This is a genomic window from Pseudomonas sp. EU05-FHT14B02 (assembly GCF_058791055.1).
This window is the reverse complement of sequence record NZ_JBYTDD010000005.1, coordinates 1-57,671: the sequence shown is the minus strand read 5'-3', so window position 1 is coordinate 57,671 and position 57,671 is coordinate 1. Positions and strand designations below refer to the sequence as shown.

Genomic DNA, 57,671 nt, shown 5'->3' with positions numbered 1-57,671 from the left:
AGAGTTCCGGTGTTCTGCGCAGCGCTGCCTGGGCTGATGGACTGGTAGAGGTCCTGGAAGGTCGCACGCTGGTTCAGGGCGATAGCGTTGGCTTCATTCCGCTGAGCGAAGTTCTGAGCTGATAGCTTCAGCGGCTTTGTCACACAAGACCCGGTTGATTGAGTCGGGTCTTGTGTGTGGGGCCGCTCAATGCGCCAAAAGCAATGAAATAATCTGCTCGAAACGGCTGTTGGCGATCCAGCCAAGGAGACAGAGAATCACGGCTGTTCCGCAGGCGGAATAGACAAGCCGGTGCCTGATGGATTTGACGTCATCCCGGGCTTCTTCAATGTCCCGGCGTATGCACTTGAGGTGTGTTTCCAGCTCGGTGACGCGAGGTTCCATATCAATTTCTCCCGTGGCTTTTGTGCTATTGCGGCATTCAGCTTGATGGCCTGTATTTTTGTTATATGCGAGCGGCAAGACCAGGATGGCCGGTGATGCGAAGTTTTGGTGTTGCATGGCACGTCCTTGTGATGTCCAACTGGATCCTCAAAGTCTACCAATTCAGATTTTCGGTCAATTGAGCCGATTCCTAACGTGTTGTAAGAAAAGTCCTGCCGTGCGGGGGGCAAGACTTTCCTATTGGAAATAATTCGATTTCTGGCGACTTTTACTGGAGCCTTTGCGGTCAACATCTCCCAGATGCCATTCAAACCGGGGGTGAGTAATGAGCGATCGCAAGGCGCTATTGATTCTGCATGGCAAGCAAGCGCTCAACGAGGCGGTTCGCACCGCCGTCGAAAGCCAGCGTGAGCGAGGTTGGGAGCTGGCTGTTCGATTGACCTGGGAAGCCGGTGATGCGCGAAGGCTGGTGGGCGAAGCGTTGGCGGCCGGGTATCGATACATCATTGCCGGGGGGGGCGATGGCACCTTGCGCGATATTGCCGAAGCTATGGCGCAGCATTCGATAAAAGCCAGCCTGGTACTGATGCCGCTAGGTACCGCCAATGATTTTGCGCGTGCGGCGGGTGTGCCCCTGGAACCCGACCAGGCGCTGGAGTTGCTTGATAGCGTGCCGACTGCCATTGATCTCGGGGAGGTTGATGGGCAGATATTCCTGAACATGGCGACCGGTGGGTTCGGCAGTCATGTCACAGCGAACACCCCGGAGGATCTGAAGAAAATCCTCGGCGGTGCGGCGTATCTGTTCACCGGCCTGTCACGCTTCAATGAGCTGCATACCGCGTACGGTGAATTGCAGGGGCCGGACTTTCACTGGCGCGGCGATCTGCTGGCACTGGGCATCGGCAATGGTCGGCAGGCCGGAGGCGGGCGGGAATTGTGCCCGCAGGCACTGGTTGATGACGGTTTGCTGGATATCAGCATCCTGCCGGCACCGCAGGAGGTGGTCAGTACTTTGAAAAACCTGCTGACCGAAGGCTTTGGCATCGACAGCATGTTTGTTCGGGCGCGCCTGCCCTGGGTCGAGATCAAGGTTTCGGAAGGGCTGTACATCAACCTTGATGGTGAGCCGCTGGAAGGGGACCGTCTGCGTTTCTCGGTTCGCCCAGCGGCTTTACTCGTGCATCTGCCTGAGAATTCGCCGTTGTTACGCGACAGTGAAGTGCCTAGTCATCGAGGCTGATGATTTGTTCACGCACGGCAAACAGCACCAGGCCGGCCACATCGTAGATCTGCAAGCGCTTCATGATCTGCGAACGGTGGGTCTCGACGGTCTTGACGCTCAACCCCAGGCCGTTGGCGATCTCTCGGGTGGATTTTCCGCGAACGATCAACCGCAGGATTTCCAGTTGACGCGCCGTCAGGTTGTGCGAGTCGGCAGGTTCGGGTGGGTGCTTCTGGTTTCGGGTCAGTGCCTGAGTGATCACCGTGTGGGCAATGGCCGGGCTCAGATAGCGCTCGTTTTTGCACAAGGCTTCCAGCGCGTGCTCGAGTTCGGTCGCCGTGGTGTCCTTGAGCAGGTACCCATGGGCTCCGGACTCCAGCGCCTGCATGATCAGGGCAGGGTCGGTGTGCATCGAGAGGATCAGAACCTTGCTCTGCGGGCGCACCCGCTTGAGTTGCTGCAAGGCTTCGAGGCCTCCGGTCTGGCGCATCGAAATATCCAGCAGGATAATATCCGGGGACAGATGCCCAACCATTTCGAGCAGCTGCGAGCCGTCACTGGCCTCACCGATGACGGCGTAGCCAGGCAGATCCATTACCAGGGCGCGCACGCCAGCCCTGATGAGCGAGTGGTCATCCACCAGTAGTAAATTACAAGTCAATGCATAACCTTATTCGAACTGGCCCGTTCGAGCGCACGGGGCGCCCAGGGAAAAAGAGCTTCGATTTGAGTGCCTTTGCCTGGCTCGCTGGTAACGGACAGTGTGCCGCCCAGTTGATCGATCCGTTCCGACATCCCGGCCATACCGCGCTGCCCTTCACGACCGGGATCTGTTGCGGGCGCGAAACCCTGACCATCATCGCTGATCTGCAACTTCAGGCCTTGGGGCAGGCGCTGCAGGCATACCAGCAGGTTCTTGGCCTGTGCATGTCGCAGGATGTTGGTGACCGCTTCCTGGGTAATACGGAAAGCCGCCACGGCCATTTCCTCCGGTATGCCGGTCAGGCGCTGCTGGCATTCCAGGCTCCAGTGCACCGGGGTGTTGGCCAGGGTCTTGAGCAGGTGCGCCCGCAGACTGGCTTCCAGCCCAAGGCTGGTCAACTGCCGGGGATTGAGAATGGCGGATACGTCACGAACTTTGGCCAGGGTTTCTTCCAGCGTGTCGCAGAGGACCGCGCATTGTCCCTGGAGCGCTTCGGGCATCCGGCGTTTGAGCCAGTCGCTTTGCAGTTTGGCGGCGGTCAGCAATTGACCGATGTCGTCATGCAGTTCGCGGCTCAGCCGGTGACGCTCGTTTTCCTGGACCTGCAACAGCCGGTCCGCCAGTTCCTGAGGCTGGAATTTGATCGATTTGCGCGAGAGGCAGTACTGCACGGCAACACTGGTCAGCGCGGCAACGTTGAGCACAAGCAATGACAGGGGTAACGGAATGGACAAGCCATGGACCAGCAAACTGCCGAGGGTCGAGCAGGCGCATAGCAACAGCGTGAATGTGCGTGCATTTGCTCGGGAGGGTGGCCACGTGGCGATTGACTTGAGGCTGGCGTGCATAGCGGATGGAGCCAATGGATGTTCGCTGCGGGCTGACCGGTCATGCTGGCTGACAGGCCCCTGTTTTTTTATGTGGAGCGCCGACGAGTTCAGCTGCGAACTGCAGCGACCTGTATTCGGCTGCGATCACACTGCCATTAATTGGCGTCAACTAACAGGCGGCATAGTAGCACCTAAGATACCGTTGGTCGCGTCCGTATGTATGTCCGAAAAGTCAGGGATCCAGTCGTTTTGACGATGCTTCCATAATGGAACAAGTGGGTTGTTGCCGTCGCAAAATGCCGGTTGTTTAAATGTGTCGCTTATAGCTACGAAATATTCATTTGCGACATGTGCGCACTCAAGTTACAGCGCGGTATGGATAACCAAAACACGCCATGCGGCATGGTTTGGCAAGTTCAGGCCTGTCGCTCTGAATAGGATACGAGGGTGAAGGGCCTGGAGTTGACTGGGGGTTGAAACCGGCTTTGGCCGACCTGAAAGGCAAAGGCTTCGATCAGGGTGACCTGCTCGCTGTCGTCGAGACTGAGCTGTCCGGTGGTCTGGTCGATGAGTTCGAGTTGCCAGGCAATCAGGGTCAGGCAGTCTTTCAGGGCACTCAGCGCCTCGTCGTGCAGACTCATGGTGTTCTGTGCGTGGTTCAGCAGGCCATGAATATGCAGAGAAAATTCAGACACGGCCGCCAACGCCAGGGCATCAGCCTTGTTGGCCAGCTTGAGCAGTGTGCTGAGCAAACAGTCGATGGCGTCCTTGTCATTGCTGATCAACTGCAGATGACTCAGGCATTCCTCGGTTTTAGCCAGGAGTGTTTCAGCCTCGACAAGAAACCCCGTGAGCCGCTGGGCCCACTCTTTACGATCGTTCGGCATACTTATCTCCACAACGTCATGTCAAATGAGGGGATATCGTGTGTGTCGACGAGGGCGGTCGGAACTCCGGCATTACCGAGTCGTCGGATGAACGAGTAGCGGCTGGCCCGGAAGCAGGCTGGGCAACACGAGAGGGTGGTTGGCCACTGACTTGCGATCGCACACAAAAGCCTGACTCCGTTCATGCAATGAGAATGGCGTCACATTAATGGCTATCGGATATTGCGAATATCAGGTTGCGCCTGATTATTGATAGGGGAATCCCTTACGCAGGGGAACCTTTCGCTCGAACAGTGGTCGCGGGGCGCAGAAGTGCAGCAGATGTAATCTGCCGCGCCAGTAAAGCATGATGTTAATGTGGCATCAATGGCCGGGCGTGGCATTTTAGAGAGGGTCAAGCTTCGGCAAAAACAGCCGATAACCTTCCTTGAGTGAATTCATCCGAACAAGACCTGGAGTCATTGATGGCCGGCATTCTCGACACGGTAGACCAACGCACGCAACTGGTGGGTGAGAATCGCCTGGAAATTCTCATGTTCCGGCTCGCCGGACGGCAATTGTTCGCGATCAACGTCTTTAAAGTACAGGAAGTCCTGCAGCTGCCAAAGTTGACGCTGATGCCGCAGCGGCATCCTTTTGTGTGCGGCGTGGTCAACCTGCGTGGCCAGACCCTGCCGGTGATCGACCTTTCCCAGGCCATTGGCATGCGCCCGTTGGTGCCGGGGCCTGGCAGCACGATTATCGTCACCGAATACAACCGTTCGGTTCAGGCCTTCCTGGTCGGTGGCGTGGATCGGATCGTCAACATGAACTGGGAGGCCATCCTGCCGCCCCCGAGCAGCGCCGGCCGTCAGCATTACCTGACGGCCATCAGCAAGGTTGACGATCAACTGGTGGAAATCATCGACGTCGAAAAGGTTCTGGCCGAAATCGTCCCGTACAACGCCAAAGTCTCCCGCGACAAGCTCGAAGATCCGGTACTGGAACGTGCCCGTGGCCGTGAGGTGCTGCTGGTGGATGACTCGAACGTGGCCCTGGCGCAATTGCGCGATACCCTGGGACAGCTGGGCGTGAAGATGCATATTGCCAGCGACGGGTTGAAGGCCTTGAACATGCTCAAGGCCTGGGCTGATACCGGCGTGGACATGACCGAAAAACTGCTGATGGTCTTCACCGATGCGGAAATGCCGGAAATGGATGGCTATCGCCTGACCACCGAGATCCGTAACGACCCACGCCTGCGTGGCTTGTACGTGGTGCTGCACACCTCGCTGTCCGGCAGCTTCAACGACTCGATGGTGAAAAAGGTCGGCTGCGACAATTTCCTCTCCAAATTCCAGCCGGACAAACTCGTCGACGTGGTGCGCCAGCGTTTGATGCTCGACGAAGTACCGGCCTGATCAGGCCATGGTCAACCTGTAGGAGCGAGCTTGTTCGCGATGGTCTTGAACGATAACGCGTAAAACCAGATGTCCAGCGGCGTCCCTGGGTTTTTCGCGAGCGAGCTCGGTCCTGCAGGGTTTTTGCACTTTGATTCGCTGACCAAGCTCGTATAGGGTGGCGTTTTTACCTACCAGGGAACTGGCCATGTTGCGTCTGAGCGCGCTTTATCGTTATCCGTTGAAATCCGGCAAGGGCGAGGACTTGCAGCAAGTCGGCCTCGACAAGCTGGGGCTGGACGGCGATCGCCGCTGGATGCTGGTGGATGAGGTCAGCGGTCGTTTCCTGACCCAGCGGGCGGTGGCGCAGATGAGTCAGTTGTCGGCGCTGTGGAATGCCGAAGGTGGCTTGACCCTCAGCGCGCCCGGCCATTCGCCGATCGACATTGCCTTACCCGGTAGCGATGCAGAACTGCGTGGCGTGACCATCTGGCGCGATACCTTGCGTGTGCCGGATGCAGGCGATGAAGCAGGTGCCTGGGTCAGTGAGTTCATCGGTAAACCGACGCGTCTGGTGCAAGTGCCACTGGAGCGTGCGCGTACAACCGAGGCGGGTTACGGCAAGGATGACGACCAGGTGGCGTTCGCCGACGGCTATCCGCTGTTGCTGATTGGCCAAGCCTCTCTCGAGGACTTGTCGCAACGGGTCGGGCGCCCGTTGGAGATGCTGCGTTTCCGGCCGAACCTGGTGATTGAAGGCAGTGCAGCGTTCGCCGAGGACGGCTGGAAGCGTGTCCGTATTGGCGAGGTCGAGTTTCGCGTGGTCAAGTCCTGTTCACGCTGCATCCTGACCACCATTGACCCGCAAACCGGGGAGCGCAGCGACGATCGCGAACCCTTGGCCACCTTGCAGAAGTATCGCTCGCAGGCAGACGGTGCAATGTTCGGCCAGAACCTGGTCAACGACGGCAACGGACGACTCGAAGTCGGCATGCCGGTGGAGATCCTCGAGTAGTTTTGCGCAGAACGTAAAATGCCCGTGTCGAAAAACACGGGCATTTTTTATTGCAGTGAAGCCTGCGGGTTTTAGCCGCGGTATTCGCACAGGTAAGCGGTGTCGACGGCGACTTTCAGCTGGAACTTGCTGTTGGCTGGCACGTTGAACTGGCTGCCGGTGGCGAAGGTTTCCCAGTCGCTGCTGTCGGGCAGTTTGACGGTCAATGCGCCGCTGACCACGTGCATGATTTCACGCTGGCTGGTGCCGAATTCGTACTCGCCCGGAGCCATGACGCCGATGGTCGCTGGACCTTCTGCGGTGCCAAAGGCGATCGACTTGACGGTGCCGTCGAAGTACTCGTTGACTTTAAACATGGGCGATTCCTCGAAAAGGGCTGAAAAGGGCCGGCCAGTATGCACAAGGCCCTTGACCTCGTCACCTGTCTAAAGCGGCAGAACCAGCGGCAGCAGGCGTGCGGTATTGCGCGCATCTTCCAGCGCCCGGTGTTGTTGGCCGTTGAACTGCAAGCCGGCCAGTTGCAACGCGCTGTTTAATCCCAACGGGCGTTCCAGGCGCCTGGCCTTGGCAAAACGCTGTTTGAGGTTTATGTGCGGCACGTTGGCCAGCATGCTGGCGAGTCCCAGTTGCTGCCAATCCTGAAGCAGTTGTTTGCGATCGTAATCGCCCCAACTGGCCCAGCCCTCAAGTCGCGTGTGGTGTTGGCCGAGCCAACGTTCGAACGCCGGCCAGACTTCGCCCAGCGGTTGCGCGGCATCGATGTTGGCTTGGGTGATGTGCGTCAGCTCGCGGCAAAACGGCGTCAGCAACGGCCGCCGAACAGGACGGACAAAGCGCTGGAACTGATCCAGTTCACGCCCCTTGCGGTCCACCAGAGTTGCGCCGATTTCAATGATTTCCATATCTGTTACGGGCCATCCACCCTCATCGGTGGTGGCCTCCAGATCAATGACCAGCCAATGAGGCATTGCAGGGTTCCTGGTATCCGCGTCCTGATAGCTTTGAGCGTAGCCAACCCCGGCGGTTCCGCCTAGCGCCTTATTCGACCTCCAATAGAATCTGCCGGTTTTTCACCTGATCCCCGACTTTGACTTGCAAGCGCTTGAGAACACCGTCGATGCCCGATTTCAATGGGTGCTCCATTTTCATCGCCTCCAGTACCACCAGCAGTTGGCCCTTGGTTACCCGGCTGCCTTCGTTGACCAGGACGTCGACAATCGCCCCATCCATCGGTGCCTTGAGGGTGCCGGAGCTGACACTGGCCTGGCCGGTAACCTGCGCCTGAGTGCGATCCACGAATTGCAGACTGCCCGGTCGGGTAAACAGCCAGAGACGCCCGGCCTCCAGGCGATAAGCGTGGCGTTGGCGAACGCCTTCGATTTCCAGGGTGGCCCAGCGTCCGTCGCTGTGGATGATCTTCAGTTCGAGGCTGCGCTCGGCGACCTGAATGCGCAACGGCTCGCCCGGGATCGCCTGCAACGCTACCGGCCAGTCCTGATCCTCAAGGCCGATGCGATAGTGCAGCGGCACGCTGGCGTTGTTGCGCCAACCGCCAAGCGGGGCCAGGTGAGCCTGCGCCGTAGCTTGATAGAGCAGGGCGGCGGCGATGGCCAAGTGGTGCGCGCCAGGGGTTTCGGGATGCAGGCAGGCGTGATCGGTGAAGTGCTGCGCGATGAACCCGGTATTGAAATCACCGCTGGCGAACTGCGGATGTTCCAGCAGGCTGGCAAGCAGGCGTTGATTGCTTTGCAGCCCCAGCAACACGCTGTCTTGGACCGCCCGCAGCAATTTGCGAAGGGCTTCTTCGCGGGTGGCACCGTGGGCGATGAGCTTGCCGAGCATCGGGTCGTAGAAAGGGCTGATGACCTGGCCTTCGATCAAGCCGTGGTCGATCCGCACGCCGTCCTGCAATGCCGGTTCCCAGGCCACGACGCGCCCGGTTTGCGGAAGGAAACCCTGAGCCGGGTCTTCGGCATACAAGCGCACCTCCATGGCGTGGCCCGTGAGTTGCACCTGTTCCTGGCGCAAGGGCAGCGGTTGCCCTTCGGCGATGCTCAACTGCCAGGCCACCAGATCCAGCCCCGTGATCAGTTCGGTCACCGGGTGCTCCACTTGCAGTCGTGTGTTCATCTCCAGGAAGTAGAACTGCCCGCGCGCATCCAGCAGAAACTCCACAGTGCCCGCGCCGACGTACTTTACCGCTCGCCCGGCCTTGAGCGCCGCTTCGCCCATGGCCTGACGCAGCTCGGTGGTCATCACCGGGCAGGGCGCTTCCTCGATGACTTTCTGATGCCGGCGCTGCACTGAGCAATCGCGCTCGCCGAGGTAAATCAGGTTGCCATGCCGGTCACCAAACAGCTGGACCTCGACGTGACGGGGTTCGACCAGTGCCTGTTCGAGGATCAGTTCAGCGCTGCCAAAACCGTTCAGGGCTTCGGAGCGCGCGGTGCGAATCTGTTCCAGCAAGTCGCTGGCGTCGTGCACCAGGCGCATACCGCGTCCCCCGCCGCCGGCGCTGGCCTTGATCATCAACGGATAGCCGATGCGCTCGGCTTCACGGCCCAGGGTGGCATCGTCCTGCCCGGCGCCTTGATAGCCGTTGATGCACGGCACACCGGCTTCGATCATGGCGATTTTCGACAGGCGCTTGCTGCCCATCAGTTCAATGGCCTCGGGGCTGGGGCCGATGAAGGTGATGCCAGCGTCCCTGCACGCGAGGGCAAACCCGGCGTTTTCCGAGAGGAAACCGTAGCCCGGATGAATCGCATCCGCGCCCGTGCGCCGGGCTGCGTCGAGGATGGCCTGGATGTTCAGGTAAGACTGTTGCACCGGGGCCGGACCGATGTTGACCGCCTCGTCGGCTATCCGTACGTGCAGTGCATCGGCGTCAGCGTCGCTGAACACGGCGACCGTGCGATAGCCCAGCGCCTGAGCCGTGCGCTGGATGCGGCAGGCGATTTCACCGCGGTTGGCGATGAGGATTTTTTTGAGTCCGGGCATGGGTAGGCTCTCTGATTTTTAGCGGTGTCTGGTCGGGCCTCATCGCGAGCAAGCTCGCTCCCACAGGGTTTATGAACGACACAAATCAACTGTGGGAGCGGGCTTGCTCGCGAAGCTTTTAAATGGCCCACCCCGGTTTGCGTTTTTGCACGAAGGCCATCGTTCCCTCGATGCCTTCGGCTCCGGTCACCGCTTCGCTGAACCATTCGGCAGCCTGATCCAGCAGGGCATCGGAGGGCTGACCCGCACTTGCCAGCAAGAGTTTCTTGGTCGCCGCATTCGCCCCCGGCGCGCAACACAACACATGGGCCAACACCTCATCGAGACGTTCGGCCAGGGCCTGCGGATCATGTTCGACAAAATGCACCAGCCCCATGCGCCGTGCCTGGGTACCATCAAAACGCGCCGCCGTCAGGGCCAGACGCCGGGCTTGGGTCAAGCCGATGCGTTGCACCACGAACGGTACGATCTGCGCCGGCAACAGGCCGAGACTGGTTTCCGGCAGGCCGAATTGCGCCTGGTGATCGGCCAGGGCGATATCGCTGACACAGGCCAGGCCGAGACCGCCGCCGAGCACCGCGCCCTGCAGCACGGTAATCACCACTTGCGGAGCGTGTTGCACTTCTTGCAATAGCGCGCCGAACACCCGGTTCAGATCCCGGTGCGCAGTTGGGCCTTGAGCCCGGGCGTTGGCCATGTCCTTGATGTCACCGCCGGCACAGAAGTGCCCGCCGACACCGCCGATCACCAGTGCGCGAACCCCTGGTTTATCGCGTACCGCGGCCAGCACCGAGCGCAACTCGGCGACCATCTGCAAGCTCATCGCATTGCGGCTTTCGGGGCGGTTGAGGGTGATGTGCAACACGCCGTTGTGCAGCTCCAGCAGCAAAGTCTGGCAAACCGGCAGGCTGTTCATTTCTTTTTCCCCGGCAGAATGCCCATGAGTTTGCAGATGATTCCCAGCATGATTTCGTCGGCGCCGCCGCCGATCGACACCAGCCGTACATCGCGGTAAGCCCGGGCCACCGGGTTGTCCCACATGAAGCCCATGCCGCCCCAGTATTGCAGGCAACTGTCACTGACTTCGCGGCCCAGCCGCCCGGCCTTGAGCTTGGCCATGGAGGCCAGGCGCGTGACGTCCTGGCCTTTGATGTATTGCTCGGTGGCCTGATAGACCAGCGCCCGCAGGCATTCGATCTCGGTTTGCAGTTCCGCCAGACGGAAGTGGATCACCTGATTGTCGATCAGCGCGTTGCCGAAGGTTTTGCGCTCCTTGCAGTATTCGATGGTGCTGTCGACGCAGTACTCCAGGCCCTTGATCATGTTGGCCGCGCCGAACAGGCGTTCCTCCTGGAACTGCAGCATCTGCATCATGAACCCCGCACCTTCATGACCAATGCGGTTGCGCTGCGGTACGCGCACGTTGTCGAAAAACACCTGGGCGGTTTCCGAGCTGCGCATGCCGAGCTTGTCCAGGTGCGAACTCAAGCTGATGCCCGGTGTGTTCATCGGCACCATGATCAGCGACTTGTTGATGTGCGGTTTGTCGTCCGAGGTGTTGGCCAGCAGGCAGATGAAATCGGCGCTCGGTGAGTTGGTGATCCACATCTTGCTGCCGTTGATCACGTAATCGTCGCCGTCCTTGCGCGCCGTGGTTTTCAGCCCGGCGACATCAGAGCCGGCACCGACTTCGGAGACGCCGATGCAGCCGACCTGCTCGCCGCTGATGGCCGGGCGCAGGAATTCCTCGCGCAGTTCATCGGAACCGAACCGGGCCAGCGCAGGCGTGCACATGTCGGTCTGCACGCCGATGGACATTGGAATGCCGCCGCAATGGATGGTGCCGAACTCTTCGGCGGCGACGATCGAATAGCTGTAGTCGAGCCCCATGCCGCCGAATTTTTCCGGCTTCGAAATACCCAACAATCCGAGGTCGCCGGCTTTGCGGAAGATATCGTGGATGGGGAAGCGCCCGGCCTTTTCCCATTCCTCGACATGCGGGTTGATCTCGTGCTCGACGAACTGGCGAACGGTGCGACGCAGTGCTTCGTGTTCCTGGGTGAAGATCATTTTTATTGTTCTCCTGATAGTCGGCTTAGAACCGCGCCACACCGAAACTGTTGGCCTGCAATGGCCGCACCTCGGCCTCGTGACAGATATCCAGCAAGTAACCCAGCAAGGTCCGGGTATCGCGTGGGTCGATCAAACCATCGTCCCAGAGGTTGGCGCTGCCATAGAGCGCCGTGGACTGGCTGTCGAGTTTCTGCGCAGTGACCTGTTCGAGCATGTCGAGCATTTTCGGATCGGGCACCAGGCCGTCCTTGGCCTGTTTGGCCTCGGTGACGATGCGCAGGACCTTGCCCGCTTGCGCACCGCCCATCACGGCGGTACGGCTGTTGGGCCAGGCGAAGATGAAACGCGGGTCGAGACCGCGACCGCACATCGCATAGTTGCCCGCGCCGTAGGAGCCGCCAACCACGATGGTCAGCTTCGGCACCCGGGCGTTGGCCACCGCCTGAATCATCTTCGCTCCGTGCTTGATCACGCCTTGCTGTTCCGATTCGGTGCCGACCATGAACCCGGTGGTGTTGTGGAAAAACAGTAGCGGCGTCTGGCTCTGGTCGCACAACTGGATGAACTGGGCGGCCTTGCTCGCGCCTTTTGGCGTGATCGGGCCGTTGTTGCCGATGAAGCCACAGGCGCGGCCCTGAATTTTCAGATGACCGCACAGAGTCTGCTGATCGAATTCGCCCTTGAATTCAAGAAAGTTCGAAGCGTCGGCGAGGCGGGCGATGATTTCGCGCGCGTCGTAGGGTTTTTTCGGATCATCCGGGATCAGGCCCAGCAGTTCGTCGATGGGGTAGAGCGGCTCCTCCCAGCGACGTTCGGGGAGTGGAGGCAACTGCTCGTTCCACGGCAGCAGGCTGATAATCTCGCGTACTTGTCGCACGCCATCGGCGTCGTTTTCAGCCAGGTATTCGGCGGTGCCGGCGGTTTGTGCGTGCATCTCGGCACCGCCCAATTCTTCATCGGTGGCGACTTCGCCGGTCGCGGCTTTGAGCAGTGGGGGACCTGCGAGAAACAGCTTGGCCTTGCCGCGCACCACCACCACGTAATCCGACAGCCCCGGCTGATAGGCGCCACCCGCCGTGGCGGAGCCGTGCACCACGGTGACCTGGGGCAACCCCATGGCCGACATCCGCGCCTGATTGGCAAAGCTGCGCGCGCCTTCGACGAAAATTTCCGCCGCGTAATTGAGGTTGGCGCCGCCGCTTTCGGCGAGGGTGATCACTGGCAGTTTGTTTTCCATGGCGATCTGTTGCAGGCGCAGGGATTTCTTCAAGCCGCTGGGGGAGATGGTCCCGCCCCTGATAGCGCTGTTGTTCGCCACCACCAGTACACGCACGCCGGACACGTAGCCGATACCGGCGATCAAGCCGCCACCGGCGGAGCTGCCATCCTTGTCATCGTGCAGCTTGTAGCCGGCCAGGCTCGCCAGTTCAAGAAACGGTGCGCCGGGGTCCAGCAGCAGATTGAGGCGCTCCCGGGGCAGCAACTGGCCGCGTTTTTCGAACCTGGGTTTGGCTTCGGCTGCCTTGTTCAGTAAGTTCTGTTCGAGCGCGCGCACTTGTTCGATGGCACCCAGCATCGCCGCACGGTTGCGAGCGAACTGCTCGCTGTGGGGATCGAGTTGCGACTGAATCACCGGCATGGGTTATTCCTTGTCCTTCAACACGTCTGGTATGTAGGCGCGGTGGAAGCCGTTGTACGACTCGCTGTTGGTCGCCTTGTGGATCGGCCAGGCGCGGCCGCCGAGGCTGGCGGCGCCGTCGATGCGCAAGGTGCTGCCGCTGACAAACGCCGCTGCCGGGCTGAGCAGGAAAACTATCGCCGCGCTGACTTCCGATTCGGTGCCGATGCGTTTGAGCGGCACGTGTTCGCGCAGGGTCGGGATCACGGCCTTGAAGGCGCCTTCGTAGGTGTCCATGCCGCTGGAGGCAATCCAGCCCGGCGCCACGGCATTGACCCGCACCCCCGCATGACCCCATTCGTACGCGGCTGTCTTGGTCAGGTTGTCCATGCCCGAACGTGCCGCGCCAGAGTGGCCCATACCGGGCATGCCGCCCCACATGTCGGCGAGCATGTTGACGATGGCCCCACCGTGCTTGCTCATGGACTGGTTGAACACTTCCCGGGCCATCAGGAAGCCGCCCACCAGATTGGTACGCATCACGGTTTCGAAACCCTTCTGATTGATCGAGGCCAGGGGCGAGGGGTACTGCCCGCCAGCATTGTTGACCAGGCCGTGGATCGGACCGTGCTTGCGGATAAGCTCGCTGACCAGATGCGTCACCGCTTCTTCCTCGCGGATATCACAGGTGCTCCAGTCGGCCTTGCCGCCGTCGTCGGCGATCTCCTTCGCAACGTTTTTCAGCTTCTCGGCATTGCGCCCGACCAGCAGCACATGGGCGCCGAGGGCCGCCAGTTCGTGGGCAGTACAGCGGCCGATGCCACTGCCGCCACCGGTGACGATGATGTTTTGGCCGGCAAACAAATCGGCTTTGAAAATCGAATCGTAGGCCATGGCGGCAATCCTCTAGTTGAACTGGTCGGCGATGCGCTTCGGCACCGGGATCTGGATTTCCAGCAACTGCTGGGCGAAGGCCTTGCCTTGCGGATCGATTCGCAGGCTGGCGACACCGCCGCCGCCGAGGGCGTTTTCCAGCAGGAAATTCAGGCTGTGGCTGGCGGGCAAGTACCAGCGCTCGACCCGCCCGTGGATTGGATCGAGGACGTGGCCCATCCAGTCGACGATCACTTCCGGGGTCAGGGCTTCGGCGATCCATGGCAGGAATTCCGGCTCGCGGGCCATGACGCCGATGTTGCTGTGGTTACCCTTGTCGCCCGAGCGGGCGACCGCCAGTTTGATCAGGGCCACGCTGGCGTCGGCCAGGCCAAGCGGTTTCGGTGGGGCGAGCGGGGCTGGCAGGTCCAGCGGGTCGAGTACATCGAGGGCGGGCAGGGCACACGGGTGGCGTTGCCCCATGAAATCAATGTCCAGCGAGCAGGCGGTTTTGTCGATCAGGAATGAGAACAGCCGGATCAGCGGGTACACCGTCGGCCGGCCACCGACAATGCCGGTCAGCCCCGGCGCCATGCCGGTGGCGGCCTGGGCGATTTCCCGGGAGAACACGACCAGTGCCTGCTTGTCCGGATGGCGCACCGCGAGCTTGATCACCACTTCGCGGCTGTCCTGACGCTGGCCGTGGGGGCCGTAGGTGGCCTCGCTGCCCAGCAACTCGATATTCACCTCGCTGTACGGCGCCCAGCCGCGCTGGCGGAACATTTCCGAGGTCTTGTTGATGATCGCATCGCCGACACGCCGCGCCTTGTCGACGGCATCGATGCCGGCGATCAGGCAACTGGCGGTGCAGCGAAAACCATCGGGGTACGTGGCGCTGACTTTGTATTGAGCGGTCGGCGGCAGGCCTTTGGCACCGTGCACCTGCACCGCGTTCTTGCCTTGTTGCAGCAGTTTGACCTGAGTGAAATCGCACACCACGTCGGGCAGCAGATACGCGCGCGGGTCACCGATTTCATACAGCATCTGTTCGCCCACCGTCAGCGGCGTGACCAGCCCGCCCGTACCTTCGGGTTTGCTGACGATGAACTGGCTGTCGGCGTTGACTTCGACGATGGGAAAACCGATGTGTTCGTAGTCGGGCACGTCGCGCCAGTCGGTGAAGTTGCCGCCCGTGCACTGGGCACCACATTCGATGATGTGCCCGGCCAATGCCGCCTGGGCGAGCTTGTCGTAGTCGTGCCACGACCAGCCGAACTCATGCACCAGCGCGGCACTGACCACTGCACTGTCCACCACGCGCCCGGTGATCACGATGTCCGCCCCCAGGCGCAGGGCTTCGACAATGCCGGGTGCGCCGAGGTAGGCGTTAGTCGAGACGCACAGCGATGGCAGGGGCGCGCCGCTGAACATTTCATGAATGCCCAGGTTGCCCAGCTTTTTGAATTGCGGCTGCAGGTCATCACCCAGCAGCACGGCGATCTTCAGCGCCACCCCGGCCTTGTCGCAGGCCGCTTGCAGGGCGGCGGCGCAGGCTTGGGGGTTGACCCCGCCGGCATTACTGATGACCCGGATGTTTTGCTGCGCGAGTTGCCCCAGCAAGGGCGCGAGCACTTCGATGAAGTCACCCGCATAGCCGGCCTGGGGATCTTTCATCCGCGCGCCGGCCATGATCGACAGGGTGATTTCGGCCAGGTAATCGAACACCAGATAGTCCAGATGCCCGTGTTTCACCAGTTGCGCGGCAGCGGTCGAGGTATCGCCCCAGAAGGCGCTGGCACAACCGATGCGAATTGTTTCAGGCGCAGTCCCTTCCATAGTCACCTCCAACCGAAGTGTGTCGACATTACCAAGCAAGCGCTTGGTTTGTAAATGGCTTGATTATCTTCTGCCCAAGCGCTTGCTTGGTTGCATCCTTGCGCTTAAATTGCCCGCGCAACCCCGTTGTTTTCGGGGGATCGGCGTTATTGATCGAACGACTGTAGGAGAGAACGGGTGGACGAGCAAAAAGCCCTGAGGGTGATGCGCCAATTGGTGGACGACGGCCAATTGACCGACCCGGACAGCGCCCGTGGCAAATTGCTGCAAGTGGCGGCCCACCTGTTCCGCAATAAAGGCTATGAGCGCACGACCGTGCGCGACCTGGCCGGCGCCGTGGGCATTCAGTCCGGGAGTATTTTCCATCACTTCAAGAGCAAGGACGAAATCCTGCGCGCCGTGATGGAAGAAACCATACGCTACAACACTGCGTTGATGCGTGCGGCCATCGCCGAGGCCGGCAATGTGCGTGAGCAGGTGCTGGCGCTGATCCGGTGTGAATTGCAGTCGATCATGGGCGGCAGCGGCGAGGCCATGGCCGTGCTGGTCTACGAATGGCGCTCGCTGTCCGAAGAGGGCCAGGCCAAGGTCCTGGCGCTGCGGGACATTTACGAAGACATCTGGCTGCAAGTACTGGGCGAAGCCAAGAGCGCCGGGTTTATCCGAGGCGATGTGTTCATCACCCGACGCTTCCTGACTGGCGCATTGTCCTGGACCACCACCTGGTTTCGCGCCGGTGGCAGCATGAGTCTCGATCAGTTGGCCGATGAGGCGTTGATTCTGGTGCTGGAAGACCGGCAATAAGCTTGTATTGACCAGCATTAAACTGGCTAACTGGACGAAACCGCCTAGCTTGAATGCATTGGTACCGTTTTATTAGGGGAGTGGGGGCGTTTTGATGGGTTCGCCAATTCGGTCAGCCTCGCGGCTTTTGCTGACGATGCTTGCGGTGTCAACGATGATGCCGTCCCAGGCTGCGCAACTGGTGCGCATCGGTGCTGCGCACTTTCCGCCCTACACCGTGCGCCCGGAATCCGGGGCCGATACCGGATTACTGCCGCAACTGGTGGAGGCCCTGAACGCATCGCAAACTGACTACCAGTTTGTCCTGGTGCCCACTTCCATTCCCCGGCGCTTCGGTGATTTCAAGCAGGGCCGGGTCGACATGGCCATCTTCGAAAATCCCGCCTGGGGTTGGGAAGAGATCCCCCACACAGCCGTCGACATGGGGCTGGAGGACGCCGAGATTTTTGTCGCGCAACGCTTGCCCGGTCGACAGCAAAGCTATTTTGCCGACCTGAACGGCAAGCGCCTGGCACTGTTCAGCGGCTATCACTATGAGTTCGCCAATTTCAATGCCGACCCCCTGTACCTGGCGAAAAACTACAACGCCACGCTGACCTATTCCCATGACAGCAATCTGCTGATGGTATTGCGCGGCCGGGCCGACGTCGCTCTGGTCACGCGTTCGTACCTGAGCGATTACTTCCTGCGCAATGAAAAAGTCGCCGGCGAGTTGCTGGCATCCCAACGCATCGATCAGGTCTATCACCATTACGCCATCCTGCGCCCGACGGCTCCCATCAGCGGCGAGGCATTCGCCAAGGTGCTACAAGGCTTGCGGGACAATGGCCAGATGCTGAGGATTTTCGATCCGTACAAGATTGCCCTGGTGCCGGTCCAGCGCAACGCACCGGCGCCAAAAGTCGCCAATTAGCAGTATTTGGCTAAATTTCCCGCCCTGGCTCACGTCACTTCGTTGAACTGTCGACGACTATCGTGAGCCCGACCCATGCCCAATCTGAATGACCTGACTGCCCTGTGTCTGCCGACAGGCAATCGTCTTGCCTCTGATGAAACCGATTGCCGCCTGAGCCTCAGCCTGGAAGGGCAACCGTTGCTTGCCCTGCGGCTGAATCGTGGCCCCGAGTTGCACGTGCAACTGGAGGAGCGTTTCAGTCGCCCTGAAGGACAGACATTGTGGGTGGCCTGTTACTGGCTGTTCGCTCGCAACCCCGGCTGTCAGCGCCTGGTTTGGCAACTGCAAGAGGTGCCGGACGAAGCCGTGTCCGGCGGTCTGCTGATTCCGACTCCCGTCAACGGCCAGTATCACTGCGAGCGCACCTTGTTCTGGCAGTTACCGCAGCCTTGGCTGGGGCATTCCCTGACCGGCAGCTACCCACAGCAAATGCTCATCACCGACGGTAAACGTCATCCACGGCGGCCGGTCAAACCCCGTGGTGAAGTGTATCAACGCTTCGATGCGCGGCTGGGTGCCCGGGTTTCCCTGCGCACGCTGGACATCGAGCAGGATCTGGCACGCTTCAATCGTTGGCAGAACAGCCCGCGTGTCGCGAGTTTCTGGCAGGAGGAGGGCAGCCTCGAGCAGCATCGCCAATACCTGAGCAAACTCGAAGCCGACCCGCACACGCTGACGCTGATCGGTTGTTTCGACGATCAACCCTTCGCTTATTTCGAAGCCTACTGGACCAGGGAAGATCGCATCGCGCCGTTCTACGAGGCCGGCGATTACGACCGTGGCATTCACATGCTGGTGGGCGAAGAAAATCACCGCGGTCCGCACAAGGTGGCGAGTTGGTTACAGGCGCTGGTGCACTATCTGTTTCTCGATGATCCGCGCACCCAGCGCGTGGTTGCCGAGCCCCGTGCCGATAACGCCAAGATGATCGAATACATGCAAGAGCAGCGCTTTCACTGCGAGAAAGAGTTCGATTTTCCGCACAAGCGCGCGGCCCTGATGGTGTTGGGGCGGGAGCGGTTTTTTGATCGGTGCGCACTGGCCTGAGGCTTGAGGGTCAAGATTTGTTGCTGTCTTGAGCGCGCCTTCGCGAGCAAGCCCGCTCCCACATTTTTCCTGTGTTCGCAGGACACTGTGGGAGATTGCTTGCGATGGGCGCGATGCAGATCCCGGATCTTATTGGCGAACAGCCATATCGCCACGCTTGCCCGACACCTTGCGGCAGTGCACCAGTGCATCACGGATCATGAAGTTCACCAGGGTCGGCGAGACGCCGAGCTCCTTGGCGATGTCTTTTTGCGGTACGCCGTGCAGGCGGTACATCTCGAAGGCGTAGCGGGTGCGGCTCGGCAACTCGGTCAACGCATCGGCGATGTGCTCCAGCGTCGAGAAATTGATGTGCGAGGTTTCCGGAGACGCACCCTGGATCACCACATTCAGCCCTTCCTCTTCGGGGCCGGAATACTTTTGCTCCAGCGCCTGTTTGCGGTAGTGGTCGATCGCCAGGTTGCGCACGATCTGGAACAGGTAGCTGAGCTGAGCCTTGATCGAACTGGTGATGGGCGGGGCCGATTGCAGCCGGAAGAATGCATCCTGCACAACATCTTCGGCACGTGAGCGGCAACCGGTAATTCGGGCTGCGATCTTCACCAGAATCAATCGATTGTCGACGAATGCCTGAAGTAGCGGTGTATCGCACCTGCTTGTGGATACTGGTTCCATCATGGAAATCACCTTGCTGCCAAAAGGTTAGTGGGACGGCGAATGAGCCGGGGGGGGGCCGTCCTACACATCGAGCGACAAATTAGGCTTAATGATAATGATTGTCAAATGAGAAAAAGAACTAATGCGTTGCAAGGGTAAAGAGTGAGAACTGCGACACGCTGACTCACTTCAGTCCGCTTTGCGTTCCAGCCTGGCGACTAATTATTTCCAGACGTCATCCGTTCTCATTGGTGAATTGCACAGCGCAACCCTCATCACCCTGTAGGAGCGAGCTCGCTCGCGATGGTCGTCAACGATGACGATGGGCGCCTGATAGCCCCGCGGCGTTCTTCGGATTTTCGCCAGCAGGTTCGCTCCTACCAAGCCGAATTCAGGCAGGAAACCTCATGACCGACGCGTTCGAACTCCCCAGCACAATGGTCCAAGCCCTTCAGCGCCGTGCGGCGCTGACGCCGGATCGGGTGGCCCTGCGCTTTCTCGCCGAGACCCCGGACCAGGCTGTGGTGCTCAGCTATCGCGAACTGGATCTGCGGGCACGGACGATTGCCAGCGCGTTGCAGGCCCAGACGGATGTTGGCGACCGCGCGGTGTTGCTGTTCCCCAGTGGCCCGGATTACGTCGCGGCGTTCTTCGGTTGCCTGTACGCCGGGGTGATCGCGGTGCCGGCTTACCCGCCGGAGTCGACACGCCGTCATCACCAGGAGCGCCTGTTGTCGATCATCAGCGATGCCCAACCGCGCTTGCTGTTGACCAGCGCCGGGCTGCGCGATGGGTTGCAGCAGATCGAAGGTGCGCCGCCGCTGCTGTGTGTCGATACCCTCGACGGTGCACTGGCCGAGCGCTGGGTCGCGGTGGACTTGCAGGACGATCACATCGCCTTCCTGCAATACACTTCTGGCTCCACCGCGCTACCCAAAGGCGTGCAAGTCAGCCACGGCAATCTGGTGGCCAACGAATTGCTGATCCGCCACGGTTTCGGCATTGACCTGAACCCCGACGATGTCATCGTCAGCTGGCTGCCGCTGTATCACGACATGGGCCTGATCGGCGGCTTGCTGCAGCCGATTTTCAGCGGCGTGCCTTGCGTGTTGATGTCCCCGGCATATTTTCTCGGTCGGCCGTTGCGCTGGCTGGAGGCGATCAGTGAATACGGCGGCACCATCAGCGGCGGGCCGGATTTTGCCTATCGCTTGTGCAGTGAGCGGGTCAGCGAGTCGACTCTGGAACGGCTCGACCTGAGTGGCTGGCGCGTAGCGTATTCCGGTTCCGAACCGATTCGTCTCGACACCCTGGAGTGCTTCGCCGGGAAGTTCGCGACCTGCGGCTTCACCGCGGACAGTTTCATGGCCTCCTACGGTCTGGCCGAAGCCACCTTGTTCGTGGCCGGCACAGCGCGCGGCCAGGGCATCGGCAACCTGCGGGTTGACGATCAGGCTCTGGCGCAGAACCGCATCGAAGCGGGCGAGGGCAGCCCGATAATGAGTTGCGGTATCAGCCAGCCGGCGCACGCGGTGTTGATCTTCGATCCTGTCTCGCTCAGCGAACAGGCCAACAACGTCGTCGGCGAAGTCTGGGCCAGCGGGCCGAGCATCGCCTCAGGCTATTGGCGCAACCCCGAGGCGTCCGCCAAGACCTTTGTCCAGCACGCCGGGCAGACCTGGCTGCGTACCGGTGACCTGGGTTTTCTGCGCAACGGCGAACTGTTTATCACCGGGCGCCTGAAGGACATGCTGATCGTGCGCGGGCATAACCTGTACCCGCAGGACATCGAGCAGACTGTCGAACGCGAAGTGGAAGTGGTGCGCAAAGGACGCGTCGCTGCTTTCGCTGTCACGGTTGACGGTCAGGAGGGCATCGGCATCGCCGCTGAAATCAGCCGCAGCGTGCAGAAAATCCTGCCGCCTGAATCCTTGATCAAAGCCATTCGCCAGACCGTCGCCGAGGCGTATCAGGAGGCACCGAGCGTGGTGGTGTTGCTCAATCCGGGCGCGCTGCCCAAAACCTCCAGCGGTAAATTGCAGCGCTCGGCGTGTCGTAATCGTCTGGCGGAAGGCAGCCTCGACAGCTACGCGGTGTTCCCATCGGCCAGCAACGAAAGCACGGGCAATAGCGAGTCGGGATCGACGCTGCAAAGCTTGATCGCACGTATCTGGTGTGAGCAGTTGCAGGTGGCGCAGGTGGGCGCCGACGATCATTTCTTCCTGCTCGGCGGCAACTCCATTGCAGCGACGCAAGTGGTGGCGCGTCTGCGGGAAGAGTTGGGTCTGGAGTTGAGCCTGCGCCTGCTGTTCGAAGCGCCGACCCTCGGCGCATTCGCCGATGTCGTGACCCGTCTGCAACAGGACGGTGGCCTGGCCCAGGGCGCGATCACGGTACTGTCGCGCCAGCAACCGATGCCGCAATCCCTGGCACAAAACCGCCTGTGGATCACCTGGCAACTCGACCCACACAGCAGCGCCTACAACATTCCTGGCGGCTTGCGCCTGCGCGGCGAGCTGGATGAGCACGCCTTGCACACCAGTTTCCAGCAGTTGATCGAGCGCCACGAATCCCTGCGCACGCGATTCTTCGAGCGTGATGGCGTGGCGCTGCAACAGGTCGATCCGGCCGGTGAGTTCAACCTGCAACTGATCGATATCAGCGACCTGCCGGCCACCGAACGTGAGGCCCGGGCGCAGCAGATCCGCGAGGACGAAGCGCGGACCCGGTTCGATCTGGAGAAAGGCCCGTTGATGTGGGTGACGCTGGTGCGCCTCGACGACGAAGACCATCAGTTGTTGGTGACCCTGCACCACATCATCTCTGACGGCTGGTCGCTGAATGTGTTGATCGACGAGTTCTCGCGCCTGTATGCGTCCGCCTCCCAGGGCCTGCAAGCGGTGCTGGCGCCATTGCCGACGCAGTACGCCGACTACGGCAGTTGGCAACGGCAATGGCTGGCGCAAGGGGAAGGCGAGCGGCAACTGGCTTATTGGAAAGACCGCTTGGGTGATGAACATTCAACCCTGAGCCTGACCACCGACCATCCACGCTCAGCACAACAACTGCACAGCGCCGCTCGCCACACCGTGCGTCTGGGCGCTCCCCTGAGCGATGCGATTCGTCAGACCGCCCAGGCCCATGAGTCGACCGTCTTCATGTTGTTGCTGGCTGCGTTCCAGACCTTGTTGCACCGCTACAGCGGCCAACGAGATATCCGCATCGGCGTGCCCAATGCCAACCGTCCACGCCTGGAAACCCAGGGGCTGATCGGCTTCTTCATCAATACCCAGGTGCTGCGTGCCGAGGTGGACTCAAGTCTGCCCTTTGTTGAATTGCTGGCGCAGACCCGTCAGGCGGCGTTGGGTGCGCAAGCGCATCAGGACCTGCCGTTCGAGCAACTGCTCGAAGCCTTCCCGCAAGCCCGTGAGCAGGGCTTGTTCCAGGTGATGTTCAACCATCAGCAACGCGACCTTGGCGCCTTGAAGCGTCTGCCGGGGCTGTTGGTCGAAGAGTTGCCGTGGCATAGCCGCGAAGCCAAGTTCGATGTGCAGTTGCACAGTGAAGAGGACCGCAACGGTCGCCTGACCTTGTCCTTCGACTACGCCAGCGAATTGTTCGACGCCGCGACCATCGGGCGCCTGGCCGACCATTTCAGCAACCTGCTGCGGGCTGTCTGCGAGCAAGCGGACATCGCCATCGGTGACTTGCCGCTGTTGACGGCCGCCGAGCGGCATCAGCAATCGGACTGGGCCAGCGCCCCCTGCGCAGCGGCCAGTCAATGGCTGCCCGAATCGCTCAACCAACAAGCCCGGCTGACACCTGGGCGCCCGGCGTTGATCTGGGAGGGCGGCCAGATGGACTTCGCTGAACTCCACACCCAGGCCAACCGTCTGGCCCATTACCTGCGCGACAAAGGCGTCGGCCCGGACGTCTGTGTGGCCATCGCCTGCGAGCGTTCGCCGCAACTGCTGATCGGCCTGCTGGCGATCATCAAGGCCGGTGGCGCCTACGTGCCGCTGGACCCGGATTACCCCGCCGAACGCCTGGCCTACATGCTCAGCGACAGCGGTGTTCAATTGCTGCTGACGCACACCCGACTGCTCGAGCGCTTGCCGGCCAGCGAGGGGGTCAGTTCGATCGCCATGGACACCCTGCACCTGGACAGTTGGCCAAGCCATGCGCCGGGGCTGCATCTGCACGGCGACAATCTTGCCTATGTGAATTATACCTCCGGTTCCACCGGCCAGCCCAAAGGCGTCAGCAACACCCACGCGGCGCTGGCCGAGCGCCTGCAATGGATGCAGGACACTTATCGCCTGAACGAAACCGACGTGCTGATGCAAAAGGCGCCGATCAGTTTCGACGTGTCGGTGTGGGAGTGCTTCTGGCCGCTGATCACAGGTGCACGTCTGCTGATCGCCGGTCCTGGCGAACACCGCGATCCACATCGCATCGCGCAGCTGGTGCAAGCGTACGGCGTGACCACGTTGCACTTCGTGCCGCCGCTGCTTTCGCTGTTCATCGACGAGCCGCTCAGTGCTGAATGTACCAGCCTGCGTCGGATGTTCTCCGGGGGCGAGGCCTTGCCCGCGGAGCTGCGCAACCGGGTGCTGGCGCAGTTGCCGGCGGTGCAACTGCACAACCGCTACGGACCGACCGAAACCGCGATCAACGTCACTCACTGGCAATGCTCCAGCGCCGATGGCGAACGCTCGCCGATTGGCCGGCCGCTGGGCAATGTGATCTGCCGCGTGCTCGATAGCGATCTGCATCCTGTTCCGGTCGGTGTGCCGGGTGAGTTGTGCATCAGTGGCGTTGGCTTGGCCCGTGGTTACCTCGGTCGCCCGGCGTTGACCGCCGAGCGATTCGTGGTCGATCCGTTGGGCGAGCCGGGCGCACGCTTGTATCGCACCGGCGACCGGGCACGCTGGACGGCGGATGGCGTGATCGAATACCTCGGCCGTCTCGATCAACAGGTCAAGTTGCGCGGGTTCCGCGTCGAGCCGGAGGAAATCCAGGCACGGCTGTTGGCCCAGGGCGGCGTTGCGCAAGCCGTGGTGCTGGTGCGCGACACCGTAGCCGGTGCACAGCTGATCGGTTACTACACCGCTGCGGACAATGCCGGGGACGAGCTCGAGCAATCCGCGCGCCTGAAAAGCGCATTGGCCGCCGAACTGCCGGAATACATGGTGCCGACGCAACTGATGCGCCTGGACCAAATGCCCCTCGGCCCGAGCGGCAAGCTCGACCGCCGCGCGTTGCCGGAACCGCAGTGGCAGGTTCGCGAGCACGTCGAGCCTGTGACAGAACTGGAACAACACATCGCCGGCATCTGGCGCGAAGTGCTGGGTTTGACGCAAGTCGGTTTGCGCGATGATTTTTTTGCCCTCGGCGGTCACTCGCTGCTGGCCACGCAAATCATCTCCCGCACCCGCCAGGCCTGCGACGTCGAGTTGCCGCTGCGGGCGCTGTTCGAGCACAGCGAACTCGGTGCGTTTGCCGAACAGGTTCGCCTGATCCAGGCCAGTGGCAGCACCAACAAACAACCGCCGATTGAAAAAATAGACCGCGGGCAGCCGGTGCCGCTGTCCTATTCCCAGCAGCGCATGTGGTTCCTCTGGCAGATGGAGCCCGACAGTCCGGCCTACAACGTCGGCGGCATGGCGCGGCTGCGTGGCGTGCTTGACGTGGCGCGCTTCGAGGCCGCGCTGCAAGCCCTGATCCTGCGTCACGAGACCCTGCGCACCACGTTCCCGAGCATCGACGGCGTCGCCCGCCAGCAAGTACACGCACAAACCGGCGTGCGCATGGCGTGGAAGGATTTCACCGCGCTGGATGCCGAGGTCCGCGAGTGGCAGGTCCAGCAACTGGCCGACGACGAAGCGCACCAGCCGTTCGATCTGGAGACCGGACCCTTGCTGCGCGCCTGCCTGGTCAAGACCGCCGAACAGGAACACTACTTCCTTCTGACCCTGCACCACATCGTCACCGAAGGCTGGGCGATGGACATTTTTGCCCGGGAACTCAGCGCGCTGTACGAAGCGTTCGTCGATGGCCGTGAATCACCACTGGCGCCGTTGCCGGTGCAGTACCTGGATTACAGCGTGTGGCAGCGTCAGTGGCTGGAGTCCGGCGAGCGTCAGCGCCAGCTCGATTACTGGACCACGCAACTGGGCCGCGAACACCCGCTGCTGGAGTTGCCGGCCGACCGTCCGCGTCCGCCGGTGCAAAGCCATCAGGGTGAGTTGTATCGCTTTGACTTGAGTGACGACCTCGCGGCACGGGTCCGCGCCTTCAATGCGCGACACGGTCTGACCCTGTTCATGACCATGACCGCCGCCCTGGCTACGCTGCTGTACCGCTACAGCGGCCAGACCGATCTGCGCATCGGCGCACCGGTGGCCAACCGCATTCGCCCGGAAAGCGAAGGGCTGATCGGCGCGTTCCTCAACACGCAAGTGCTGCGCTGCCAGCTCGACGGGCAGATGTCCGTGGGCGAGTTGTTCGAGCAGGTTCGCCACACGGTGATTGAAGGCCAGTCCCATCAGGACCTGCCGTTCGATCATCTGGTGGAAGCCTTGCAACCACCCCGCAGCGCGGCCTACAACCCATTGTTCCAGGTGATGTGCAATGTGCAGCGCTGGGAGTTCCAGCAAAGCCGCACTCTGGCCGGCATGACGGTCGAGTACCTGGCCAACGATGCCCGCGCGACCAAGTTCGACCTCAACCTGGAAGTCACCGACCTGGACCATCGCCTGGGTTGCTGCCTGACCTACAGCACCGATCTGTTCGACGAGCCGCGCATTGCGCGCATGGCCGGGCATTGGCGCAACCTGCTGGAGGCGTTGATTGCCGATCCGCAGCAGCGCTTGAGCGAACTGCCGCTGCTGGCGGATGGCGAACAACAACATCTGCTCGACAGCCTCGGCGTCGAGCCGGGCGAGCATCGGCTGGACCAGTGCCTCCATCACCTGTTCGCCGAGCAAGCCTTGATGCGCCAGGACGCTCCGGCCCTGACCTTCGCCGGGCAAACCCTGAGCTATGCCGAACTCGACGGCCGGGCCAATCGCCTGGCCTGGATGCTGCGCGAGCGTGGCGTCGGACCGCAGGTTCGTGTGGGGCTGGCACTGGAGCGCTCGCTGGAGATGGTCGTCGGCCTGCTGGCGATCCTCAAGGCCGGTGGCGCCTATGTGCCGCTGGATCCGGAATACCCGCTGGACCGCTTGCATTACATGATTAAAGACAGCGGTATCGGTTTACTGCTTAGCGACGCGGCGATGTTCAAGGCCCTGGGCGAGTTGCCGACGACCGTCGGCTGCTGGTGTCTTGAAGAAGACGTCGCGGCACTGGCCAATTACCCGGCTACCGAGCTGCCGTTGATCAGCCTGCCGCAGCATCAGGCTTACCTGATTTACACCTCGGGCTCGACCGGCAAACCGAAAGGCGTGGTGGTATCCCACGGTGAAATCGCCATGCACTGCCGTGCCGTGATCGAGCGTTTCACCATGTGCCCTGACGATTGCGAACTGCACTTCTATTCGATCAACTTCGACGCCGCCACCGAACGTTTGCTGGTGCCGCTGCTCTGCGGTGCGCAGGTGGTGTTGCGTGCTCAAGGGCAGTGGGACGCGGAAGAAATCTGTGGCCTGATCCGTCGTCATCACATCAACGTCCTCGGTTTTACGCCGAGTTACGGCAGTCAGTTGGCGCAATGGCTGGCGACCCAGGAGCAGACCTTGCCGGTGCGCATGATCATCACCGGCGGCGAAGCGCTGACCGGTGAACACCTGGCGCGCATTCGCGCAGCCTTCAAGCCGAGCCTGTTCTTCAACGCCTACGGCCCGACCGAAACCGTGGTCATGCCGCTGGCCAGTCTCGCCCCTGAAGTGCTGGAAGAGGGCGCCGGCAGCGTGCCGATCGGCAGCATCATCGGCGACCGCGTGGCCTACATTCTCGACGCCGACCTGGCGCTGGTGCCGCAAGGCGCGACGGGCGAGTTGTACGTCGGTGGCGCGGGTCTGGCCCAGGGTTATCACCAGCGTCCGGGCATGACCGCGGAGCGCTTTGTGGCCGATCCGTTTGTCGCCAGCGGCGGGCGTATTTACCGCACCGGCGATCTGGTGCGTCAGCGCGCCGATGGCCTGGTGGAATACCTCGGACGCATCGACCATCAAGTGAAGATTCGCGGTTTCCGCATCGAATTGGGCGAAATCGAAACCCGTTTGCTGGAGCACGAGTCGATTCGTGAAGCGGTGGTGCTGGCCCTCGATGCTCCGAGCGGCAAGCAACTGGTGGGTTACCTCGCCACTGACGTCGCCGAACAGAGCGAAGCGCAACACACCGCATTGCGCGAAGCCCTCAAGGCACACTTGAAATCGCAGCTACCGGATTACATGGTGCCCACGCACCTGATCCTGCTGGCGAGCATGCCGTTGACCGCCAACGGCAAACTCGACCGCCGTGCGCTTCCGGCGCCGAACCCGGAGCTGAATCGCCATCACTACGTAGCGCCGAGCAGCGAGCTTGAAGTCATCCTCGCGCAGATCTGGTGCGAAGTGCTGAACGTTGGACAAGTCGGCCTCAACGACAACTTCTTCGAACTGGGTGGCGACTCGATCCTGTCGATCCAGGTGGTCAGCCGGGCGCGGCAGCAGGGCCTTCACTTCAGCCCTCGCGACCTGTTCCGGCACCAGACCGTGCAGACCCTCGCCGCCGTGGCCAGCCGCACCGAGCAGGTCAGCGCCGAGCAGGGCTTGATCATGGGTGAGTCGCGTCTGACGCCGATCCAGCACTGGTTCTTCGACACCGACATCCCGCAACGCCAGCACTGGAACCAGGCGTTGTTGCTGCAACCGACCGCACCTCTGGAGCCCCATCGACTGGAGCAAGTGCTACTGGCGGTAATCGAACAGCACGACGCCTTGCGCCTGCGTTTCAGCAAGGTCACCGGCCAATGGCAGGCCACACACCAGCCGATTTCCGATGTGCCGGTGCTGTGGCAGGTGCGCGTTTCGTCCATGGACAAATGTGCAGCCTTGTTCGCCGATGCCCAGCGCAGCCTCGACCTCGAAGAGGGACCGTTGCTGCGCGTGTTGCTGGTCGATGGCCCTGAAGGCCAGCAACGCTTGTTTATCGCCATTCACCACTTGGTGGTGGACGGTGTGTCGTGGCGGGTACTGCTGGATGACTTGCAGACCGTGTATCGCCAACTCGACGCCCGGCAGTCGGTGAAACTCCCGGCGAAAACCAGTGCCTTCAAGGACTGGGCCGCACGGCTGCATGCCTACGCCGGCAGTGAGTCTCTGCGCGAAGAACTGGGCTGGTGGCAGGCGCACCTGGCCGGGCCCACTGCCGATTTGCCCTGTGATCACCCCGCAGGCGGGCGGCAGAACCGACATGCGCAAACCGTCAGCGTGCGCCTCGACAGCGAGCGTACCCGGCAGTTGCTGCAACAGGCACCGAGTGCCTATCGCACCCAGGTCAACGACTTGCTGCTGACCGCATTGGCCCGCGTGCTGTGCCGCTGGAGCGGTCAGCCATCGGCGCTGATTCAACTGGAAGGCCACGGCCGCGAAGCGCTGTTCGACGAGATCGACCTGACCCGCACCGTCGGCTGGTTCACCAGCGCCTACCCACTGCGCCTGACGCCGCTGAACATCGAAGAAGCCGCCGGGCAGGGCGTGTCGATCAAGGCGATCAAGGAGCAATTGCGTGCCGTGCCGCACAAAGGCCTGGGCTATGGCGTGCTGCGTTACCTGGCCGATGACCTGAGCCGCCACAGCATGGCGCAGTTGCCGGTGGCGCCGATCACCTTCAACTACCTCGGCCAGTTCGACCAGAGCTTCGGGGCGGACGCGCTGTTCCATCCACTGGATGAAGCCATTGGCGCGGCCCACGATGCCAATGCCCCGTTGCCCAACGAGCTGAGCGTCGACGGCCAGGTGTATGGCGGTGAACTGGTACTGCGCTGGACTTTCAGCGCCGAACGCTTCGATGGGCAAACCATCGACGAGTTAGCCGGTGCCTACCTCGGTGAGTTGAACAGCCTGATCGAGCATTGTCTGCGCGACGACGCGGGTGGCCTGACGCCGTCGGACTTCCCGCTGGCGAATCTCAGCCAGACTCAACTGGATGCGCTGCCGGTTCCGGCCGCCGTCATCGAAGACGTCTACCCGCTGACCCCGATGCAGGAAGGCATGCTGTTGCACACCTTGCTGGAGCCGGGTACCGGCCTGTACTACATGCAGGACCGCTACCGCATCAACAGCGAACTCGACCCGCAGCGTTTCGCCCAGGCCTGGCAAGCAGTGATCGCCCGCCACGAAGCATTGCGCGCGTCGTTCTGCTGGAACGTCGGCGAAGACATGCTGCAAGTGATCCACAAACCGGGCAGCACGCCGATCGAATACCTCGACTGGAGCGCTATCAGCGAAGCCGAGCAAGAGCCGAAGCTGCAAACCTTGCTCAAGACTGAACGCGAGGCGGGGTTCGATCTGCTCAACCAGGCGCCGTTCCACTTGCGTTTGATCCGTGTGGGCGCTGCGCATTACTGGTTCATGATGAGCAACCACCACATCCTTATCGATGCCTGGTGCCGTTCGCTGCTGATGAATGATTTCTTCGAGATCTACAGCGCCCTCGGCGAAGGTCGGGAAGCGCAGCTGGAGGTGCCACCACGTTATCGCGACTACATCGGTTGGCTGCAGCATCAGAGCCTGGCCGAAGCACGGCAGTGGTGGAAAACCAACCTGCAGGGGTTCGAACGGACCACGCCGATCCCGAGCGACCGGCCATTGCTGCGTGAACATGCTGGCGACAGCGGCGGCATGATCGTCGGCGACCGCTATGCAAGGCTCGATGCCCGTGACGGTGCGCAATTGCGCGAACTGGCCCAAGCCCATCAGTTGACCATCAACACCTTCGCCCAGGCGGCGTGGGCGCTGGTGCTGCGGCGCTTGAGCGGTGATCGCGACGTGCTGTTCGGCGTCACCGTGGCGGGGCGACCGGTGGACATGCCGCAGATGCAGCGTACTGTCGGCCTGTTCATCAACAGCATCGCGCTGCGGGTGAAGATGCCCGAGGACGGCCAGCGTTGCAGCGTGCGCCAGTGGCTCAGCGGTCTGCTCGACCACAACATGCAACTGCGTGAATACGAATACCTGCCGCTGGTGAACATTCAGGAACAGAGCGAATTGCCCAAAGGCCAGCCGCTGTTCGACAGCCTGTTCGTGTTCGAAAACGCCCCGGTGGAAGTCTCGGTGCTGGACCGTGCGCAGAGCCTCAACGCGACCTCGGATTCGGGCCGAACCCATACCAACTTCCCGCTCACGGCCGTGTGCTATCCGGGCGATGACCTGGGCTTGCACCTGTCCTACGACCAACGCTACTTCGATGAGGCCACGGTTGAGCGCATGCTCGCTGAGTTCAAGCGTCTGCTGCTGGCATTGGTGGAAGGTTTCCATGGCGACATGGCCGACCTGCCGTTGCTGGGGGCTGAGGAGCAGGACTTCCTCATCCATGGCTGCAACCAGAGCGAACACGATTACCCGCTGGAGCAGAGCTACGTTTCATTGTTCGAAACTCAGGTCGCCCGGCACCCACTGCGGATTGCCGCCAGTTGTCTGGACCGGCAATACAGTTATCTGGAGCTGAATCAGCGCAGTAACCGCCTCGGTCATGCGTTGATCGCCGCGGGTGTCGGGTGCGATCAACCGGTGGCGTTGCTGGCCGAACGCAGCCTCGACTTGCTGGGCATGATCATTGGCAGCTTCAAGGCAGGGGCGGGTTATCTGCCGCTGGATCCGGGTTTGCCGAGTCAGCGTCTGAGCCGGATCATCGAATTGAGTCGCACGCCTTTGCTGGTGTGCACGCAAGCGTGCCGTGAGCAGGCGCAGACCCTGCTCGACGAATTCGCCTGCGCCAATCGGCCACGGCTGCTGGTCTGGGAGGAAGTTCAGGCGCTTGCACTGTCGGCGGACAATCCTGGTGTATACAGTGCCCCGGATAATCTGGCCTATGTGATCTACACCTCCGGCTCCACCGGTTTGCCGAAAGGCGTGATGGTCGAACAGCGCGGCATGCTCAACAACCAGTTGAGCAAGGTGCCGTACCTGAACCTGAGCGACGCCGACGTGATCGCGCAAACCGCGTCGCAAAGCTTCGACATTTCCGTGTGGCAGTTCCTCGCCGCGCCGTTGTTCGGCGCACGGGTGGACATCGTACCGAACAGCATTGCCCACGATCCGCAGGGCTTGCTGGTCCATGTGCAGAGCCAGGGCATTACTGTGCTGGAAAGCGTGCCGTCGCTGATCCAGGGCATGCTCGCCCAGGAGCGCATGAACCTCGACGGCTTGCGCTGGATGCTGCCGACGGGGGAGGCGATGCCGCCGGAACTGGCGTATCAATGGCTGTTGCGCTATCCGCAGACCGGGCTGGTCAATGCCTATGGCCCGGCGGAGTGCTCGGATGACGTGGCGTTCTTCCGCGTCGATATGGCGTCGACTCGCGGCAGTTACCTGCCGATTGGAACACCGTCCGACAACAACCGTTTGTACCTGCTTGATGGAGTACTGGAACTGGTGCCGCTGGGCGCGGTGGGTGAACTGTGTGTGGCAGGCACCGGTGTCGGCCGCGGCTATGTGAGTGATCCGCTGCGCACGGCCCCGGTGTTTGTGCCGAACCCGTTCGGCGCACCGGGTGAGCGCCTGTATCGCAGCGGCGACCTCGCCCGCCGTCGCAGTGACGGCGTTCTGGAATATGTCGGCCGGGTCGATCATCAGGTGAAGATCCGCGGTTACCGCATCGAGCTCGGTGAAATCGAAGCTCGCCTGCACGAACAACCGCAAGTCCGCGATGCGGCGGTGGGTGTGCAGGAAGGGGCGAACGGCAAGCACCTGGTGGGCTATCTGGTCGCGGCGGATGTTGCGCTCGATCCGGCTGAACGCCTGGAGCGCATCAAGCAACGCCTGCGTGTTGAGTTGCCGGAATACATGGTGCCGCTGCACTGGTTATGGCTGGACAAGCTGCCGCTCAACGCCAACGGTAAACTGGACCGCAAGGCCCTGCCGACGCTGGAGATCGGTCAATTGCAAAGCCAGGATTACCAGGCGCCGCGCAATGAGCTGGAGCAGACCCTGGCAGACATTTGGGCCGAGGTACTGAAGGCCGAGAAGGTGGGCGTTCGCGACAACTTCTTCGAGTTGGGTGGGCATTCGCTGCTGGCCACGCAAATCGCGTCACGGGTGCAGAAAACCCTGCAACGGGATGTGCCGTTGCGGGCGATGTTCGAATGCAGCACGGTGGAAGAGTTGGCCCGGTACATCGACGGGTTGACCGCCAGCGAACTCACCGAGGAGAAGGTGGATCGTTTGAATGATCTGATGGCGGAGCTGGAGGGCTTTTGATTCCCTGGCGTCAGTACTGGCCTCATCGCAAGCAAGCTCGCTCCCCCAGTGGGCGGTGGTGAACACATCATTTGTGATCAACATAAATCCCTGTGGGAGCGGCGGTGCGGCGATCGGGCGGTTGTACAAACGCATACATTCTCGCGATTGACTGCGATCCGTCAGCCGTTCAGTCTTCCGGCTCCATTTTTACTCGCGCAGACAGTCTATGCCCTTCGTAACGATAGACGGACAAGCCCTTCACTACATCGATCAAGGTACCGGCCCGGCGGTGCTGCTGGCCGGTAGTTACCTGTGGGACCAGGCCATGTGGGCGCCGCAGATTGCCGCGCTGTCGCAACAGTATCGTGTGATAGCCCTGGACCTGTGGGGACACGGCCAATCCGGGCCGTTGCCTGTCGGTACGACGACGCTGGATGACCTGGCGCGTCAGGCTCTGGTCCTGCTCGATCATCTGGACATCGAGCGGGTCACGCTGGTCGGCCTGTCGGTCGGCGGTATGTGGGGCGCGCGCCTGGCCTTATCGGCAGCGCAGCGGATCAACGGACTGGTGCTGATGGACACCTACGTTGGCGCCGAACCGGAGCCGACTCGCCAGTACTACTTTTCACTGTTGAAGCAGATCGAAGAGGCGGGTGTCATCACGCCAGCGCTGCTGGATATCGTGGTGCCGATTTTCTTTCGGCCGGGCATTGATCCGCAGTCGGCGCTCTACCGGGATTTTCGTGCTTCCCTCGCGGCTCTACCCGCGGATCGCCTGCGTGAAAGCATCGCGCCGATGGGGCGGATCACTTTTGGGCGCGATGACCAGTTATCGCGTCTGGGCGAACTGGACGCAGCGACCACGCTGGTGATGTGCGGCGATCAGGACAAGCCTCGGCCACCCGGTGAAGCCCGTGAAATGGCTGAGCTGATTGGCTGCCCGTGGGTGCTGGTGCCGGAGGCAGGGCATATTTCCAATCTGGAGAACCCTGGGTTTGTGACTGAAACCTTGTTGGCATTTTTGGCCAACAGAAATTAATCGAATCTACCGACGCTATCGCGAGCAAGCTCGCTCCCACAGGTGATCACCTTTCCCTATGGGAGCGAGCTTGCTCGCGATGGGGGCGCTGAACTCACTTCGGCCCTAGAATCTTCAGCAGTTTGTCCGGCGACGGCGCGCCTTGCTGCTGTTGCAGATTGCCCTTGTCATCCATGTAGAAAATCGCCGGCGTCGCCTGCAACTCCAGTTCTTCCATCAATTGCATGTTGGCCGCGAACTTTGCCTGAATCGCCGGCGGCACTTCCTTCAAGGCCTTGAGCGAACTCTCCTTGCCAGCGGCTTCGTGTTCCTGCAGGGCTTTTTCCGGATCTTTGGCGGCGAGCAGTGCGGCGGATTTCCCTGGGCTGTCTTCGCGGATGATGCCCACCATGATGTGGCGCAACTGCACCTTGCCGGCCTTGACCCACGGCCGGGCCTGTTCCCAGAACATGTTGCAGTACGGGCAGTTCGGGTCACTGAACAGGTACACCACGCGCGGCGCATCCTTCTTGCCGTCACCGATCCAGTTGCTTGTCTCGAACTTGGCCCAGACTTCCTTGGCCATCGGTGCGTACACCAGTTTCTGCAATGGTGCGCTGCTCAGGTCATTGCCCTCGGCGTCATACAGGTTGCCCAGCAACACGTGTTTGCCATCCGGGGTCAGGTACAGCGCCATGCCACGGTTCTGGTATTGCGCGGCATAGCCGCGCAAGCCATCGGGGGCGTCGAACTGGCCGACGATTTTCGCGCCCTTGGCCTCGATTTTCTTGATGGCATCGGGCAATTCTTCGGCCTGCACCGATGGCAGGTGCAGCAGGGCAGCACCGAGGCTCAGGGTCAGCAAGTGGCGGAGGCGGGGCATGGCAGTTTCCTTGAAGAGGTGGCGGGTACGGTGTCGAAGTTTTCCAGCGCGCGGGCCAGGCTGGCATCCGACAACTCGCCCAGGTGGCTGCCCAGCAGGCGACCTTCGGGACTGTAGAACAGCGTAGTCGGCAATGCCATGGAACCGACGGCCTGGCTCAGGCGCCCGCCACCGTCAAACAGCACGTTGGACAGGCTCAGGCCCTGGGTTTCCAGGAAGGTCGCGACACTTTGCATGCTTTCCGCCTGATTGACGAACAGGAACGTCAGGTCCGGCCGGTGTTGCTGGGCGTTTTCCAGCACCGGCATTTCCCGGCGGCACGGCGGGCACCAGGTGGCCCAGAGATTGATCACCAGCGGGCCGCCCTTGTAGTCGGCCAGTTGCACGGTTTCGCCGGAGGCATTGCGCAGGGCGATTTCCGGCAGGCGTGTGCCTTGTTCATAAATCGACAGGGAGAACGTCGCCAACAGCCAGAACGCCAGGCCACTGGCCACGCCAAACCCCAATGGTCGGCGCAAACCCGGGCGACGCCAGCCGCGATACAGTGTGGCGAGCAAAACGACAATCACCCCCGGCCAGGCGAGGAAGCCGCCATCGCGCAGGTCGATGATCTGCCACGGATCGTTGTGATAGTGCGCCCAATAGGCCGCCACGAAACCGATTCTCGCCGCCAGCATGCCCATCAGAAACAGGCTGAACAGCACCGACTCGGGGTTGTCGCCGCCACGCTTGGCCACCCGCCAGCCTACAAAAGTGGCCAGCGCCAGCGCACTGATCAACAGCAGGTGATTGAGCGCGATGGCAAAGGTGCCGAGGGTGAAAGTCAGCATTAACGGGCGTCTCGGGTGGTGGTCAAGCGTTGCAGGAATGTATCGGCATCGACCTCGCCGGTGATGCGCTGGCTGCGCCGCTCTTCACCGTCCACGCCAATCCACAGAAGGCTCGGTGGCCCTGGCACTTTGTAACGGCCGAGCAGTTCGCGGCTGGCGGCATTGTCGGCGGTGACGTCCAGTCGCAGCAAGCGCACATCGCTCAAGGCCTCGAGGACACGGGTTTTGCCGAAGACCTGTTTTTCCATGACCTTGCACGACACGCACCAGTCGGCGTAGTAGTCCAGCAGCACCCACTGGCCCTGAGCCTGTGCGGCGTCGAGTTCCCGTTGCAGTGCCTGCGGATCCTTGATGGTGGTGAAGGCATCGTGGCCAACCGGCACGGCGGCCACGGCCTGGTTCGAGGCGCGGTAGACCTGCAATGGCTTGAACGGATCATCGCCGCCACCGGCCGCACCGATCACCAGCAGGCCACCCCATAAACCGAGCAGTAACGAGCTGGCGCCAAACAGGTGCGCGATACGGCCAAAACCTTCCGACTGTTTCCAGGCGCTGTAGGCAGCGATCAACAGCAGCGCACCGCACAAGCCGACCCACAGGGATTCGTCGAGCACCGGACGCAGCATCAACAATGCGGTGGCGAGGAACAGGAAGCCGAAAATGCCTTTCACCAGACTCATCCAGGCGCCAGGCTTGGGCATGAAACGATTGCCGACGGTCACCAGCAGCAACAGCGGCACACCGATGCCGATGCCCATGGCGAACAGAATCAATCCGCCATGCAGCGCGTTGCCGCTTTGCGCGATATAGAGCAGGGCGCCGGCCAGTGGCGCGGTCATGCAGGGGCCAACCAGAAGACCGGACAGCGCCCCCAGTACCCCGGCGCCGATCAGACTGCCGCCGCGTTGATTGCGCGAGACGTTTTCCAGGCGATCACGCACGGCCACCGGCAGTTGCAGTTCGAAGAAACCGAACATCGGCAGCGCCAGCAGCACAAAAATCGCCGCAAAACTGCCCAGTAGCCAGGGGTTCTGCAACCAGGCTTGCAGGTTCGCCCCGAGGGAGGCGGCCAGGACACCCATCGCCGCGTACACCAGCGCCATGCTGACCACATAACTGCTGGCCAGGGCGAATCCGCGTCTGGGCGTGGCGCCACTGCCGACGATCAACCCGGCCAGAATCGGCAGCATCGGTAATGAACATGGCGCGAAGGCCAGCAACAGGCCCAGGCCGAAGAACACCAGAAGGCTCCAGCCTAGCGCCCTTTGCTGCAGGCTGCTGGCCAGCGCCTGGTCCGGTGCTTCAGTGGCCGCATTCATTGCATTGGTATTGCCCAGGTCCACAACTCTGGTTTGTGGCGGATAACACAAACCGGCATCGGCGCAGCCCTGGTAACTGACCTTGATCTGACCGCTGGCACCCGCCGGAATTTTCAGTTCAAGGCCCTGACGGTAGACTTGCTGTTCACCGAAAAACTCGTCGCTGTGGGCTTCGCCTTCCGGTAGCACAGGATGCTGGTCGGCAGGCAAGCCATCGAACTTCAAGCGTTTCTGATACAGGTAATAGCCGTCGGTGATCTGCCAATAGAGCTGGGTTTCACCGGATTCCAGGCGTTCAGTGGTAAACGCGAAGGCTTTATCAACCGGGAGGAATTCAGGTTTGGTGTCGAACGGATTGGTTCCTGCCTGGGCCAGGCCCACGATCAAGAGAGTAAAAAGTAAAAACAGACGACGCATGGATAAGCCTTTGTCCTGTGCTAATGAGGTACACAGTGGCGGGTGGCGATTAACCGATGATTAACCGCCCCGGCCTTGTGGCGGTGGCGCTTGCGGCATAATGTCGACTTAATCGGTCAACGGCTTAATAGGCTTTATTTCTACGAGGCTCCCCATGCACGTACTGGTTTGCGAAGACGATGAATTGATCGCCAGCGGTATCGTCGCCGGCCTGACTGCCCAGGGCCTGACCGTGGAACACGTCGCCACGGCGTCCGCCGCCCGGGCGATGCTCAAGGTGGCGGAGTTCGACGTCATGGTGCTCGACCTAGGGTTGCCGGACGAAGATGGCCTCAAGCTGCTGCAACAGTTGCGCCATCAAGGTCTGGAGTTGCCGGTTTTGATCCTCACTGCCCGTGATTCGGTCACCGACCGCGTCGATGGCCTGCAGGCCGGTGCCGATGATTACCTGCTCAAACCGTTCGACCTGCGTGAACTCGCTGCACGCTTGCACACGCTGTTGCGACGGGTGGCAGGCCGCAGCGTCAACCTGATCGAGCATGGTGCCCTGACCTACGACCCGAGCAGCCGTGAAACCACGCTCGCGGGGCAGCCGGTGGACCTGTCGCGTCGTGAGCAGTCGTTGCTGCAAGCTTTGCTGCATAACCGTGGCCGTGTGTTGTCCACCGAACAACTCAAGGACAGCGTCTACGGTTTCAACGACGAGCTGGAAAGCAACGCCCTTAACGTCCATATCCATCACCTGCGGCGCAAGCTCGGCAATGGCATTGTCGAGACCGTGCGCGGCCTGGGCTATCGCCTGGGGCCGGCTGATGGCGGAGAAAAATCGAATTGATGAGTCTGCGTTTGCGCCTGAGTCTGACGCTCGGCGCCGCATTTGCCTTGATCTGGGCCCTGGCCGCGGCCTGGATGCTCAGCGATCTGCGCAATCAAATGATGTTTTCCCTCGACCAGCGCCTGGTGGCTTCGGCACGCATGGTCGCCGGCCTGATGGAGCAACTGCCGCCCGTGCCGAGCAAGGGCGAGGGCACCCACTTCAGTGCCGAACAGCTGAACATTCCGGGTGGCATGGCGTGCCAGGTCAGCTCGTTGCGCGGCGAAATCCTTGCCCGCAGTCACTCCGATCCGCAGCAGACCCTGGAGGCCGAGAAACTCGGGTTTCACGATCAGATGATCGACGGCGCGCCGTGGCGCAGTTTCACATTGGCCCGGGGCGATCTGCGCATCACCACCGCTGACCGGCAGATCGAGCGTGAGGCGTTGAACATGTCGATCCTGCTGGCCGCTTCGGTGCCGGTGGGCGTGGCGCTGCTCGGTTGCCTGTGTTTGCTCTGGCTGGGCATCGGCCAGGGGCTGGCGCCGCTCAACCGCATGCGCGATGCCTTGATGCGCCGCAGCGCCGACTCCCTCGAACCCTTGCAGATCCAGCCACTGCCCAGTGAGCTGCAACCCTTGCTGGAAACCCAGAACCAGTTGCTCCAGCGCATCGGCAAGACCATCGAGCGCGAACGTCGCCTGACCGGGGACGCGGCCCACGAACTGCGCAGCCCGCTGACCGCGATCAAGACCCACCTGCAAGTGGCGCGGATGACGCAAGGCAGCGCCCGGGACCAGTCCCTGGCCCGGGCTGAAGAGGGCGCCGACCGCATGCACCGGACCCTCGAACAATTACTGTTGTTGGCGCGCGTCGAGGGCAGCCTGTCATTCGACGACGGTGTGCAATGCAACGCCGAACAAGTGGCGAAACTGGCGATCCAGGACGCGGCAAGCGGCGATCGCCAGCGCATCAGGTTTCAGGCGCCGGGCAAGGTTTCCGCCGCGCCGGTACAAATGCCCGCAGTGCTGTCGATTGCCGCGCTGCGCAACTTGCTCGACAACGCACTGCGCCATACCCCCGCCGACAAAGCGGTGGAGTTGAGCCTGGAAACCACCGGCGATCGTGTGCAGTTTGTGGTGCGCGACCATGGGCCGGGGATTGCCGAAGAAGATCTGCAACACCTGACCCAGCGCTTCTGGCGCAACGGTCAGAGCACCGGTTGTGGTCTGGGGCTGGCGATTGTGCAAGCCATCGTTCAGCGTTGCGGTTGCACGCTGCATTTCGATAGCCGGCCGGACGGCTTGCGGGTTGAGCTGACGATGCCGCTGCAACCGGTCTGAAAAACACCCCCCTGTAGGAGCGAGCGTGCTCGCGATGGTCGATAACGATAACGCGTGCTTTCTGAGCACGCGGTGTTCTTGAGTCCATCGCGAGCGAGCTCCTGCAAAGGTTTCCGTGTTACCACCTAAATCCCTCAAGCGCTGATGCGTTTCCAGAACAGGAAAATCTTATTGAGGGGTCGAGAGATGTCAGTCGCTACCAGCCTTATCGAAGAGCAGCCGGCGACGCCCGCCGAGACGCTTTATCAATTCAACGAATCGCCATTGCTCGCTCGTCAGAGCCGGCAGGAATCCAACGCCCGCAGCTATCCGCGACGCATTCCCCTGGCACTCAAGCGCGCCAAGGGCATCTACGTCGAAGACGTCGAAGGCCGCACGTTCATCGACTGCCTGGCCGGTGCCGGGACCCTGGCCCTGGGACACAACCACCCGGTGGTGATCGAAGCCATTCAACAAGTGCTGAGCGATGAACTGCCGTTGCACACCCTGGACCTGACCACGCCGGTCAAGGACCGGTTCGTCCAGGATCTGTTCGCTCTGCTGCCGCCCGCCCTGGCCGCTGAAGCGAAGATCCAGTTCTGTGGTCCCACGGGCACCGACGCCGTGGAAGCCGCACTGAAACTGGTGCGTACCGCCACCGGTCGTAGCACCGTGATCTCGTTCCAGGGTGGCTATCACGGCATGAGTCAGGGCGCGTTGAGCCTGATGGGCAGCCTGGGGCCGAAAAAACCCCTGGGCGCATTGCTCGGCAGCGGCGTGCAGTTCATGCCGTACCCTTACGATTACCGCTGCCCGTTTGGGCTCGGCGGCGCGCAAGGGGTCAAAGCCAACCTGAGTTACCTGGAAAACCTGCTCAATGATCCCGAGGCCGGCGTGCAATTGCCGGCTGCGGTGATCGTGGAAGTGGTGCAGGGCGAGGGCGGGGTGATTCCGGCGGATCTGGACTGGTTGCGTGGCGTGCGGCGGATCACCGAAAAAGCGGGTGTCGCGCTGATCGTCGATGAAATCCAGAGTGGCTTCGCCCGCACCGGCAAGATGTTCGCCTTCGAGCATGCCGGGATCATTCCAGATGTCGTGGTGATGTCCAAGGCCATCGGTGGCAGCCTGCCGCTGGCGGTGGTGGTCTACCGCGACTGGCTCGACACCTGGCTGCCGGGCGCCCATGCCGGGACGTTCCGTGGCAACCAGATGGCCATGGCCGCCGGTTGCGCGGTGATGCGTTATCTGGTCGAAAACAAGGTCTGCGAGCATGCCGCCGCGATGGGCGAGCGCCTGGCCGAGCACCTGCGCATCCTGCAGCGGGACTTCCCGCAACTGGGTGATATTCGCGGGCGTGGCTTGATGCTCGGCGTCGAACTGGTCGACCCGGCGGGCGCGCTGGATGCCCAAGGCCATCCGCCGGCCTTCGCCCGCCTGGCACCACTGGTGCAGCGCGAATGCCTCAAGCGTGGCTTGATCCTGGAACTCGGCGGTCGCCATGGCGCGGTGGTGCGCTTCCTGCCGCCACTGGTGATTACCGCTGCGCAAATCGATCGCGTGGCCGAGATTTTCGGCCGGGCCCTGGCCGCCGCCAGTCTTTAAATTTTCCGCCCTGCGGATCGTTCCTTCTACATAACGGCTGCGCACACAGTGCAGCCCGCCCGAAAACGATGGAGAGACAGCATGACGTCAGTATTCGACCGCGAGGACATCCTCTTTCAGGTCGTGGTCAACCACGAAGAGCAATACTCGATCTGGCCCGACTACAAAGCCGTGCCACAAGGCTGGCGCACCGTGGGTAAAAGCGGGCTGAAAAAGGAATGCCTGGCCTATATCGAAGAAACCTGGACCGACATGCGTCCATTGAGCCTGCGGCAGAAGATGGACGAGCAGGCGGCTGTGGCGCACTGAGTCGTCACGCAAAAAGAAGCCCGCTGGACTGGTGACAGTCAGCGGGCTTTTTCAGGCCTGGAGTGTGTGCACAGGAAATGTGTGTGCGACGCAGAACCTGTAGGAGCTGGCTTGCCAGCGATGGACTCATAGGCGCCGTGTTCATCCATCAAGTACTCGTCATCGTTAACGACCATCGCTGGCAAGCCAGCTCCTACAGGGTTACGCGCCGTTCAATCCTTTGATGAGCAGATCCACATTCCCTTCAAGTTCGGCCACCGGGTCCTCGGCATCGGTGCTCAACACCACCAACCGGCTACCTGACCCGGCGATCACCGCTTTCAGCGCATCCGACGGCTGCCGGTGATGCAGCACCACCGTCACGTCATTGTCCTTGAGCGTTGCGCCCAACTGCTTCAGCGCCTCCGGTGTCCACTCGGCATCGGCGCGTGCATCCTGGCCGATCAATTCCAGATTGAGACCGCCGATCAGGTAGCCGAAGTGATCGCTGAGACTCATCACACTGAGGTTGTCCACATTGGCCAACCGCGCTTCGCTGTCGGCGCTGAGCTTGAGCAAACGCTGCTTGAGCGCTGCCAGGTTGGCGTCGATTTTCGGTTTGGCCTCGGGGGCCAGGCGCACCAGGTCCGCCGCCATCACATCGGCCATGCGCCCCATGTTATTGCTGGAGAACCACGGCTGACTGTTCAGCCCATCGACCTTGTTGTCGGGCTGTACGGCTATGCCGGGCAGGGCGCCATCCACGGGACGAGCGGCATCGACTTCGACGATACGGATATTGCTGCGCCGGGCGATCGGGTACAGCGGGTCATCCGGCCACAGTGAGCGCAGGCCGATCACCGCATCGGCGTCGCTTGCCAGTTTGGCCAGCGCCGGGGCGCCACGACCGGTGAAGTAGGCGGTCTGTCGGCTGCCGGGCAGGTTGGCTGGGGCCGCACGTTCGAGGCTGACATCGGTGCCTTTGAGCAAGACCTCACCGAGACCATAAGTAATCGGCAAGGAGGTCAGCACACGCAGCGGTTTGCCGATGTCGGCGGCCATGGTCGTTGTCGCCAGCCCGCACAGGGCGATGGCGAGGGTCAGTTGGCGCAGTGAAAAAATCATTTATCCAAGGTTCCCTTTCAGGCTGGGGACGACGCCGCGCGCAATGGCGGCCAGGGCGAAGGCGATACCGGCCACGAGGATGATCGCGGCGCCGGACGGGATCGGCAGGTCGAAGACAATCGGTGCAAGAATCCCGCACAGTGTGCTGACCGTGGCGATCAGCACCGAACACCAGAAAAAGCCCTTCAGCGATTGACTGAGCAGGCGTGCCGCGGCGGCCGGAATCACCAGCAGGGCGCCAACCAGAATCGCGCCGATGACCTTCACGGCGGCGACGGTAATCAGCGTCACCAGAATCACGAACAGATAATCCAGGGTTTTCACCGCCACCCCGCGCACCGCCGCCAACTGCGGGTTGAAACTGGCGAGCATGATGCGGTTGTACAAAGGCAAGGCCAGGGCCATGACCAGCGAACCGACGATGGCCAGCACCATCAGGTCATTGCCATTGACGGTCAGCACCGAGCCGAACAGCACGTTTTCCAGAATGTGCACGTTGATCTTGCCCGCCAGAATCAGCAGCAGGCTGGCTCCCAGCGCCAGGGATACCGAGAGGAACACACCGATCAGGGTGTCCGGGGCCAGACCGGTGCGGTTGCGCAGGTAATTGAGCAGGATGCCGAAAAGCAGGCAGTAGCCGAACAGGCTGCCGTAGGGACCGGTGTAGGGTTCGCCGAGCAGGATGCCGATGGCCACACCGGTCAGAGCAGCGTGACCGACCGCCTCGGAGAAAAACGCGAAGCGCTTGACCACCACCAACGTGCCCAGGCCTCCCAGTACCGGGCCGATCAGCAGACCGGCGAGCAGGGCGTTGACCACGAATCCATAGGCCAGCGCCTCGGGCAGATAACCCGACGACGCCCAGCCCTGGACCATCAGGCGAAAAGCTTCGTAACTCATCAGGCAAGGCTCCGTGAGTGGGTCGAGAACAGGTTCAACAGACGCTCCGGTGTCAGCGCCTGCTGCGGCGTGGCGTCGAACAGCACCCGGCGATTGAGCCCCGTGACGTGATCGGCCAGGCGCCCGACCGCTTCCAGGTCATGCTCGATCCACAGTACGGTGATGCCCGCCGCTCGCCAGTCGCCGAGCAAGCGTTCGAACACCCGGATACCGGCCTCATCGAGGGCGGACATCGGTTCGTCGAGCACCAGCAATTGCGGAGGCGGAATCAGTCCTTGGGCCAGCAACACCCGTTGCCGTTCGCCGCCGGACAGCGCGCCCATGCGGCGCTTGCGTTTATCCTGCATGCCAACCCGCTCCAGCGCCTCGCCAATCGCCGTCGCGTAGTGTTTGCTCAAGCCGAGAAAGGCCGGGCGACGCTGGCACATGGCGGCCATGAAATCGTCGACGGTCATTGGCAAGCCCCGGTCGAACTCCAGTGCCTGTGGCACATAGCCAATGGTCCCCGGTTCGGCTGGCCAATGCAGACTCAAGTGGCCCTGGTGAGGCATTTGCCCGAGCAGGGTCTTGATCAGCGAACTCTTGCCGCCGCCATTGGGGCCGACCAATGCGTGCACGCTGCCGGGTCGGACTTGAAATGTCACGTTGTCGAGGATCGTCGTGCGCCCGAGGGTCAGGCTGACGTCTGCAAAATCCAGCGTCGCTCCCACAGGGGATTCACTGAGTGTTTCTTTGGCGGTCATGCGCCCGACTCCTGAATCGCCCGCACTACGGTGTCGAGGTTGCCGGTCATTTCCTTTTCGTACTTGTCGGCGGTGTATTCGCCGTAGGAAATATGCGACAGCGGATACAGCTTCACGCCGGATTCGCGCTGGATGGTGTCGACGTAAGTGGAAGGAAAGTCCATCTCCGAGAAGATCACCTTCACGTCCAGTTCACGCAGTTGATCGATGGTTTTTTTCAGCTGGCTCGGGCTTGGCTCGATACCGTGGGCCGGCTCGACCACGGCCGTCACTTCGAGGCCGAATTCGCGCAGCAGATAGTCGTAGGCCGCGTGTACCGTTGCCACCCGCAGTTCCGCGTTCGGTGCCTGGGTCAGTTTGGCCAGGGCGACGGCGCGCATCTTGCGCAGGCGCTTGCCGTAGGCGCGGGCGTTCTCGGTGTAGGTTTTGGCATTGGCGGGATCTAGCTTGCCTAGCTCCCGGGCAATGTTGTTGACCTGGGCAATCGAGGCGCTGATCGACAGGAAGGTGTGCGGGTTCACCACCTTGCCGGCACCGCGTGCGGCCACGCCGGTGGCGGCCAGTAGCGGTACGTTTTCGTTGGCTTCGATTACCGGCACGTTCGGGGTTTCGCTGGCGGCGATCATGCGGTCGGCGAAGTCGTCATGGCCGACACCGTTGAGCACAATCACGTCCAGCCCGCTGATGCGCTTGATGTCTTCGGCGCGGGGCTCGTAGGCATGTGGGTTGAACCCGGCCGGAATCAGCGGCACCACCTCGGCCTTGTTGCCGACGATGTTCGCCACGTAGCTGTAGTAGGGATGCAGGGTGATACCGATGCGCAGGCGCTTGGTTTCGTCGGCGCTGGCCAGGGATGGCAGCAGGCAGGCGAGCAAGCCGACCAGCAGCAGGCGTAAAAAACAACGTTGAGATGAGTTGGGCATGGGAAAGCGGTCTTCTCTCGGAAAAAGGCGAGGGTTCAGTGCCGGTGCTGGCGGGTCACACCGGCATCGAATTGCGCGATGACCTGCTGCCAGCCGGCGCTTTCGAGCGCGACGTCGCTGAGGTCGGCCGGTGCCGTGAGCGTGCTGGCGCGGTTGAGCCAGATGTCCGGTGCAGCGTCGGCGGTTGCGCTCAGGCGCAGCAGAAACGAACCGGCGACTGTCGGCATCTGGCTCTGGCCGAAATAGGCCTTGGCGTCGAGCATTTGCCAGGCATGGCCACCCCGGCTGACGGAGCTGGCGTCCCGGACAAACGGGGCAAACCCTTCCTCGGCCAGCAACTCGGGTGTCGGCAGCGCTTGCTGTTCCTGGCGCAGCAAATGGATCTCGTCCAGCGTCACCCGCAAATCGGCGTAGATACCTTGCTCGGATGCACTGAGATCACGGCGCGCATCCAGTTGATGGCTGCTGACGCTGCTCACCTCATGGGATTCACCGCGCCAGAGCACCACCGAGCCGGCCACCGCCAGGATCGTCAGGCACAGCAGCAGAACATAGAGGGTTTCGTGACCGGCCCCGGCCGGGCGCACGACTTGGGTCGTTGGAGTACTCATGGTGCCTCGATGTCCGCTTGGTCGATTTCCACGACGTGACCGGGGCCGGCATCGAACAGCACATAGAACTCGGCGCCGGGCTTCTTGAAGGTCAGGGTCGAATCAGGCCCGAGCTTGCCCGGCACCAGGATGGTTTCGTCGTATCCGATCACATCGAGGGTCACGCCAGGAGCGCCGCTGCCGTCGGAAAAACCGCCGGTGCACTTGATCTGCTCCGCGTCGATGGCCTTGCATTCGCACATCGGATTGTGGGCCAGGGCGGCGGCGCTGAAACCGGCGCAGAGCACCAGCAACACGGCGTTGAGCGGGCGAAGAGAGGGGATCATGGTTTGCCTCCTTGTTTGTTCAGCCAGGCGATGGTGGCGGGGGAGGCCTGGCTCAAAGGAATGGATGCCTGATGCATGGCGCCGTCCCAGCCTTCCATGGTGATCCACAGTTCGGCGTCGGCCGTGGTCTTTTCCGGGACGGGCAGCGAGGCGCCCATGCGGTATGGGGTGCCGAAGAAAATCACCCCGGCGGCGCGCAGGCTGCGGGGCTTGCCGATACGCAGGTAAGTGGCCTTGACCTGGCCGATACAGGCCTCGCACAACGCGGCGTTGAAATCCTTCATGTAACCGGCCGGACCGTCGAGCATGGGCGCGGCGTTGCGCAATTCCGCCAGGCGCAGGCTCCAGGGACCGACCCAGACTTCGCCGACCTCCCGTTCGCCAAGGCCACTGTCGCCGCGCATCAATGCCTCGTCGGCGAAGTACTTGGGCATGAAGCCCAGGGGAATCAGCAGTAACAGGACGTTCAGATGAAAGCGCCATTTGTGCCAGAACACATGCAGGCGCGAGGGTTGCGAGGCCGCAGTGACTTTGCTCACAGGTGGGCCTCCGAGGGTTCGTTGTTCGTGACCGGTTGCGCCGCGGTGCCACGCTGTTTTTTGTTGCTGCGCTTGAAGGCATTGGCCGTGGCCAGTGCCGTGCGTTTGGTCCAGATCAGCAGACCGCTGAGCACCATCATGCTCAGCAACAGGCCGAAGAACGCCCAGATCAGCTTGATCCACAGGCCGCCGAAATCGCCGGTGTGCAGCGGGCGCATGGATTCGGTGACGAACTCCAGGGTCGAACGGTCCGAGATCAGGCGCGAGGCGGCGATTTCGCCGTTGTACGGGTTGATCGTGGCGGTCTGGAACATCAACGGATACCAACCGCGTCCGCCGACATCCAGGTGGCTGTAGGCATTGCCCGGCAAGCTGACAAAGCTGGCCTCCAGCCCGGAGATTTTCTGCGTGGCGATTTCAATTGCGCGGTCGAGGTCGATACGCGGCGGGGGCGAGCCGTCGGCTGACAGCGGCACCGCTTCGCGGGACATCGCCGGGATGATCTTTTCCGTGGAAATGGAAATCTGGTTATCGAACAGCAATGCCTGGATCAGAAACCAGGTGCCGGTGATGGAAATCACCGCGATGAACCAGATCGACCAGATACCGCTCAAGCGGTGAAAGTCACCCCAGAAAATCCGCGCGCCGTGGCGAATACGCAGGGTTGGCCGAAAAAAGCCTTTCCAGAAGCGCTTGTAGACCACCAGCCCCGTGACCAGCGACGCCAGTAGCGGCAAGCCGAGAAACGACACCAGGTACCAGCCCCAGCTGTAACCGTTGGTGAACGGCACCAGCCACCAGCCGTGCAGTGCTCGGGTGAAGGCGCGGAAGTTGAACTCCGGCGCGACACCCTGGATTACGCCGCTGTACGGATTGACATAAATCACCAGCGAGCGCCCGTCGGGGTAGCTGACTTCGACATCCAGGGCAAAATGCGACTCGTCGGGGCGGCTGATGCTCTGCACCACGGTCTGCGGTTCGGCCTTGTTGATGGCCTCGATGACCTGCTGGTAGCTGAGCAGCGGGGCGTCGTCCGAGGGCTGGCTGGCGCGCATTGGCGGGTTGGTCAGCCAGACGATCTCCTGACTGATGACGGCCAGGGTTCCGGTTACACAGACGATCAGCACGAAAAACCAGATCGGCAATGCCAGCCAGCTATGGACCAGGAACCAGATTTTTGAACGGGACTTCTTTGACATGTTGGAGGTCTTGCCTGGATGAGAGGCAGCTCGGCTGCGGGCTTCGCAGGGATGAGCGCCCAGAAGGTCCGGTCGTGGCTTTTGCCTACGCGAAAGGACTGCATCTAAGTAGGACGAATGAGCAGGGGAAATCCCGAAAGGGGAAATGAAAGAAAATGTTTCTCATTGTCGACAGGTCGCGGGAGGGCTTGCTTGCGCAAGTGATTGACGAGTCGGCGGTGCTGCTGAAAGTGATGCTCTTGTGGGAACGAGCCTCCTCGCGAAGAGGCCCGCTCCAGCACCAAAGATATCAACCCTGGGCAAACATCTCCCTGGCCCGTTGTTCGATCTGTTCCTGAGTCAGGTCTTCCTTGTGCGTGGCCAGGAACCACAGGTGCCCGTAGGGATCCTTCAAGGTCCCTGAACGGTCGCCGTAAAACTGATCCTTGACCTCCGATACAACGGTTGCGCCGGCTTCGATCGCCTGTTTGTAGGACTTGTCGACATCCGTCACGTACAAATGCAGACCCACGGACGGTGAATTGTCCGGGTTGCTCAACGGTCCTTGATCACATGGTGTGCCCAGCATGATCGGGCAATCGCCAATGCGCAGTTCCGCGTGGCCGACACCGCCATCGGGCATGTCCAGGCGCATGATTTCAATGGCGCTGAAGGCTTTTTTGTAGAAGGCGATGGCTTCGGCGGCTTTGTTGATGCCCAGATAGGGGGTGACGCTGTGATACCCCTCTGGAATGGGTTTGACGCTCATGATGGAACTCCCTGTTGTTGTTTTGTGAATGGAAAGTACCTGTGCCGTTGTACGACCGAATAAATATAGGCCAGCCTCTTTCGCCTCACCGAGTGCCCGACGAGCAGCAGCGCCATTCAAGTGCCATCAAGTTGGCTCCAACCAGTGCGCTCCCGGCCCGCGCTCTCCCAGCACATCGCCTGCGTTGCGCAATGGACAAGCCTCCATCGACAGGCAACCACACCCGATACAGCCGTTGAGACGATCGCGCAGCAGGGTCAGTTGGTTGATGCGCTCATCCAGTTCCTGGCTCCATTGCGCCGACAGCATTTTCCAGTCCGCCGCCGTCGGCGCCCGGTTGTCGGGCAGTGACTTGAGGGCTTCGCCGATTTCCGCCAAAGGAATTCCCAGGCGCTGGGCAACCTTGATCAAGGCCACCCGTCGCAGCACTTCCCTGGGATAGCGGCGCTGGTTGCCCTGATTGCGGTTGCTCTTGATCAGCCCCTTGGACTCATAGAAGTGCAGCGCCGTGACCGCCACACCGCTGCGCGCCGCGACTTGGCCGACGGTAAGTTCCTTGTGCAGGTTTTCCGGGGTGATCATTTAAAAATTGCCTCTTGACCTCTAGTTAACTTGAGGTTTTACCCTGCACACCTTTGGATCGCAAGATTCGCCTTACATGTGAGTGGGGGACATTTCATGCAAGTCTCAGAGAAGAATCGCAGCTTTACCCAACTGATCGAGTTCCAGATCGAACCGCATCAACAATCCGCGCTGGTATTGGCATTGCGGGAACAGACCGAACATCTGGCCCGGCAGCACCGCGGCTTTCTCAGTGCCAGCATCCAGGCCAGCGATGATGGCCGGCGGGTACTCAATTATCTGCAATGGCAAAGCCGTGAAGCCGGGGAGGCCGCCTTCCGGGCCTTTGAAAGCGGCGAAGAGGATTTCTGGCAGTTGATCCGCGCCCATCAGGCGAAGGCCGTGACCTTCGGCTCGTTCCAGGTCCTGCACAGCCTGGAGCGCAGCCACGACAATGCATTGCACTGCAGCCTGGTCGGCTGGCGCTGACAAGGGCAATGATCGCCATTTCTTGATAGCCACTATTGAAAGCGTTGATTTCTACTGCCCGGGAGGCGCGGGTAGCCTGTGTTCATTGCCTCGAACCCAGTCGCCAGGACGCCAGAAATGAAACCGATGATCGCCACTTTGCTGATGCTCGCCGTCTCCGTACTCGCCGGATGTGCCAGTCATGTTTCCCCGGAGCTTCGCCCTTATACGGCTGAAGAAAGCAGGGAGTTGGCGCTGGAAGCGCTGAACCGCCGCGGATTGTCCTTCGACGAGTACCACGCGAAAAAGGCCGAACTGCTCGGCCAGCCGAAAAAGTCGTTCGGCTTCGACAACCAGGGTGAAATGAACGCCGGGCGATCTGTACAGCTTCACGGTCGTCCGAGCTGAGGCGAAACTGTACTGCTCCAAGTTTCGCGTAACTGTCCATGGGTTTCGCCGAAGGTGTGCGATAGGGTCAACACCTGACCGACCCTGACGGACTGCCACCCATGACGCTCTCACTCGACCTGCTGCTGGGCTTCGCCCTGTTTGCCCTCGTCACCTCGATCACGCCCGGCCCGAACAACACCATGTTGCTGGCCTCCGGGGTGAACTTCGGCTTCAACCGCACGATTCCGCACATGCTCGGTATCACTTGTGGCTTCTTCGTACTGGTGGTGGCTGTCGGCTTTGGTCTTGGCGCGGTGTTCCAGACCTACCCTTTGCTCTACACCGTGCTGCGTTATGTCGGGGCGGCGTATTTGCTGTATCTGGCGTGGAAAATCGCCCATTCCGGGCCAATGTCGGAGAGCCAGCAGAGCGAGGCGAAACCGATCAGTTATTTGGGCGCCGCCGCGTTCCAGTGGGTCAATCCCAAGGCCTGGATCATGGCCATCGGTGCAATCAGCACTTACACACCGATGCAGGGCTACTTCACGAATGTGATCGTGATTGCGGCCGTCTTTGCGATCATCAACCTGCCGAGCGTGGGTGTCTGGGCCGCTTGCGGCACGCTGTTGCGCAATGTTCTGAAGGATCGCCGCTGGCTGCGCCTGTTCAATTGGGGTATGGCCGCGCTGCTTGTGGGTTCGCTGTATCCGCTGATACTCGAAAGCTTTAGCTGACGCATTGCTTCAACCGGTTGCCCGATGCCTGTTAAGCTGACTTTTCAGGAGCGTTCCTACGCACTTTTAAATGAAGTAATTCTTCTTTAACGGCATCCGATCAGGTATTGGTAACGTTCTGAAAACCGCGCGCAGCTCACAAGGCTGCGCTTTGCCGTTTGCAGTCACGAGCTTCCTGATCCCGGAACCCGCTCTGCGAGTCTTTTATGAATAAACGTCCGTTGTATTTCGATTACGCCGCCACCACGCCGGTGGATGAGCGGGTCATCAAGGTGATGGTCGAGTGTCTGGGCTTTACCGGCAATTTCGGCAACCCTGCCTCCAGTTCCCACGTCTTCGGCCAGCAGGCCCGGCAATCGGTCGAACAGGCGCGACGCCAGGTCGCCGAGCTGGTCGGTGCGACGCCCGGGCAGATCGTCTGGACCTCAGGCGCCACCGAATCCAACAACCTCGCGCTCAAAGGCGTGGCCCAGGCCCGCGGCATTGGCGGGGGCCATATCATCACCAGCCAGATCGAACACAAGGCCATACTCGATACCGCCAGGCAACTGGAGGATGCCGGTGTCGCGGTGACCTACCTGGTGCCGGACGCCGAGGGCCTGATCACGGCGCAAGCGGTCAGCGAAGCCATGCGCGAAGACACCTTCCTGGTGTCGCTGATGCTGGTCAACAACGAACTGGGCACCCTCAACGACATTCCCGCCATCGGTCAGGTCGTGCGTGATCGCGGGGCGTTGTTCCATGTCGACGCCGCACAGGGCGCGGGCAAAGTGGCGATCGACCTCGCACTGTGGCCGGTGGACCTGATGTCGTTTTCCGCGCACAAGCTCTACGGCCCCAAGGGCATCGGCGCGTTGTACGTGGGGTCGCGTGCACAACAGCGTTTGCAGGCGCAGATCCATGGCGGCGGGCATGAGGGCGGTTTGCGCTCCGGCACGCTGGCGACCCATCAGATCGCGGCCATGGGCGCGGCCTTTGCACTGGCGGCGGCTGCGTTCGATGAAGAGAACGCCACCATCGTACGTTTGCGTGAACGCTTGCTCGAGCAATTGCAGAGCGTTCCCGGCGCGCGTCTCAACGGCAGCCCGACCCGGCGCATTCCCCATACCCTGAGTCTGACCTTCGACGAAGGCGAGTTCAACTCGGCGGCGTTGCTGGCCTCGATCGCGTTTTCCGCGACCTCGGCCTGCAATTCCGCGAGCAATGCCCCATCCCATGTGTTGCTGGCCCTGGGGCACGATGCCCGCTCGGCCAGTCGCACCATCCGCTTGAGCCTCGGGCGTTTCACCACCGAGCAAGATATCGACCAGGCGGTTCAACTGATCAAGGCAGCCTGCGCCAGTGCTCCGGCATTCTGGCAATAGGGCGACGAAGTGCCGACGTTGATCGGCACTCAACAATAATGATGAAGTGCTTAGCAGGAGACACGATGAATACGCAGCTTTCGACCAATGGATCGGTGCCCCAGCGCCTGGCGCAAACCCGCGAACTGATGAGCCGGGAGGGCATTCACGCCTTGCTGGTGCCGTCGGCCGACCCGCACCTGTCCGAATACCTGCCGGGTTACTGGCAGGGGCGCCAGTGGTTGTCGGGTTTCCATGGTTCGGTCGGCACCCTGATCGTGACTCCGGACTTTGCTGGCGTCTGGGTCGACAGCCGTTATTGGGAACAGGCGACCAAGGAACTCAAGGACAGCGGTATTGATCTGGTCAAGCTGCAACCGGGTCAACCCGGGCCTCTGGAGTGGCTGGCCGAGCAAACCCCCGAGGGTGGCGTTGTGGCAGTCGACGGAGCGGTCATGGCTGTGGCTTCGGCGCGGACCTTGGGCAGCAAACTTGAAGAGCGCGGTGCTCGCCTGCGCACCGACATCGACCTGTTGAGCGGAGTCTGGAGCGACCGCCCAAGCCTGCCGGACGCACCGATCTATCAGCACTTGCCACCCCAGGCGACCGTCAGCCGTGGCGAAAAACTTGCCAAGCTGCGTGAGACTCTGCAGGCGCGGGGTGCCGACTGGCATTTCATCGCCACCCTGGACGATATCGCCTGGCTGTTCAACCTGCGTGGCGGCGACGTGTCGTTCAACCCGGTGTTTGTTTCTTTCGCCTTGATCAATCAACAACAGGCCACGCTGTTTGTCGCCTTGAGCAAAGTCAGCGCCGAACTGCGCGCCATCCTCGAACAAGACGGCGTGACCTTGCGCGATTACAGCGAAGTCGCCGCCGCACTGCGTGCCGTACCGAGCGGCGCGAGCCTGCAAGTCGATCCGGCGCGGGTCACGGCGGGGTTGCTGGACAACCTCGACAGCGGCGTGAAACTGATCGAAGGCCTGAATCCGACCACCCTGGCCAAATCGCAAAAAAGCCTGGCCGATGCCGAACACATCCGTCAGGCCATGGAACAGGACGGCGCAGCACTGTGCGAATTCTTTGCCTGGCTGGATTCGGCACTGGGGCGCGAGCGCATCACCGAACTGACCATCGACGAAAAACTCACCGCGGCCCGTGAACGCCGTCCGGATTATGTGTCTCTGAGTTTCAACACCATTGCCGCGTTCAACGCCAATGGCGCGATGCCGCACTACCATGCCACCGAAGAAGAACACGCGGTGATCGAAGGGGACGGCCTGCTGCTGATCGACTCCGGCGGCCAGTACCTGGGCGGCACCACCGACATCACGCGCATGGTTGCGGTGGGCACACCGACCGATGAACAAAAACGCGATTGCACCCGCGTGCTCAAGGGCGTGATTGCCTTGTCCCGCGCGCAGTTCCCGAAAGGCATTCTGTCGCCGCTGCTCGATGCCATCGCCCGTGCGCCCATCTGGGCGGAAAGTGTCGACTACGGTCACGGCACCGGTCATGGAGTCGGTTACTTCCTGAACGTCCACGAAGGTCCGCAAGTCATTGCTTATCAGGCCGCGCCTGCCCCGCAAACCGCGATGCAACCCGGCATGATCACCTCTATTGAACCGGGTACCTATCGTCCGGGTCGTTGGGGTGTGCGTATCGAAAACCTGGCGATGAACCGTGAGGCAGGCAAAAGCGAATTCGGCGAGTTCCTCAAGTTCGAAACACTGACCCTGTGCCCGATCGACACGCGTTGCCTGGAAACTTCGCTGTTGTCCGCGGACGAGAAGCAGTGGTTCAACGCTTACCACGCCGAAGTGCGCGAACGCTTGAGTCCGTTGGTCGAAGGTGCTGCGCTGGAATGGCTCAATACCCGCACGGCGGCTATCTGATCGGATGCTGCTATTGGTTCCGGCGTAGCTATTTGAGCTCAGGCGCTTTATCCAGCGCCTGAGCCATAGAGCGGCAAAGGGGCGGTTGGTGGTCGAGATTCAACTCAAGGCTTCGAGCACGAAGTCCAGTCGATCCTGGCCGAAGTACAACTGATTGTCGACAAACATGCTTGGGGCTCCGAATACGCCTCGCTGTACGGCTTTTTCGGTGTTGTCCTTGAGCAGGGCTTTTACTTCTTCATCGGCGGTCAGAGCCAGCACCTCTTGCGGATCGAAAGCGTTTTCGCTGAGCACTGCCGCGACGGTTGCCGGTTCATCCAGGCTGCGACCCTCGACCCATATGGCCTTGAACAGGCAATCGATGAAGGCGCCGAAGCGTTCAGGGTGGCGCAACTGCATGCCTGTTACGGCACGCATGAGCATCAAGGTGTTGATCGGGAAGTGGGCATTGAATTTCAGAGGCACGCCGTAGCGTTTGGCGTAGCGGTCCAGATCCTCAAACATGTAGCGGCCTTTGGCCGGGACTGTCGCTGGAGAGGCGTTACCGGTGGCTTTGAACACTCCGCCCAACAAGAGCGGAATGTAGATCAACCGAGTGTCGGTTTGCGCGCAGATCTTCGGTAACTGGGTGTAGGCCAGATAGGTGGCGGGGCTGCCGAGGTCGAAGTAGAACTCCACGGTTTTGCTCATTTCAAGGCGCTCGTCTTATTGTTGTGTGTGGGGGGTTACCAGCGTTCGCTCCAGGGACGCAGGTCTAGTTCGAAAGTCCAGGCGTCGCGGGGCTGGCTGTGCAGGTACCAGTAATTCTCGGCAATGTGTTCGGGGTTAAGGATGCCGTCCTGATCCTTGGTCGCGTATTTCTCGGGGAAGCTGTCGCGGATGAAATCGGTATCGATGGCGCCGTCGACGACGACATGGGCAACGTGAATGTTCATGGGGCCGAGCTCTCGGGCCATGCTTTGCGCCAGCGCACGAATGCCGTGCTTGGCACCGGCAAATGCGGCGAACCCGGCGGCGCCACGCAGGCCTGCAGTGGCTCCGGTGAACAGAATCGTGCCCCGCTGGCGCTTGACCATGCGTTTGGCCACTTCACGCGCATTGAGAAAGCCGGAAAAACAGGCCATTTCCCAGATCTTGAAATACTTGCGGGCGGTTTCTTCGAGAATGCTGCACGGCACGTTCGCGCCGATGTTGAACACGAATGCCTCGATAGGGCCGATCTCGCTTTCTATCTGCTCGACCAGTGCGACCACGTCGTCTTCCTTGCGGGCGTCGCAGGCGAAACCGTGGGCCTCGCCACCATCGGCCTTTATGGCATCCACCAATGGCTGGAGCTTGTCCGCACTGCGGCGGGTAACGCAGGTGACAAAACCTTCCCGGGCAAAACGCTTGGCAATGGCGCCACCCGTGGCATCACCTGCACCGACGATAAGAACGACCTTCTTGTTATTCATGGGTAGATCCCTTTTGGTAAACGTTCGTTAACTAAACGAACGTTATGCTATGATTCGACAGGCGTCAAGGCGAGCAAGCTAGGGAGAAAGGCAATGCGTTATTCGGCCAGTCACAAGCTGGAAACCAGGCAGAGGCTGCTGGAAAGCAGTGCGGTATCGGCCAAGAAGTCCGGATTTTCAACGGTGGGCGTGGACGGGCTGATGAAAGCGATTGGCTTGAGTGGCGGCGCCTTCTATAGCCATTTCTCGTCGAAAGACGAATTGTTCGCCAGCATTGTCGAGCGTGAGTTGGGGCAAAGCCTGGCGCGATTGGGGGAGGGGCAGGACCGTGACAAGCTTGAACGCTGCTTGAAGCAGTACCTGAGTATGTCTCACGTCGAGAGTCCGGAAACCGGTTGTGCATTGCCGGCATTGGGGGCGGAAATTGCCCGTTCTGACCTGGCTGTCCGTCAACAGGCAGAGCACTGGATTTGCCGGCTTCAGGAAAGTTGGGCGGGTATTCTGCAAAGCGACAGCCTGGCGTGGGCGATTCTGTCGCAATGTATTGGCGCGCTGGTTGTAGCGCGCATGCTGGCTAGCCCGGATATCCAGCGCAGAGTGCTTAACTCCAGCTACGAGGAAATTGGCCGTCAGATCGCAAGCCCGAGAACCTGACCCGACGGCCCTGCCTATTTGCAGATGACAATCATGCTGCGGCTGGTATAGCCCGCAGGATTGAGGCCAAACGGGTAATCGCCGGGCTCTTCCACTGCATCTCCCGACTTGGCAATGACCTTGTATCCCTTGGGTGCGCAGGAATTGGCGGCGCTGGCGTAGCACTTGTCCCAGGACGAAGACAGTCCGGAACAGTTGATGTGTAGCCCTTTCTTACCGTGCTTGATCTGTGTTTCCGAAGTCGCTGCGCAGCCCGCAATTGCAAGTACGGCGATCAGCATCAAAAATCGTTTCATTACTGTCCTTATAGCGTCCCCGGATCTTGTGCCCGGGTTTGGCTGCTTTCACTTTCGCTTGACGCGTACCGATATCCCTATCTGAAATGGTCCATGTCATGACTCTGGGGTGCGGGGCTAAACATGGCCTAATTGAGCGGCAAATACCAGAGTCGTGTCATATCTGCTTTCAATCCGCCGCTACGGCTGGTCTGGTGCTTGTACTCATGGTCATGGTGGCACCGACGGATGCCAGAATGATGCACATGATTGCCATCCATTGTGACAGCGAGAGGTATTCATGAAGGAACAGCAAGCCAGATAGCGCGCCGAAGGCTGGCTCGATACTCATTAGTGTGCCGAAGGTTCTGGCCGGCATGCGGGTCAGCGCGACCATCTCCAGGGTGTAGGGGAGGGCCGTGGACAGGATGGCGACGCCAAGAGCTACAGGGATCAATGACGGGCTCAGCAGAGCTGAGCCTGCATGGACAATACCGATGGGGGCTACGAAGAGCGCAGCGATCATTACCCCTAGCGCGGCAGTTTGCACGCCATTGTCGGCCCCGGCTTTTTGGCCGAACAAAATGTACAGTGCCCAGCAGACACCTGCGCCCAAGGCATAGCCGGCGCCTACAAGATCGATGCCTGCGGTCGTTTCTCCCGTCGGTATCAGTAACAGTAAGCCTGCAGCAGCCAGGGCAATCCACAAAAAGTCGATCGCGCGACGCGAGGCGTAGATCGCCACCGCCAGTGGGCCGGTGAATTCAAGTGCCACCGCGATGCCCAGCGGGACGGTTTGCAACGACATATAGAAGAGGAAGTTCATGCCGCCCAGCGCCATCCCGTAGACGATGACAGTGCGCAGGGACTTTGCAGTGAGTTTTGCCCGCCATGGACGCAGTATCAGCATCATGATCACGCTGGCAAAAATCAGTCGTAATGTTGTCGTCCCCTGAGGGCCGACAACGGAGAACATGCTTTTGGCCAGGGAGGCTCCGGACTGGATCGATGCCATGGCTATGAGCAGCAGCCCAACCGAGAACAGGGTAGAGGCTAGACTGCGAGACTGGTCATTCATTACGTGGCATCGTCCGAAATATAGGAATCAGGGCGTTTCTATTTGTGTTGGGCAATATACTGCGCACTCATTGCAAGTGCGTCTATATATAAGCAGTGTTTTTGCACATGTCGATAGAAACCAGAATCAGTGCTTGACGGCAGATTCTAGAGGCCTATAATTCGCCCCACTTCCGGCGCAGTCGAAACGGAAAACTCCTTGGTAAACAAAGAGTTACGCAGTTTTCGGCAGCAGGTTGCTTCAGTTCATCGAAGCCGAAAGGGAGTTGAAAAAGAGGTGTTGACAGCAGCGTGTAACGCTGTAGAATTCGCCTCCCGCTGATGAGAGATCTGAAGCGCAAGTGGTTGAAGTTGTTAAGGATTTCCAAGCGAAACTTTGAAAACTTCTGAAAATAATCACTTGACAGCAAATGAGGCTGCTGTAGAATGCGCGCCTCGGTTGAGACGAAAGATCTTAACCAACCGCTCTTTAACAACTGAATCAAGCAATTCGTGTGGGTGCTTGTGGAGTCAGACTGCTAGTCAACAGATTATCAGCA

General features: G+C 61.1%; 49 protein-coding genes (1 of these 49 running past the window's edge). 19 read left to right on the top strand and 30 right to left on the bottom strand.

Annotated elements, in window-relative coordinates; translation table 11 throughout:
- On the top strand, positions 1–122 hold the 3' portion of the coding sequence (locus AC3WTM_RS06890; protein WP_102672098.1) for a molybdopterin molybdotransferase MoeA. Its footprint begins 1,105 nt before the window's first position; only the last 122 of its 1,227 coding nucleotides appear in the window; its start codon lies beyond the left edge, outside the window; its stop codon occupies positions 120–122.
- Between the two features lie 64 nt (positions 123–186).
- On the opposite strand, the gene AC3WTM_RS06885 is transcribed toward AC3WTM_RS06890, so the two are convergent.
- Positions 187–501 carry a hypothetical protein gene (locus AC3WTM_RS06885; RefSeq protein ID WP_256586112.1) on the bottom strand — a complete coding sequence of 105 codons (315 nt, stop codon included), beginning with the start codon at positions 499–501 and terminating at the stop codon, positions 187–189.
- A gap of 208 nt (positions 502–709) precedes the next feature.
- On the opposite strand from AC3WTM_RS06885, the gene yegS reads away from it, so the two are divergent.
- Entirely contained in the window at positions 710–1,627 is a 918-nt protein-coding gene (gene yegS / locus AC3WTM_RS06880; protein WP_102672099.1) for a lipid kinase YegS, read from the top strand.
- On the opposite strand, the gene AC3WTM_RS06875 is transcribed toward yegS, so the two are convergent.
- From AC3WTM_RS06875 to AC3WTM_RS06865, 3 genes are all read right to left on the bottom strand, one after another.
- Positions 1,611–2,270, bottom strand: a complete 660-nt coding sequence (locus AC3WTM_RS06875; RefSeq protein ID WP_102672100.1) for a response regulator — start codon at positions 2,268–2,270, stop codon at positions 1,611–1,613. The two genes, yegS and AC3WTM_RS06875, sit on opposite strands and share 17 nt — an antisense overlap.
- The gene (locus AC3WTM_RS06870) at positions 2,267–3,160 is read right to left on the bottom strand and encodes a sensor histidine kinase (RefSeq protein WP_102672101.1); all 894 of its coding nucleotides are present in this window, start codon (positions 3,158–3,160) and stop codon (positions 2,267–2,269) included. The genes AC3WTM_RS06875 and AC3WTM_RS06870 overlap by 4 nt, the downstream gene beginning before the upstream one ends.
- 398 nt (positions 3,161–3,558) lie before the next feature.
- A complete protein-coding gene (locus AC3WTM_RS06865) occupies positions 3,559–4,029 on the bottom strand; it encodes a hypothetical protein (RefSeq protein ID WP_102672102.1) in 471 nt (156 codons plus the stop codon).
- Between the two features lie 464 nt (positions 4,030–4,493).
- On the opposite strand from AC3WTM_RS06865, the gene AC3WTM_RS06860 reads away from it, so the two are divergent.
- Together AC3WTM_RS06860 and AC3WTM_RS06855 are read left to right on the top strand one after the other, a co-directional pair.
- A complete protein-coding gene (locus AC3WTM_RS06860) occupies positions 4,494–5,429 on the top strand; it encodes a chemotaxis protein CheV (RefSeq protein WP_007973464.1) in 936 nt (311 codons plus the stop codon).
- Positions 5,430–5,616: 187 nt separating this feature from the next.
- The gene (locus AC3WTM_RS06855; RefSeq protein WP_102672104.1) at positions 5,617–6,423 is read left to right on the top strand and encodes an MOSC domain-containing protein; all 807 of its coding nucleotides are present in this window, start codon (positions 5,617–5,619) and stop codon (positions 6,421–6,423) included.
- 71 nt (positions 6,424–6,494) lie between these two features.
- Here the strand turns inward: AC3WTM_RS06855 and ppnP are convergent, their stop codons facing one another.
- The 8 genes from ppnP to AC3WTM_RS06815 all read right to left on the bottom strand — a co-directional run bounded on the left by ppnP (position 6,495) and on the right by AC3WTM_RS06815 (position 15,823).
- Positions 6,495–6,779 carry a pyrimidine/purine nucleoside phosphorylase gene (gene ppnP / locus AC3WTM_RS06850; RefSeq protein WP_102672105.1) on the bottom strand — a complete coding sequence of 95 codons (285 nt, stop codon included), beginning with the start codon at positions 6,777–6,779 and terminating at the stop codon, positions 6,495–6,497.
- A 69-nt stretch (positions 6,780–6,848) separates the two neighbouring features.
- The gene (locus AC3WTM_RS06845) at positions 6,849–7,391 is read right to left on the bottom strand and encodes a 3'-5' exonuclease (protein ID WP_102672106.1); all 543 of its coding nucleotides are present in this window, start codon (positions 7,389–7,391) and stop codon (positions 6,849–6,851) included.
- 70 nt (positions 7,392–7,461) lie between these two features.
- Positions 7,462–9,423: an acetyl-CoA carboxylase biotin carboxylase subunit gene (locus AC3WTM_RS06840; RefSeq protein WP_102672107.1), complete on the bottom strand. Its 1,962-nt coding sequence runs from the start codon at positions 9,421–9,423 to the stop codon at positions 7,462–7,464.
- A gap of 118 nt (positions 9,424–9,541) precedes the next feature.
- On the bottom strand, positions 9,542–10,339 hold the full coding sequence (locus AC3WTM_RS06835) for an enoyl-CoA hydratase/isomerase family protein (protein WP_102672108.1): 798 nt from the start codon (positions 10,337–10,339) through the stop codon (positions 9,542–9,544).
- Positions 10,336–11,493 (bottom strand): citronellyl-CoA dehydrogenase, encoded by a 1,158-nt coding sequence (gene atuD, locus AC3WTM_RS06830; RefSeq protein WP_057713852.1) that lies wholly within the window; start codon positions 11,491–11,493, stop codon positions 10,336–10,338. Before atuD ends, AC3WTM_RS06835 begins: the two co-directional genes overlap by 4 nt.
- 25 nt (positions 11,494–11,518) lie before the next feature.
- Entirely contained in the window at positions 11,519–13,135 is a 1,617-nt protein-coding gene (atuC, locus tag AC3WTM_RS06825; protein WP_102672109.1) for a geranyl-CoA carboxylase subunit beta, read from the bottom strand.
- 3 nt (positions 13,136–13,138) lie between these two features.
- Entirely contained in the window at positions 13,139–14,008 is an 870-nt protein-coding gene (locus AC3WTM_RS06820; protein ID WP_102672110.1) for an SDR family oxidoreductase, read from the bottom strand.
- Positions 14,009–14,020: 12 nt separating this feature from the next.
- Positions 14,021–15,823 carry an acyclic terpene utilization AtuA family protein gene (locus tag AC3WTM_RS06815; RefSeq protein ID WP_102672111.1) on the bottom strand — a complete coding sequence of 601 codons (1,803 nt, stop codon included), beginning with the start codon at positions 15,821–15,823 and terminating at the stop codon, positions 14,021–14,023.
- A gap of 177 nt (positions 15,824–16,000) precedes the next feature.
- Between AC3WTM_RS06815 and AC3WTM_RS06810 the strand changes: the two genes are divergently transcribed.
- The 3 genes from AC3WTM_RS06810 to AC3WTM_RS06800 all read left to right on the top strand — a co-directional run bounded on the left by AC3WTM_RS06810 (position 16,001) and on the right by AC3WTM_RS06800 (position 18,629).
- Positions 16,001–16,627 (top strand): TetR/AcrR family transcriptional regulator, encoded by a 627-nt coding sequence (locus AC3WTM_RS06810; RefSeq protein ID WP_102672112.1) that lies wholly within the window; start codon positions 16,001–16,003, stop codon positions 16,625–16,627.
- Between the two features lie 94 nt (positions 16,628–16,721).
- Positions 16,722–17,540 carry a substrate-binding periplasmic protein gene (locus AC3WTM_RS06805; RefSeq protein ID WP_102672113.1) on the top strand — a complete coding sequence of 273 codons (819 nt, stop codon included), beginning with the start codon at positions 16,722–16,724 and terminating at the stop codon, positions 17,538–17,540.
- A 75-nt stretch (positions 17,541–17,615) separates the two neighbouring features.
- Positions 17,616–18,629: a GNAT family N-acetyltransferase gene (locus tag AC3WTM_RS06800; protein ID WP_102672114.1), complete on the top strand. Its 1,014-nt coding sequence runs from the start codon at positions 17,616–17,618 to the stop codon at positions 18,627–18,629.
- 129 nt (positions 18,630–18,758) lie between these two features.
- Here the strand turns inward: AC3WTM_RS06800 and AC3WTM_RS06795 are convergent, their stop codons facing one another.
- Positions 18,759–19,307: an RNA polymerase factor sigma-70 gene (locus tag AC3WTM_RS06795; RefSeq protein WP_102672115.1), complete on the bottom strand. Its 549-nt coding sequence runs from the start codon at positions 19,305–19,307 to the stop codon at positions 18,759–18,761.
- Between the two features lie 386 nt (positions 19,308–19,693).
- Here AC3WTM_RS06795 and AC3WTM_RS06790 point away from each other — a divergent pair, with 386 nt between their 5' ends.
- Both AC3WTM_RS06790 and AC3WTM_RS06785 read left to right on the top strand, forming a co-directional pair.
- Positions 19,694–32,692: a non-ribosomal peptide synthetase gene (locus AC3WTM_RS06790; protein WP_102672116.1), complete on the top strand. Its 12,999-nt coding sequence runs from the start codon at positions 19,694–19,696 to the stop codon at positions 32,690–32,692.
- Between the two features lie 208 nt (positions 32,693–32,900).
- A complete protein-coding gene (locus AC3WTM_RS06785; RefSeq protein WP_102672117.1) occupies positions 32,901–33,713 on the top strand; it encodes an alpha/beta fold hydrolase in 813 nt (270 codons plus the stop codon).
- Between the two features lie 94 nt (positions 33,714–33,807).
- On the opposite strand, the gene dsbG is transcribed toward AC3WTM_RS06785, so the two are convergent.
- Genes dsbG through dsbD form a run of 3 tightly spaced genes read right to left on the bottom strand, consistent with a single transcriptional unit; the run spans position 33,808 to position 37,141 of the window.
- Positions 33,808–34,575, bottom strand: coding sequence for a thiol:disulfide interchange protein DsbG (dsbG, locus tag AC3WTM_RS06780; protein WP_102672118.1), 768 nt, complete (start codon positions 34,573–34,575; stop codon positions 33,808–33,810).
- On the bottom strand, positions 34,551–35,405 hold the full coding sequence (locus AC3WTM_RS06775; protein ID WP_102672119.1) for a TlpA disulfide reductase family protein: 855 nt from the start codon (positions 35,403–35,405) through the stop codon (positions 34,551–34,553). The genes dsbG and AC3WTM_RS06775 overlap by 25 nt, the downstream gene beginning before the upstream one ends.
- Entirely contained in the window at positions 35,405–37,141 is a 1,737-nt protein-coding gene (dsbD, locus tag AC3WTM_RS06770; protein ID WP_102672120.1) for a protein-disulfide reductase DsbD, read from the bottom strand. Before dsbD ends, AC3WTM_RS06775 begins: the two co-directional genes overlap by 1 nt.
- Before the next feature lie 154 nt (positions 37,142–37,295).
- Here dsbD and AC3WTM_RS06765 point away from each other — a divergent pair, with 154 nt between their 5' ends.
- The 4 genes from AC3WTM_RS06765 (at position 37,296) to AC3WTM_RS06750 (ending at position 41,188) form a co-directional block, all read left to right on the top strand.
- Positions 37,296–37,976, top strand: a complete 681-nt coding sequence (locus tag AC3WTM_RS06765; RefSeq protein WP_102672121.1) for a response regulator — start codon at positions 37,296–37,298, stop codon at positions 37,974–37,976.
- Positions 37,973–39,298, top strand: coding sequence for an ATP-binding protein (locus tag AC3WTM_RS06760; protein WP_102672122.1), 1,326 nt, complete (start codon positions 37,973–37,975; stop codon positions 39,296–39,298). The genes AC3WTM_RS06765 and AC3WTM_RS06760 overlap by 4 nt, the downstream gene beginning before the upstream one ends.
- A gap of 186 nt (positions 39,299–39,484) precedes the next feature.
- Positions 39,485–40,879 (top strand): aspartate aminotransferase family protein, encoded by a 1,395-nt coding sequence (locus tag AC3WTM_RS06755; protein WP_102672123.1) that lies wholly within the window; start codon positions 39,485–39,487, stop codon positions 40,877–40,879.
- Positions 40,880–40,960: 81 nt separating this feature from the next.
- Complete coding sequence (locus AC3WTM_RS06750) at positions 40,961–41,188, top strand: MbtH family protein (RefSeq protein ID WP_057713869.1); 228 nt, start codon at positions 40,961–40,963, stop codon at positions 41,186–41,188.
- Positions 41,189–41,389: 201 nt separating this feature from the next.
- On the opposite strand, the gene AC3WTM_RS06745 is transcribed toward AC3WTM_RS06750, so the two are convergent.
- The 10 genes from AC3WTM_RS06745 to soxR all read right to left on the bottom strand — a co-directional run bounded on the left by AC3WTM_RS06745 (position 41,390) and on the right by soxR (position 48,863).
- Positions 41,390–42,292, bottom strand: a complete 903-nt coding sequence (locus tag AC3WTM_RS06745; protein ID WP_102672124.1) for a metal ABC transporter substrate-binding protein — start codon at positions 42,290–42,292, stop codon at positions 41,390–41,392.
- Positions 42,293–43,192 (bottom strand): metal ABC transporter permease, encoded by a 900-nt coding sequence (locus AC3WTM_RS06740; RefSeq protein ID WP_102672125.1) that lies wholly within the window; start codon positions 43,190–43,192, stop codon positions 42,293–42,295.
- The gene (locus tag AC3WTM_RS06735) at positions 43,192–43,935 is read right to left on the bottom strand and encodes a metal ABC transporter ATP-binding protein (RefSeq protein ID WP_102672126.1); all 744 of its coding nucleotides are present in this window, start codon (positions 43,933–43,935) and stop codon (positions 43,192–43,194) included. Before AC3WTM_RS06735 ends, AC3WTM_RS06740 begins: the two co-directional genes overlap by 1 nt.
- Positions 43,932–44,858, bottom strand: coding sequence for a metal ABC transporter substrate-binding protein (locus AC3WTM_RS06730; protein WP_102672127.1), 927 nt, complete (start codon positions 44,856–44,858; stop codon positions 43,932–43,934). The genes AC3WTM_RS06735 and AC3WTM_RS06730 overlap by 4 nt, the downstream gene beginning before the upstream one ends.
- Positions 44,859–44,893: 35 nt before the next feature.
- The gene (locus tag AC3WTM_RS06725) at positions 44,894–45,469 is read right to left on the bottom strand and encodes a DUF6162 family protein (protein WP_102672128.1); all 576 of its coding nucleotides are present in this window, start codon (positions 45,467–45,469) and stop codon (positions 44,894–44,896) included.
- On the bottom strand, positions 45,466–45,795 hold the full coding sequence (locus AC3WTM_RS06720) for a hypothetical protein (RefSeq protein WP_102672129.1): 330 nt from the start codon (positions 45,793–45,795) through the stop codon (positions 45,466–45,468). Before AC3WTM_RS06720 ends, AC3WTM_RS06725 begins: the two co-directional genes overlap by 4 nt.
- Positions 45,792–46,334, bottom strand: coding sequence for a PA2404 family protein (locus AC3WTM_RS06715; protein WP_102672130.1), 543 nt, complete (start codon positions 46,332–46,334; stop codon positions 45,792–45,794). The genes AC3WTM_RS06720 and AC3WTM_RS06715 overlap by 4 nt, the downstream gene beginning before the upstream one ends.
- On the bottom strand, positions 46,331–47,533 hold the full coding sequence (locus tag AC3WTM_RS06710) for a PepSY-associated TM helix domain-containing protein (protein ID WP_102672131.1): 1,203 nt from the start codon (positions 47,531–47,533) through the stop codon (positions 46,331–46,333). The genes AC3WTM_RS06715 and AC3WTM_RS06710 overlap by 4 nt, the downstream gene beginning before the upstream one ends.
- A 289-nt stretch (positions 47,534–47,822) precedes the next feature.
- The gene (locus AC3WTM_RS06705) at positions 47,823–48,281 is read right to left on the bottom strand and encodes a VOC family protein (RefSeq protein ID WP_102672132.1); all 459 of its coding nucleotides are present in this window, start codon (positions 48,279–48,281) and stop codon (positions 47,823–47,825) included.
- A 126-nt stretch (positions 48,282–48,407) separates the two neighbouring features.
- Entirely contained in the window at positions 48,408–48,863 is a 456-nt protein-coding gene (gene soxR / locus AC3WTM_RS06700) for a redox-sensitive transcriptional activator SoxR (protein ID WP_102672133.1), read from the bottom strand.
- 96 nt (positions 48,864–48,959) lie between these two features.
- Between soxR and AC3WTM_RS06695 the strand changes: the two genes are divergently transcribed.
- The 5 genes from AC3WTM_RS06695 to AC3WTM_RS06675 all read left to right on the top strand — a co-directional run bounded on the left by AC3WTM_RS06695 (position 48,960) and on the right by AC3WTM_RS06675 (position 53,672).
- A complete protein-coding gene (locus AC3WTM_RS06695; RefSeq protein WP_102672134.1) occupies positions 48,960–49,331 on the top strand; it encodes an antibiotic biosynthesis monooxygenase in 372 nt (123 codons plus the stop codon).
- A gap of 117 nt (positions 49,332–49,448) precedes the next feature.
- Entirely contained in the window at positions 49,449–49,718 is a 270-nt protein-coding gene (locus AC3WTM_RS06690; protein ID WP_085715261.1) for a hypothetical protein, read from the top strand.
- A 101-nt stretch (positions 49,719–49,819) separates the two neighbouring features.
- Positions 49,820–50,434 carry a LysE family translocator gene (locus tag AC3WTM_RS06685; protein ID WP_102672135.1) on the top strand — a complete coding sequence of 205 codons (615 nt, stop codon included), beginning with the start codon at positions 49,820–49,822 and terminating at the stop codon, positions 50,432–50,434.
- Between the two features lie 206 nt (positions 50,435–50,640).
- Entirely contained in the window at positions 50,641–51,798 is a 1,158-nt protein-coding gene (locus tag AC3WTM_RS06680; RefSeq protein ID WP_102672136.1) for a cysteine desulfurase family protein, read from the top strand.
- A 65-nt stretch (positions 51,799–51,863) separates the two neighbouring features.
- A complete protein-coding gene (locus tag AC3WTM_RS06675; protein WP_102672137.1) occupies positions 51,864–53,672 on the top strand; it encodes an aminopeptidase P family protein in 1,809 nt (602 codons plus the stop codon).
- Between the two features lie 99 nt (positions 53,673–53,771).
- On the opposite strand, the gene AC3WTM_RS06670 is transcribed toward AC3WTM_RS06675, so the two are convergent.
- Together AC3WTM_RS06670 and AC3WTM_RS06665 are read right to left on the bottom strand one after the other, a co-directional pair.
- Positions 53,772–54,362, bottom strand: coding sequence for a 2-hydroxychromene-2-carboxylate isomerase (locus AC3WTM_RS06670; protein WP_102672138.1), 591 nt, complete (start codon positions 54,360–54,362; stop codon positions 53,772–53,774).
- A gap of 35 nt (positions 54,363–54,397) precedes the next feature.
- Positions 54,398–55,126 (bottom strand): SDR family oxidoreductase, encoded by a 729-nt coding sequence (locus AC3WTM_RS06665; protein ID WP_102672139.1) that lies wholly within the window; start codon positions 55,124–55,126, stop codon positions 54,398–54,400.
- A gap of 93 nt (positions 55,127–55,219) precedes the next feature.
- Between AC3WTM_RS06665 and AC3WTM_RS06660 the strand changes: the two genes are divergently transcribed.
- Positions 55,220–55,780: a TetR/AcrR family transcriptional regulator gene (locus AC3WTM_RS06660; RefSeq protein WP_102672140.1), complete on the top strand. Its 561-nt coding sequence runs from the start codon at positions 55,220–55,222 to the stop codon at positions 55,778–55,780.
- A 14-nt stretch (positions 55,781–55,794) separates the two neighbouring features.
- Here the strand turns inward: AC3WTM_RS06660 and AC3WTM_RS06655 are convergent, their stop codons facing one another.
- Entirely contained in the window at positions 55,795–56,076 is a 282-nt protein-coding gene (locus tag AC3WTM_RS06655) for a hypothetical protein (protein WP_057713887.1), read from the bottom strand.
- Positions 56,077–56,245: 169 nt separating this feature from the next.
- Entirely contained in the window at positions 56,246–57,133 is an 888-nt protein-coding gene (gene rhtA, locus AC3WTM_RS06650) for a threonine/homoserine exporter RhtA (RefSeq protein WP_102672141.1), read from the bottom strand.
- Positions 57,134–57,671: the final 538 nt, after the last annotated feature.

Coding starts and splice junctions, on each gene's coding strand:
- AC3WTM_RS06735 (WP_102672126.1), bottom strand. CDS start 43,935: ATGACCGCCAAAGAAACACTCAGTGAATCCCCTGTGGGAGCGACGCTG.
- AC3WTM_RS06775 (WP_102672119.1), bottom strand. CDS start 35,405: ATGCTGACTTTCACCCTCGGCACCTTTGCCATCGCGCTCAATCACCTG.
- AC3WTM_RS06670 (WP_102672138.1), bottom strand. CDS start 54,362: ATGAGCAAAACCGTGGAGTTCTACTTCGACCTCGGCAGCCCCGCCACC.
- soxR (WP_102672133.1), bottom strand. CDS start 48,863: ATGATCACCCCGGAAAACCTGCACAAGGAACTTACCGTCGGCCAAGTC.
- AC3WTM_RS06755 (WP_102672123.1), top strand. CDS start 39,485: ATGTCAGTCGCTACCAGCCTTATCGAAGAGCAGCCGGCGACGCCCGCC.
- AC3WTM_RS06705 (WP_102672132.1), bottom strand. CDS start 48,281: ATGAGCGTCAAACCCATTCCAGAGGGGTATCACAGCGTCACCCCCTAT.
- AC3WTM_RS06765 (WP_102672121.1), top strand. CDS start 37,296: ATGCACGTACTGGTTTGCGAAGACGATGAATTGATCGCCAGCGGTATC.
- AC3WTM_RS06860 (WP_007973464.1), top strand. CDS start 4,494: ATGGCCGGCATTCTCGACACGGTAGACCAACGCACGCAACTGGTGGGT.
- AC3WTM_RS06730 (WP_102672127.1), bottom strand. CDS start 44,858: ATGCCCAACTCATCTCAACGTTGTTTTTTACGCCTGCTGCTGGTCGGC.
- AC3WTM_RS06800 (WP_102672114.1), top strand. CDS start 17,616: ATGCCCAATCTGAATGACCTGACTGCCCTGTGTCTGCCGACAGGCAAT.
- atuC (WP_102672109.1), bottom strand. CDS start 13,135: ATGCCGGTGATTCAGTCGCAACTCGATCCCCACAGCGAGCAGTTCGCT.
- AC3WTM_RS06685 (WP_102672135.1), top strand. CDS start 49,820: ATGACGCTCTCACTCGACCTGCTGCTGGGCTTCGCCCTGTTTGCCCTC.
- AC3WTM_RS06805 (WP_102672113.1), top strand. CDS start 16,722: ATGGGTTCGCCAATTCGGTCAGCCTCGCGGCTTTTGCTGACGATGCTT.
- AC3WTM_RS06675 (WP_102672137.1), top strand. CDS start 51,864: ATGAATACGCAGCTTTCGACCAATGGATCGGTGCCCCAGCGCCTGGCG.
- yegS (WP_102672099.1), top strand. CDS start 710: ATGAGCGATCGCAAGGCGCTATTGATTCTGCATGGCAAGCAAGCGCTC.
- rhtA (WP_102672141.1), bottom strand. CDS start 57,133: ATGAATGACCAGTCTCGCAGTCTAGCCTCTACCCTGTTCTCGGTTGGG.
- AC3WTM_RS06785 (WP_102672117.1), top strand. CDS start 32,901: ATGCCCTTCGTAACGATAGACGGACAAGCCCTTCACTACATCGATCAA.
- AC3WTM_RS06750 (WP_057713869.1), top strand. CDS start 40,961: ATGACGTCAGTATTCGACCGCGAGGACATCCTCTTTCAGGTCGTGGTC.
- AC3WTM_RS06835 (WP_102672108.1), bottom strand. CDS start 10,339: ATGAACAGCCTGCCGGTTTGCCAGACTTTGCTGCTGGAGCTGCACAAC.
- AC3WTM_RS06885 (WP_256586112.1), bottom strand. CDS start 501: ATGCAACACCAAAACTTCGCATCACCGGCCATCCTGGTCTTGCCGCTC.
- AC3WTM_RS06740 (WP_102672125.1), bottom strand. CDS start 43,192: ATGAGTTACGAAGCTTTTCGCCTGATGGTCCAGGGCTGGGCGTCGTCG.
- AC3WTM_RS06855 (WP_102672104.1), top strand. CDS start 5,617: ATGTTGCGTCTGAGCGCGCTTTATCGTTATCCGTTGAAATCCGGCAAG.
- AC3WTM_RS06720 (WP_102672129.1), bottom strand. CDS start 45,795: ATGATCCCCTCTCTTCGCCCGCTCAACGCCGTGTTGCTGGTGCTCTGC.
- dsbD (WP_102672120.1), bottom strand. CDS start 37,141: ATGCGTCGTCTGTTTTTACTTTTTACTCTCTTGATCGTGGGCCTGGCC.
- AC3WTM_RS06790 (WP_102672116.1), top strand. CDS start 19,694: ATGACCGACGCGTTCGAACTCCCCAGCACAATGGTCCAAGCCCTTCAG.
- AC3WTM_RS06745 (WP_102672124.1), bottom strand. CDS start 42,292: ATGATTTTTTCACTGCGCCAACTGACCCTCGCCATCGCCCTGTGCGGG.
- AC3WTM_RS06870 (WP_102672101.1), bottom strand. CDS start 3,160: ATGCACGCCAGCCTCAAGTCAATCGCCACGTGGCCACCCTCCCGAGCA.
- AC3WTM_RS06665 (WP_102672139.1), bottom strand. CDS start 55,126: ATGAATAACAAGAAGGTCGTTCTTATCGTCGGTGCAGGTGATGCCACG.
- ppnP (WP_102672105.1), bottom strand. CDS start 6,779: ATGTTTAAAGTCAACGAGTACTTCGACGGCACCGTCAAGTCGATCGCC.
- AC3WTM_RS06840 (WP_102672107.1), bottom strand. CDS start 9,423: ATGCCCGGACTCAAAAAAATCCTCATCGCCAACCGCGGTGAAATCGCC.
- AC3WTM_RS06865 (WP_102672102.1), bottom strand. CDS start 4,029: ATGCCGAACGATCGTAAAGAGTGGGCCCAGCGGCTCACGGGGTTTCTT.
- AC3WTM_RS06695 (WP_102672134.1), top strand. CDS start 48,960: ATGCAAGTCTCAGAGAAGAATCGCAGCTTTACCCAACTGATCGAGTTC.
- AC3WTM_RS06655 (WP_057713887.1), bottom strand. CDS start 56,076: ATGAAACGATTTTTGATGCTGATCGCCGTACTTGCAATTGCGGGCTGC.
- AC3WTM_RS06820 (WP_102672110.1), bottom strand. CDS start 14,008: ATGGCCTACGATTCGATTTTCAAAGCCGATTTGTTTGCCGGCCAAAAC.
- AC3WTM_RS06660 (WP_102672140.1), top strand. CDS start 55,220: ATGCGTTATTCGGCCAGTCACAAGCTGGAAACCAGGCAGAGGCTGCTG.
- AC3WTM_RS06815 (WP_102672111.1), bottom strand. CDS start 15,823: ATGGAAGGGACTGCGCCTGAAACAATTCGCATCGGTTGTGCCAGCGCC.
- AC3WTM_RS06725 (WP_102672128.1), bottom strand. CDS start 45,469: ATGAGTACTCCAACGACCCAAGTCGTGCGCCCGGCCGGGGCCGGTCAC.
- dsbG (WP_102672118.1), bottom strand. CDS start 34,575: ATGCCCCGCCTCCGCCACTTGCTGACCCTGAGCCTCGGTGCTGCCCTG.
- AC3WTM_RS06710 (WP_102672131.1), bottom strand. CDS start 47,533: ATGTCAAAGAAGTCCCGTTCAAAAATCTGGTTCCTGGTCCATAGCTGG.
- AC3WTM_RS06845 (WP_102672106.1), bottom strand. CDS start 7,391: ATGCCTCATTGGCTGGTCATTGATCTGGAGGCCACCACCGATGAGGGT.
- AC3WTM_RS06680 (WP_102672136.1), top strand. CDS start 50,641: ATGAATAAACGTCCGTTGTATTTCGATTACGCCGCCACCACGCCGGTG.
- atuD (WP_057713852.1), bottom strand. CDS start 11,493: ATGATCTTCACCCAGGAACACGAAGCACTGCGTCGCACCGTTCGCCAG.
- AC3WTM_RS06690 (WP_085715261.1), top strand. CDS start 49,449: ATGAAACCGATGATCGCCACTTTGCTGATGCTCGCCGTCTCCGTACTC.
- AC3WTM_RS06795 (WP_102672115.1), bottom strand. CDS start 19,307: ATGATGGAACCAGTATCCACAAGCAGGTGCGATACACCGCTACTTCAG.